Raw genomic sequence first — 55,353 nt, forward strand, 5'->3', positions numbered from 1 at the left:
TTGGCACATTGCACACCACCACCCCGGGCCGGGGGGGGGGCCGGGGGCCGGCGGGGGGGGCGGGGGGGGGGCGGGGGGGGCCCCCCCCCCACGGCGTGGGGTGCCTTGGGCCCGACGAGCCGGGGCGGCGGCCTCACATCCACTGCCCTGGCCGGAGGCAACCAGGCCGAGTTCGCCGCCGCGAACGGCCCGTACCTGTTGCGTCGGCCCTTCGGGCGCTGGGGGGAGACCTTCTCCGCCGACGTCGTCGCGGCCGCGATGATCGACCGCCTGGACCACCACGCCGAGGCCCTCACCCTCACCGGCGACTCCTACCGCACCCAGCACCGCTGAACTACCCGCCCGTCTCCCGGGCGACCTCCTGCCGAGCCGCGGCAATCTCGTCGGCCGTCGACCCGGTCACGCCCGAGTCCGCAGGCCGTTCCAGGCGCGACAGCAAGTCGGCCGAGGCCCGCTTCTGGGAAGGGGGTGACCGGCACGGAGTCGAGGTCCGTGCTCGTCAGCGAGTCGAACAGAACAGCACGATGGCGTCCGCGCGCCACAGAGGCAGAGCGTGCGGGCATCGGGGCGGGGCTTCAGAAGAGGGGTCGGCCCGGCGCGCCGGATCGCCGCCGAGTTCTCCCCGTCCGCGCGCACGGCCGGGGCAGCAGGCATCCCGTGGGGGGCGGCTTCAGAGGAGGGGCTTGGCGAGGGTGAGTTCGGCGCCGTAGTCGGTGAGGAGAGTGAAGCCGTGGCGGTGGTAGAGCGCGAGGGCCGGAGTGTTGGTGGGGAGGGCGGCGAGGTGGAGGGTGGTGGCGTGCTGGGTGCGGGACCAGCGTGCGATCTCGGTGATGAGGGCGTCGGCGACGCCTCGGCCCCGGGCCGGCGGGGCGATCCAGAGGGAGCGCAGTTCGCGGATGTGCGGGGCCGGGCCCGGCATGCCGGCGGCGAGGCCGGCCGGGGTGCCGTCGAGGAGGGCCGCCACCTGGTGGGAGTGCGGGTCGTCGAGGCGGGCGCGCCAGCGCTCCGCGCCGCCGGTGTGCCAGTCGGCGAGGCCGGCCTTGAAGGCGTGGGGCGCGTCGGTGAGGGCGGCGAGGCGCAGGTCGTGCCAGAGGCGGTGGTCGGCGGGAGTGAGTGTGCGCAGGTCCGTCACGGCCGCCAGGCTACGCGCGGGCGTGCCGCCGCCGGACGACGGCCTCGCCGTGCGTACGGCGCCGCGCCGCGAACGCGTTGCCGACGGCCGCGACGGCGCCGCCGATCAGCAGGAACGCCGCCGCCAGCAGGACGCAGGCCCCGGCGACGCGCCGGTAGCCGCCGTGGAGGGCCGGGTCGAGGAAGGGGTACGGGTACCAGTCGACGGCGTGGCCGCGCAGCAGGCTGTACACGAGGTAGAGGAGCGGGAACGCCAGCCAGCCGAGGACCGCCGCGGGGCGGACGCGCCGCTGCGGCGGGTCGATCAGCCAGTCCGCGAGCAGGACCAGCGGCATCGCCCGGTGGACCACGTCGTTGACCCACGGGATGACCTGGAGGTCCGGGTACGTGAGCAGCAGCGTGCCGTACACCAGCCCGGTGATCGCCAGGTAGAGCACCACCGCGCCGCGCACCGCGCCCGGGACGGGGCTGCGGCCGGTGAGACCGGCCCAGCCGCCGTAGCCGAGGACGGCGATCGCGGCGAGGTTGCTCAGGTTGGTGAAGTAGCTGAAGTAGTTGACGACGCCGGTGCTGTCGGTGGCGGCGTGGTAGCCGGAGAAGCAGAGGGCGACGGCCGCGAACGCGGCGACGGCGAGGCGGGCGGGGGCGAGCCAGGGGTGGGGGCGCTGGGGCATCGTCGGATCCGCCTCTCTGGGGCCGGCAGGGCTACTCGGATTGAAACCCGGGTGGCGGCGGGCGGCCACAGGAGGCGGACCGGGCGGGCCCCGGCCCCTACGGCCTGCGCCAGTCGGCGGCGAAGGCGGCGGCCGGGTTGGCGGTGAGCAGGCGGTGGGGCAGGTCGGGGCCGAAGGTGAGGGCCAGGCGCGGGGCGAGGTCGGTGAGCAGGCGGGCGGGGCCGCCGAGGCGGCGGGCGGTGCGGGTGGTGGTGTCGGCGCCGAGGAGGAGGCGGTCGGCGTGGCCGGCGTCGACGAGGTCGGCGATGAGGTCGAAGGCCTGGAGGTCGGCCCGGTGGCCGGGCCGGGAGGGACTGTCGAGGGCGAGGCGGACGCCCTCGGCGGCGAGGGCGCGGTGCGGCGGGCGGTCCGTGAACCGGGTGAGGTGGCCGAGGACGATGCGGTCGGGCGGGACTCCGTGGCGGTCGCGCAGGTCGGCGAGGACCTCGTACGGGTCGCCGGCGGCTTCGAGGTGGACGGCGATCGGGGCGCCGGTGGCGTGGTGCGCCTCGGCCGCCGCCGCGCGGACCCGGCGGGCGTGGTCGGTGGCGGGCCCGGGGTCGTCCGCGATCTTGATCAGGCCGGCGCGGACGCCCTCGGGCGCGCCGGGCAGCCCGGTGGTGAGGTCGGCGACGAAGCGCGCGGCGAGGTCCTCGTACGGGGTGCCGTACGGGGTGGGGTGCGCGCCGTGGTGGACGGCCTGGTGGGTGCCGGTGGCGGCGAGGAGGTGGACACCGGTGGCGCGGGAGAGGGCGGCGAGGTGGGCGGCGCCGCGGCCCATGCCGTACGGGGTCCACTGGACGAGGGCGCGGCCTCCGGCGGCGGCGAAGGCGCGCAGGGTGTCGGTGGCGGCGGCCGGGTCGTCGAGTTCCTCGCCGGGGAGGAGGGGGGTGCGGATGAAGAGGTGGTCGTGGGAGTCGGTGGGGCCGAGGTCGGCGGGGGCTATGTCGCCGAGGACGGTGCGGATGGTGGGGGTGGTGGGGGTGGTGGGGGTGGTGGGGGTCATGCCTGGGCCTGCTCTCCGACGGGCTCCGCCTCGGGCTCGGACTCGAACTCGGGCTCGGGCTCGGCCTCAGGCGCGGGCTCGGCCTCGGGCTCGGCTTCCGCGAAGGTGGCGGTGGCGACGCGGAGTCCGGCGAGGGTCTTGGGGACGCCCACGTACGGGGCGAGGTGGACGATGACCTCGGTGATCTCCTCGCGGCTCAGGCCGATCCGCAGGCTGTTGCGCACGTGGTCGGCGAGCTGGGGCTCGACGCCGCCGAGGGCGGTGAGGGCGGCCAGGTTGGCGATCTGGCGGTCGCGCGGGGCGAGGCCGGGGCGCTGGTAGGTGCCGCCGAAGAGGGCGGTGACGATCCAGTCGGGGAAGCCGGGGGCGATGGCGTCGAGGCCGCCGAGGGTGCGGGAGGCGTGCGGGCCGGCGTAGTCGGCGAGCGTGGCGTAGCCGGCGGAGCGGTCGAGCGGGGCCCGGGTCAGGTCGGCGGGGGCGAGGTCGGGGGTCATGGCGGGGGCGGGTCCTTTCACCAGTGGCGGCCGGCGGGCAGCCGGGTCAGTTCGGGGCGGGAGAGGTGGAGCACCTCGTAGCGGGTGCCGGGGGCGTCCTCGGGGGCGGGGCCGTTCCAGAGGGCGAACCGGAGCAGTTCCCAGCGGCTCGGGTCGACGGCGACGGCCGCGGTGTGCAGGGCCGGGTGCGCGGCGGGGAGTTCGGCGAGGGCCCGTTCGACGGCCCCGGCGGGGTCGGCGGTCCCGGGGAGGCGGACGGTGTCGAGGGTGGCGGTGGTGGGGGTCGGCGCGGGGTTCGGCTGGTGGCCGGTCACCGGTCGGCGAACATCGTTCAGATTCTGTTCGTTGTTCGCCGCATCCTCGCCACCCCTGCCGTGCGCGAGTCCCGCGCCGAGCCAGTGGCGGACGGCGGGGCGCCCGAAGTCGGCGCTGAGGCCGCGGAAGCCGGGGCCCCAGAGGAAGCCGTTCATCCCCTCGGCCGTGCGCCACAGGTAGAACGGCGCGTACTGGTTGACGGGCGAGCCGTCACGGCCGCGCTCGCGGACCAGGTACGCCTTGAGGCCGAGACCCGGGTGGTCGTCGAGCAGGTGGCCGCGTTCGGCGACGCGCCTGCGGATGATCCCCATGTCGTAGTCGGCGGGGAGGGTGATCTCGTACTGCATCGCGTGCACGGCGGGTTCTCCCTGGTCACGGAGCCGGTCGAGTGCTGGTCGAGTGCTTGCCGAGGGCCGGTCGCCGGGCGCGGCGCTTACGGGCGGTCCGGGTCGGTGCGGTGGGCGGCGAGCAGTCCGAGCGCGCCCCGCACCGCCTGGTCGAAGGGCTCCGGGCTGTCGGCGGCGCGGGCGAGGACGTAGCCGCCCTGGACGACGGCGACCACGGCGGCGGCGGTGTCGGCCGGGTCGAGGCCTGCGGCGAACTCGCCCGCCGCCTGGCCCTCGGCGACCAGCTCGGCGATGCGTCCGCGCAGCCAGTCGAAGGTCTCCTCGACGGGGGCGCGCAGCTGCGGGTCGGCGACGACGTCCGGGTCCTGCGCCATCCGGCCCATGCGGCAGCCGCGCAGCACGTCGCGGTCGCGGAGCAGGTAGGCGGCGATGCGGTCGTGGGCGCTGCCGGGGGCGGCGAGGTCGGCCTCGGCGATCGCGCGCATCTGGTCGGCGCTGCGGCGCAGGGCGGCGGCGGCGAGGTCGGGCTTGCCGGTGAAGTGGTGGTACATGCTGCCCTGGCCGACGCCGGAGGCCTGCTGGATGGCCTTGGGGCTGGTGCCGACGTAGCCGCGTTCCCAGAGGAGGGCCTGGGTGCTCTCGATGAGACGGTCCTGTGTGGTCACGCGAGCCACTGTACATACCAGTAGGTACAGAGCGCCAGTACGAATCCGGAGACCTGAGGGCCGTGCGCCGCCCCCCGGCGGCCACGGCCCCTCGACCGTTCGTCATCCCCCGCACCGGGAGCCCGCATTCCGCCACTCCGGGTGGCGCGCGTCACGTCACGCTCGGTGGCTCCGGTGACGGTCCGTGAGGCGCGCGGACCGCAGTGGCGGGCCGGCGTCGAACTCAGGCCGCGGTCACGGCAGTTCGCGCCGGATCACCGGGGCGACCTCGCTCGCGAACAGCTCCAGCTGCTCCCACTGCGCGGACTCGGTCAGGCCGTCCACGCCGATACCGACGACCTCGTTGCCGAAGGCCTCATGGTAGCGGTGGAGCTTCTCGATCACCTGCTGCGGGCTGCCGACCAGGGCGGAGCCTCGCTCCAGCGCGTCCTCCAGCGAGGTGAACGGCGAGTTGTTGTGCTTGCCGGCGGCCGAGTTGACCAGCGCGTCCCAGTACGGGCGGAAGCCCTCGACGGCGTCCTGGGAGCGGCGGGCGAGGAACAGCCCGCCGAAGCTGGAGCCCACCCGGGCCTGCTTCGGGTCGTGGCCGTAGTGCTCCCAGCGCTCGCGGTAGTGCTCCACCAGGGAGCGGTACTTCGCCAGCGGGTGAAAGGAGTTGGCGGAGAACAGCGGGTCGCCGTGGCGGGCGGCGAGGTCGGTGGACTGCGTGCTGGTCGCGCTGCCGTGCCAGACGGGGATCGGCCGCTGGAGCGGGCGCGGCGAGACGGTGGCGTCCGTGAGCGGCGGGCGGGTCGAGCCCTGCCAGGTCACGTTCTCCTCGCTCCAGAGGCGGCGCAGCAGGGCGTAGTTCTCGGCGAGGGCGTCCCACTGGCGCTCCTCCGGGAGGCCGAACAGGCCGAAGTGGCGCGGGTCATTGCCCTTGCCGATGATCAACTCGACGCGTCCGCCTGAGAGTTGGTCGAGCATGGCGTAGTCCTCGGCGACCCGGACGGGGTCCAGGATGCTGAGCACCGTCACTGTGGTGAACAGCCGGATGGTGCTGGTGCGCGCGGCGATGGCGCCGAGCAGCACGGGCGGCGCCGGGGAGAGGAACGGCTCGCCGTGGCGCTCCCCCACGCCGTAGCCGTCGTAGCCGAGCCGCTCCGCGACGACGGCCTGTTCGACGACGTTGGCCAGCTTCTCCTGCGGGCTGTGCCGGGCCCCGGTCACGGGATCGGGGCCGTTGGACACGAGGGACGAGACGAGGAAGCGCACGACGGTCTCCTTCTGTGGGCGCTCGACGGGGGTGCCGCCGCCCGACTCGCGGGCGGGGGCGGGGAGTTGAGGTGACTGCGCATCGCCCCGGAGCGCGCCGGCAGGGGCCGGCCGGGGGGGCGGGCAGCACCGGGGAGAGATGATCGCGGACGGACGGGCCCGGGGGCGGCGTCAGCGAGCGGTGCTGCGACGGCGACAACGACAGCCGCGACGACAGGGGGCGGGGAGGCGTACGGCGGGAAGGCCGGCGACCGTGCTCCGCACCGCCATCACGCCCCCTCCGCTCCGCGCCCGCCCCGCCCGCACCGCGCGCGCACACGATCCTCCGCGAGGATAGGTACCGGCCAGGGTGCGTGCAAGAGCTCGATCGCTCCCGGATCGGCTGGCAGGATGTCCGTCATGAGCTACCTCGCCTCGGATGACCGTTACGCCTCGATGACCTATCGGAAGGCCGGCCGCAGCGGTGTGCGGCTGCCCGCCGTCTCGCTCGGGCTCTGGCACAACTTCGGCGACGCCCAGCCGCTGGACGTCCAGCGCGCGGTCCTGCGCCGGGTCTTCGACCGGGGCGTCACCCACTTCGACCTGGCCAACAACTACGGCCCGCCGTACGGCAGTGCGGAGCGCAACTTCGGGTACCTGTTCGCGCAGGACTTCCGGCCGTACCGCGACGAGCTGTTCATCGCCAGCAAGGCCGGATGGGACATGTGGCCCGGCCCGTACGGGGACGGCGGCAGCCGCAAGTACCTGCTCGCCAGCCTCGACCAGTCGCTCGGCCGGATGGGGCTCGACTACGTCGACGTCTTCTACTCCCACCGGTACGACCCGGAGACCCCGATCGAGGAGACGATGGGGGCGCTGGACCAGGCCGTGCGCTCGGGGAAGGCGCTGTACGCGGCGATCTCCAACTACCCGGCGGAGCAGCACCGCGAGGCGGTGGCGATCCTGCGGGAGATGGGCACCCCGGTGCTGCTGAACCAGGCGGTGTACTCGATCCTCAACCGGGGGGTGGAGGAGGGGGTGCTGGACGCCGTGGGCGACACCCAGACCAGCCTGATCGCCTACTCCCCGCTGGCGCAGGGGCTGTTGACCGACCGCTACCTCTCGGGGGCGGTGCCGGCCGGCTCGCGGATGTCGGTGGGCAAGTTCCTGCGGGAGGAGGCGCTGACCGGGGCGAAGCTGGAGCAGCTGCGCGCCCTGAACAAGGTCGCCGAGGGCCGTGGGCAGACCCTGGCGCAGCTGGCGCTGTGCTGGGTGCTGCGGGACCCGCGGGTGGTCTCGGTGATCATCGGGGCGAGCAGCGTCGCGCAGCTGGACCAGAACCTCGACGCGCTGGCCGGCGGGCCGCTGACGGCGGAGGAGCTGGCGGAGATCGACCGCCTGAGCCTCTGAGGCGCCGGGGCGGGGCGGGGCGGCGGACAGCTGACGACCGGCGGCGAACAGATGACAGATTTCATCATCTGTCGATTGTTCGCTGTCAGTTGTCATCTGTTATCCGTTCACTGACATCTGTTCGCTGAATTCTGTCCGCTGAACTCTGTTCGCTGGCAGCTGTTGGTTAGAACTCCGTCAGCCGACGCCCGGTCGTCGACCGCTGCCCGCCGCCGCCCCGCCCGGCCCCGCCGCCTGCCCACCCTGCGTCAGCGCTTGATGCCCAGGGCGGGCAGAACCGTTTCTGCAACCCGGTGCGCCTCCTCCAGCAGCGGGTTCCCCGAGAGGATGAAGGTTTCCACACCCAGGGACTCGAACTCCTTCAGCCGCTCGATCACCTGCGCCGTCGAGCCCACCACCGCCGTGCCGGGGCCCGGCCGGAACAGGCTCATCCCGGGCCACAGGTTCGGGTAGGACTCGAGCTCGCGGGCCCGGGCCGGGACCTTGCCGCCGTGCTGGCGGAACTGCCGCTGCCAGCCGACCCCGTCCTCCCCCTTCGCCTCGCCCAGCTGCCGCGCGTACGTGGCCTCGCTCGTCACGTCCAGCAGCCGGTCGGCGGCCGCCCAGGCCTCGTCCTCCGTGTCCCGGACGATCAGGTGCAGCCGCAGCCCGATCCGCAGGCTCCGGCCGTGGGCGGCTGCGCGCTCGCGCACCAGGTCGAGCTTCTCCTTGAGCAGGTGCGGCGGCTCGCCCCAGGTGAGGTAGACGTCCACGTGCTGCGCCGCCATCTCGATGCCGGCCGCCGAACTGCCGCCGAACCAGAGCGGGATGCCGCCCGGCTGCACCGGGGTGAGATCGCGCAGGCTCGCGCCCGCGTTCCTCAGATCGTAGAACTCGCCCTTGTGGTCGAAGACTTCGCCCGCCGTGAGGCGCTTGACGATCGACCAGTACTCGGCGCTCAGCCGGTAGCGGTCGTCGTGCTCCACGTCGAGGCCGTACTCGCGCAGCTGCGCGGTGGAGCCGTTGACCACGTTGAACCGCAGCCGCCCGCCGTGCAGGTGGTCGAAGCTGAGCGCCATCTTCGCCAACAGCGTGGGCGACACCAGCCCCGGATGGACGGCCAGCAGCGGCTTGAACGCCGGGGTGGTGGTGGAGGCGAGGGCGCTGCCGAGGTTCCACACGTCGTACAGGTCGGTGGCCAGCAGGGCGCCGGTGTAGCCCAACCGCTCGACGCTGCCCGCCAGTTGCTGGAGGTAGCGCAGGTCGACGGGCCGGCGCCCGGCCGGCTCCCACGGGTAGTGGCCCTCGCGCGGGATGATGTACCAGAGGACTTCGGAGGCCACGGCTCAGACCGCCTTCGCGAGCGCGGCCGCCACCGGGCCCTCGAGGGCGGGCAGATGGGCGTCGGCGACGGTCAGCGCGCGGTCGACGAACCCGACCCGGTGGAAGATGTCCGCGGCCTCCTGCTGCTCGGCGACGAACCCGGCGGTGGCGGGCTCGAGGCGCCAGGGCAGCGCCGTCAGGGCGGCCCGCCAGTCGGCGGCCTCCCCGCCCAGCTCCTCGGCCGCGACGGCGGCGGCCTCCTCCGGGTGGGCGGCGGCCCAGGCGTCCGCCCGGCCCAGGGCGGCGGCGATCGCGGCGACGACCTCCGGCCGGTCGGTGGCGAAGTCCCGGCGGGTGAAGAACACCGAGCGGTCGGTGATGACGTCGCCGGTGCGGACCAGCTCGCGGAACCCGCCGCTGCGGCGGGCGGCGGCCAGCTCGGCACCCTGGGCGATCCACCCGAGGATCTCGCCGTCGCGCAGCCGCGCGGCCTGGTCCACCCCGGCCTCGGGGCGGGCGGGGGTGACGTCCTCGCCGTACGAGAGCCCCTGCGCGTCCAGGGCCTTGGCGAGCAGGTGGGTCTGCCAGGAGCCGATGCCGAGGACGACGGTGCCGCCCTTGAGGTCGGCCACCGCCTTCACCGGGCCGGAGTCCAGGACGAGGAGGGCACCGTGGTCCGGGCGGGGCGCGGACACGGCCGCGTACACCAGGTCGTGGCCCGCCGCCTGCGCGGTGATCGGCGGGGTGGAACCGGTGCCGCCGAAGTCGATGGTGCCGTCCGCGAGCAGGGCGCCGGTGCGAGTGCCGTCCTTGTAGTGGTGGAACGCGCCGGTCTCGCCGAGCGGCGCCAACTCCTCGTCCAGGTAGGGAAGTCGGGCGAGGTAGTAGAGGGAGGGGTTGCTGGCGTGGACGCCGAGGGTCACGGTCATGGGTTCAACTCCGGTGGTGCGACGGGTGGTCGGGGCGGATGATCAGGGCGGGTGATCGGGACGGGTGATCGGGACGGTCAGTGGACGCCGAGGTCGGCGAGCAGGCGGGTGCGCAGAGCGGCGAAGGCGGGGTCGGCAGGGTCCCGGGGGCGTTCGACGGCGACCGCCTCGTCGCGGACGAGGTGGCCTCCCCGCAGGACGGCGACGCGGTCGGCGAGGCGCACGGCCTCGTCCACGTCGTGGGTCACGAGCAGCACGGCCGGGCGGTGGCGGCGGACGAGGTCCCCCACCAGGTCCTGCATCCGCAGCCGGGTGAGCGCGTCGAGAGCGGCGAACGGCTCGTCGAGGAGCAGCAGTTGGGGCTCGCGCACGAGCGCCCTGGCCAGGGCCACGCGCTGCGCCTCGCCGCCCGAGAGGGTGGCCGGCCAGGCGTCGGCGTGCTTCTCCAGGCCGACCTCGGCGAGCGCCCTGAGCCCGGTCTCCCGGGTGGCGGCGCCGCGCGGCAGGCCGACGGTGACGTTGGCCAGCACCCGCTTGGACGGCACCAGCCGGGGCTCCTGGAACACCACCGTCCGCACCGGCGGCACGAGGACGGTGCCGGAGTCCGCCTGGTCGAGCGCGCCGAGGATGCGCAGCAGGGTGGTCTTGCCGGTGCCGCTGGCGCCGAGCAGGGCGACGAACTCGCCGCGGGCGATGGACAGGTCGACGCCGTCGAGCACGGTCCGGCTGCCGAACTCCCGCCGCAGGCCGCGCAGATGGACGGCAGGGACGGCGGGGGCGGCCTCGGTGGTGGTGGGACTCGTGGTCATCGGGCTGCTCCCTGGACGGCCTGGCGCCACGGCATCAGGAGGCGTTCCAGGGTGCGGACGAGGAGGTCCGCGGCGAGGCCGAGCAGCCCGTAGATCAGGATGCAGACGGCCAGGACGTCGGTGCGCGAGTAGTTCTGCGCCTGGGCCATCAAGTACCCGATGCCCTCGGTGGAGTTGATCTCCTCGGCGGCGATCAGGGCGATCACGCTGAGCGTCATGGACAGCCTCAGCCCGGAGAGCAGCGCGGGCAGCGCACCGGGCAGGACCACGGTGCGCACGATCGCCCAGCGGCCGAGGCCGAAGCTGTGCATCGCCTCGACCAGCTTGCGGTCGGTGCTGCGCACCCCGCCGGAGGCGGAGACGTACATCGGGAAGCTGGTGGCGACGCCGATCAGGGCGATCTTGGCGGTCTCGGTGATGCCGAACCACACCATGAACAGCGGGACGAGCGCCAGGAACGGGACGGTGCGCAGGACTTGGATCGCCGAGTCCAGCAACTCCTCGCCCAGGCGGGTGAATCCGGTGACCACGCCCAGGACGAGGCCGACGGAGGCGCCGAAGAACAGGCCGATCCCGGCGCGGGTGAGGGAGACGGCGAGGGCGTCGGTCAGCTGGCCGTTGCCCCACAACTCCCCCACCGCTTCCGCGACCTGGGCGGGCGAGGCCAGTACGTCCTGGGTGAGCGCGCCGGTGGCGGAGGCGATGGACCAGGTGGCGAGCAGGGCCAGCGGCCCGAGGGCGCGCAGGGTGAGGGCGAGCGCGCGCGGCCGGGGTCGGCGGCGCCTGGCCTGCGGGGCGACCAGGCCTGCGGCGAGCGCGGCCTCGGTGTCGGCCGGGGTACCGGCGCCCTTACCCACGGCGCCCTTACCCACGGCCCCCTCACCCACGGCGGGATCACCCACGGCGGCCTCGACGGCGGAAGCGGCGGAGACGGCGGTCACTTGGCACCGTCGCCGAGCTTGTCGACGTCCACCAGGTACGGCTTGACGTCCACCAGTTGCTTGGTGACCTTCTGGTCGGCGAAGAACCTGGCGACGACCCCGAAGCGCGCGGTGTCGGCCTCGGAGATCACGTCGGCGACGGCGCCCTGGCGGCTGACGTTCACCGCGACCTCCTTCTCCGCCGGCGTGACGGCGGTCGGGCCGGCGTCGGTGAAGACGTTGAGGTAGCCGGCCGGATCGGCCTTCTCCTTCCGGCCGTTGTCGCGCAGGTAGGCGTAGAAGGCCTTCACCACCTCGGGGTGCTTGTCGGCGAAGCCGTTGCGCACCGCCCAGACGGCGTAGTTGTCGGAGCCGATCTCCTTGCCGTTGACGAGGAAGTGGGCCCCGGCGTTGGCGATGGCGGGGGTGGAGAAGGTGTTCCACGTCGCCCAGGCGTCCACCTGGCCGGAGTTGAAGACCCCGGAGGTCTGGTCGGCGCGCAGGTAGACCCGCTCGACCTTGTCCGCCGGGACGCCGTTCTTCTCCAGCGCCTTGAGCAGCAGGTACTCGCTGGTGCCGCCCTGGGAGACGGCCACCTTCTTGCCCGCCAGGTCCTGGACGGACTTGATGGAGGAGTCGTTCTTGACCAGGATCCCCTCGCCGACGCCGTCGGGCGCGGTCTGGGCGAAGAGCTTGAAGCCCGGCTTCTGGGCGAGCGCGGCGACCGCCGAGGTGATCGAGCCCTGGGCGATGTCCAGCTGGTCGGCGGAGAGGGCCTGCGCGGCGGGGGCGAACGGGCCTGCGCTGCCCGTCCAGGCGACCTTGGCGTGGACGGCGGCGAGGGCCTGGTCGAGCGAGCCGTCCTTCTTGCCCCGGGCGAGGAAGCCGTTGTTCCCGGGGTCGGGCAGCCGCAGGACCACGTCGGCCGCCGCGCCGCCCCCGGCGGAGGCCTTGGCGCCGTCGGCGGACGAGCCGCAGGCGGCCAGGGTGGTGGTGGCGAGCAGCGCGGTGGCGGCGAGGGCGAGGCGGCGGGAGGCGGAGGGGGTCATGCGAGGTACTCCAGGGGAGGTCGGGGGAGGCAAGGAGACAGGGCGGGGCAGGGAGAGGACGGAGGCAAGTCTCAGACTGCCCGCCGCGCACGCAGCAGGTCGCGAGCGGCGCGCAGGGGCTCGGGGTCGGCCCAGGTGGCGACGTCCACCGGGGAGGCGAGGAAGCCCCACTCCCTCAGGAACCGTTCCTGCTGCGCCAGCAGGTCCAGCCGCTCCCCCGACAGGTCCAGGTGGAGGGTGCGGTGCCCGCCGGCCGCGTAGGCCCCGGCGACGCCCTCGGCGCCCGCGCCCGTCTCGGCCTGGAGGATCCGGGCCACCTCCTCCGGCCGGTCGGCCGCCCAGTCGGCGGCGTCCAGCAGGACGGCCAGGAAGCGGGCCACCAGGTCGGGCCGCTCGTCCAGCAGCCGCTGGTGGACCGTCACCGGCCGGGGCGTGCCGTTGTTGACCCGGGCCCGGCGGTCCTCCAGGGCGTCCAGGTCCACGGCGACCTCCGCGCCGATCCGGCGGGCCGCCTCCACGGCGAGCGCGCCCTTCACGTACACGGCGTCCACGAGGCCGTCCCGCAGCGCGGCCAGCTCGCCCGCCCACTGCCCGCCGCCGGGCGGCGCGGGGACGTCCACCAGAACGGCGTCGTCGAGGGTGAGCCCGGCCCGGCCGAGGGCGCCGTGGAAGCCGGCCAGGGCCATCGCCCGCCAGAAGTCGATGCCGATGCCATGATGTGGGACGGCCAGCCGCAGCCCGCGCAGCTGTGCGGGCTCCGTGATCCCGCTGCCCGCCCGGACGAGCACCACCTGGCGCTCCTCGATCCAGGTGAGCCCGATCAGCCTGGTCGCCTCGCCGCGCGAACGCGCCCACAGCGCCGGGACGTTGCCGCCCTCGCGGAACAGGCCGGTGAGGGCGTGGGTGTAGTGGTGGTCGGCGGCGACCTCCGGCGGGGCGTCCTGGAGGGAGCGGACGGTGATCCCGTCGGCGGCGAACTCCTCGGCGAGCCAGCCCTGGTCGGCGGCGATGCCGGTCGCGGTGGGCACCGGGCAGCGGGTGAACCAGAGGGTGTCGGGGGCGATGAGGTCGGAGCTGGTACGGCTGGACACGGGGCGTGGTCCTCTGCGGAGGCGGAGTGGAAGGGAGCGGAGTCGAAGAGGGCGGGGGTGGGAGCGAGCGGGGCGACGGGGCTCACCGGCGGCGCACCCGGCCACGGGGGCACGGGGGCTGCGACGGCGCGCGGAAGGGCGTCAGCGACAACAGGCGCAGGTCGGGGAACACCGGTGCGTCGTCACGGTGCTTCTCCCTCCTGCGTTTCGGCCCCACCGGAACCGGGTGTTCGGGGGCGATGCCAGGAGCGTTCCACGGCGGCGGAGCCCGGGGCAAGGCTTTGCCACATGGTGGGATCTGTTGTTCATCAACGCCATCCCATTGCAACTCCGCCGACACAATCCCGCAGCACCCGCTGCCCTAACCTGAGATCACCTCAGGGGAAACCCCCGGACTCCCGCGCCGAACTCCCTTGTGGAACAACCGAACAGTTGAACAGCCGAACAGTCGGTCAGCTGGCCAGTGGGTCAGTGGTCAGTTAGTCAGTTGGTCAGCCGAACCGAAGAAACGAAGAAACGCGAGGTGCCATGGCCGAGGCCGCGACCGCCGCCGTCCGGAATCCGCCGGCCGGCGCGCAGGCCGTCCAGCGCGCGCTCGGGCTGCTGCACTGCTTCCACGACAACGGCCCGGACCTGAGCGCCTCGGACCTGGCCCGCCGGATGGACCTCTCGGTGTCCACCGCGCACCGCCTCGCCCGTACGCTGGTGAGCGCCGGGTTCCTGGAGCAGGACGAGCAGACCGCCCGCTACCGGCTCGGACCGGCCGTCGCCGAACTCGGCCAGCTCACCTTCCACCAGCGCGGACTCCACCTGGCCGCACCGGAGTTGGCCAGGCTCGCCGAGCGCACCAAGGCCACCGCCGACCTGGCCATCCGCAGCGGCCCGCACGCGGTGATCCTGGTGGGCGGCTCCGTCCGCCCGGACACCGGCCTCGGCCTGCGCCGTCCGCTGCACTCCACGGCGCTCGGCAAGGTGCTGCTGGCCTGGCCGCGCCCGGGTGAGGAGGGCGCGCCCGTGGAGCTCGGGGGCCTCAGCCCCCTCACCCCCTTCACGGACCGGACGATCACCGAACCGGCGCTGCTGGACGAGGAGTTGGCGAAGGTTCGGGATCGCGGCTACGCCCTCAACGACGGCGAGTCGGCCGCCGGGGTGCGCACGGTCGCGGTGCCCGTCCTGGACGCCGCCGGGCAGGCCCGCTTCGCGCTGGCCGTCCGCTCGACCCCGGCCCACCTCACCGACGACCGCCTGGACGGGTTCCTGCACCACGCCCGCGCCTGCGCCGGCGCCCTGGCCGTCCTCCTGCTGCCGCCCGACCAACGCGCCTGACCGACGCACCTGGCCGGCAAGCCCGACCAGCAGGCCCGACCAGCAGGCCCGACCAACGCGCCCGACCAGCGGGCCCAACCGGTGGACCCCGGGCACCGAGAAGCCCAACGGGCTACGGCGGACCGCCCGTTGGACGTCGCGTCCGGGGGGCGGCCCGCCGTAGCGGTGCCGTTCAGCTGTTCAGGTACCGCGTGTCAGCTCGCCGGGGTGTACTTGTAGCCGACCCGACGCACCGTCACGATGCTGTCGCGGTAGGCCTCCCCGAGCTTGCGCCGCAGCCGGGCGACGTGCACGTCGACCGTCCGGCCGTCGCCGACGTGCCCGTACCCCCACACCGCCGAGACCAGGTGGTCCCGGGTGTGCACCCGCTGCGGGTGCTCGGTGAGGTGCGAGAGCAGCTCGAACTCCAGGTAGGTCAGGTCGAGCAGCCGCCCGTCCACGTAGGCGTTGCGCCGCTCGGTGTCGACGGTGATGCCCCGCCCGACCGGACGGACCGGCCGCGGCGACGGCACGGTGGGCGCCGCGGGGACGACCGGGGCGACGGGCGCCACGGAGGCGATGGAGGCCACGGCGGGAGCCGCGTTCTCCGCCGGCACCAGCACCAGGTACCCGACCATCGGCTGGCCCGCCGCACCGGCGAACTGCCCGCCGTACTGGGCGAGCAGGCCCTGCGGCAGCACGCCCTGCGGCAGGGCGGCCACGACGGTCGCCCCCTCCGGCAGTGCGGCGAGCAGCGCCTGCGGCGGGACGGGCACGGCCGGGGCGACGGGCGCGGCGGGCCCGGCCGGGGCGGCCTGCGGAATCGGGGAGGCCGCCGGACGGGCGTGCCCCGCAAGGGAGTTGGGGAAGGACCGGACGGCCCGCAGGTGCGGGGTCGCGGCGGGGAGGGGAAGGGTGGCCGTGGAGGAGGAAGACATGGGACCGCTCATTTCGCGCGTGACGGACGGGGTGGAGTCGTCTTGCGCGTCGACCGGGGCTGCGCCGTTGCCGGCTCGGGGGTGAGACCGAGTCAGCGGGCGGAGTGCCGGGACGCGCCGGGCGAGCCCGGACACGTCTGGTCGAACAGGTGCGGCTGCCGCGAGGGCCAGAACGGCTCGAGGTCCGTGAGGCCCGTACGGCCCGAACCGCCGTGCAGGGGACGGGAGTCCGCGGCGCGGCGACCGCACCCGCTCGTCCGGCCGTACCAGTGGGCGCGGGTGCGGCCGGGCCGGTCGCCGGCGGGCATCGCGGGTGCCGACCGCCCGGGCGTGCGGGGTCGGCGGCCGGCGGTGCCGGGGGCGGCTGGTCTGGAGCAGTCGTTGTTCACTGGTGGTCTCTCCGCGAGGCGGGGCCGGTTACGGGAGGCCGCGGACGCGGGAGCGGGTGGTCCGCCTCGGTCCGCCACGGCCTGGTCGACGGGATCGGCGGCACGTCGGAGGGCGGCCGAGCGGGCTCGGTGCCTGGGGCGTACCGCGGGAATGGGGTCGGCCGGTCAGCGACAACAGGCGCTGCAGATCAGCGCGTGGTCGATGTAGCGGCGGACGGTGAGCACCGGGGCCACGGCGGCTGACATCCGGGAGGCGGGTGCGGTGGTGGCGCGTCGTCGGTCGACGGTCATCCTGCTGCCCTCCCCCTTCATCCTGCCCTCGGTCCGCGCGGCGGGCCCCTGCCTCGGGTGCGCGCCGGCGTCGCCTCACCGGTTCGTCGAAGGCCGGACGGCCACGCCGGTACGGCGTCGCCCTCCCCACGGCACGACCGGGGGCGGCCTTCGTCCACAGAGCCTTCCACGGCCGGGGCGGTCTAGGCAACCTTCCGGGCCCCGGGCGTCCGGCATTCGGACACTGGAATGAGACGCCGAACGACCAACCGCAGGTCAGGCCTGTGCGGGGTGTGCTCGACGGCGGCTCGCGGCGGCGTGCTCGACCAGGGTGACCAGGACCTCCTTGCCGTCCTCGCGCCGCCGGGCGTCGCAGAGCACGACGGGGATCGCGGGGTCGAGGTCGAGCGCCTCGCGCACCTCCTCGGGGGCGAACCGCTCGGCGCCGTCGAAGCAGTTGACGGCGACGACGAAGGGGATGCCGCGCTGCTCGAAGAAGTCCACGGAGGGGAAGCAGTCGGCCAGGCGCCGGGTGTCCGCGATGACCACCGCGCCGAGCGCGCCCCGGGCCAGCTCGTCCCAGACGAACCAGAACCGGTCCTGCCCGGGCGTGCCGAACAGGTAGAGCGCGAGGCCGGGGCGCAGGTCGATCCGGCCGAAGTCCATCGCGACCGTGGTGGTGCGCTTGGCCTCCACGCCCGAGGTGTCGTCGACGGGGCGGCCGAGTTCGCTCAGCTCCTCCTCCGTGCGCAGCGGGCGGATCTCGCTGACCGCGCCGACCAGCGTGGTCTTGCCGGCTCCGAAGCCCCCGGCGACGAGGATCTTCACGGCGGCGGTGGGGCCGCCCGGCCAGCGCGGGCCGGCGACGGCGGAGCGGCCGGGGCCCGGGGAGTCGGAGCGCACGGTGTCGGAGCGCACGGTGTCAGAGCGCACGGAGTCCATTGATCACGTCTCGCAGCAGTCGCTCGTCCGGCAGTTCGGCGAGCGGGACGGGTCGGGTGACGCTGATGAGGTCCGCGTCGTAGAGGTCGCCGAGCAGGACCCGCACCACGCTGACCGGGAGGTCGGTGTACGAGCCCAGCTCGGCGACGGACAGCGGTTCGCGGCGGCACCAGGCCAGGATGGTCTGGTGCTCCGGGTCGAGGACGTGGGCGGGCACGGCCCCCGCGGCCGGGCCCGGCTCGACGGCGGTGATCAGCGAGATCAGGTCGAACAGGCCGTCCTCGACCGGCCGGGTGCGGCCCCTGGTCATCGAGTAGAGGCGCACGACGGGGCCGGCCTCGTCGTCGAACCAGTGCGCCTCCCCCGCCGGGGTGCGCGCACGGAAGAGGTCGACCCCGGGGTCGTCCTCCTCCGCCTCCCCGGCGGTGGCCGGGTCGTCGAACACCGCCGAGGCGGCCGGGCCGTCCGGCGCCGCGCGCACGGCCCGGACGACCGGCGCCCCGGGTGCCTCCGGTACGTCGCGCACCTCCGGCACCTCGTGTACTTCCGGCATGCCCGGCATGCCCGGCATGCCCGGTGCATCCGGTACGACCCGGACGACCGGCACCTGGGGCCCGTCCGCCGCGCCCTTCGAATCCGCCATCGGACCGCTTACCTCCCGGGAGGCGCGGCGTCGGTGCGCGGCTCGGCGGCCATGTGCTCGCCGACCCGCTTGACCAGCAGCGCCATCTCGTAGGCGATCTGGCCGATGTCCGCCTCGGCCTCGCTCAGTACGGCCAGACAGCTGCCGTCGCCGGCGGCCGTGATGAACAGGAAGGCCTCGTCCAGCTCCACCATGGTCTGGCGGACGCCGCCGACCTTGAAGTGCCCGCCGGCGCCCTTGGCAAGGCTGTGGAAGCCCGCCGCGACGGCGGCCAGGTGCTCGGCGTCCTCGCGGTCCAGGCCGCGGGAGGCGCCGGTGGCGAGGCCGTCGTTGGAGAGGATCACCGCGTGCCGCAGCGCCGCCACACGGCCGACGAGGTCGTCCAGGAGCCAGTTGAGGTCGCCGGGCGGCTGCGTCGAAGTGGTCATGAGTCAGTTCCTTCCGCTGGAGCGGGTGGTGCGGGTGAATCCGGCGCTGAGGGTGGCGCCGGTGTTGCGGGAGTCGTGAACGGCCCGTGGGCCCCGGGCCGCAGCGGTACGGCGGGCGGGCCGGACGGGGTCCGGCGGGCGAGCGCGGCGCGCGGGCCCGCGTCGTCCGCCGGGGCGGGCAGGGCGGCCGGGGCGGGCGCCGGGCTGATGGCCCGACGGGTCGGGTCGGGCGGCTGCCAGGCCGGTACGGGCCAGGCGGCCCTCCCCGGCGCGCTGCCGTTCCCGGAGGCGGACGGCCCGGAGGCGGACGGCCCCGGGGTGCCGCGCCCGCGCGTGAAGCCCCGCTGGAAGGAGGCGAAGGTCGCCCGCGCCTCCTCCGGCGAGCGCTCGCGCGCCTCCCGGGCCCCGTCCGTCCCGTCGGGTCCGTCCCCCTCGGTGCGGAATCGTTCCGTCCGCTGTTCCTTGAGCTGCGGGGCCAGGTTCGCCTGCCGGACGCGCCGGGGCAGCCCGCCCTCCGTCCGCGATGTCCGGGATGCGGACACGGGCGTGGACGTGGGCGTGGACGTGGACACGGGCGCCGCGTCGTCGATCGGAGCAGCGTCAGCCGCCGCGGCCTCCTCCGGCCGCCGGTGCCGCCCCGACCCGAGCGAGGACCCCGGCGCGCCGTCCGAGGGCGCCCCGGGCCCGGGGACGAGCACCGGCCCGCCCCGCCCGCGCGCCGCCCGTCGAGGCAGCCCGCCCGCCGTCCGCCCGGCGTCGGGCGCGGAGGGCCGGGGGCCTCCGGCCGTCCGGTGCCTGCCGCCGGCCCCGGCACCGGCCCCGGCACCGCCGCCCGCACCGTTGGCCGAACCGCCGCCCGTACGCGCAGCCCCGTCCGCGGGAGCCGCGGCCACCACCGCCAGGTCCCGCTGCCCGCGCCGCGCCGCCGCCGCGCCGCCGGCCCCGGGCGGCTCCGCCCGTCCGTCCGGCGCCTCGGCGAGCAGCTCGCGCGGGATCAGCACCACGGCCGTCGTCCCCCCGAACGGCGAGGGCCGCAGGTGGACGCGGATGCCGTGCCGCCGCGCGAGCCGGCTGACCACGAACAGCCCCAGCCGGTCGGTGTCGGCCAGGTCGAACTCCTGCTCCACGGCGAGGCGTTCGTTGATCTCGGCGAGCAGCTGCTCGCTCAGCCCGAGCCCCCGGTCGTCGATCTCCAGCGCGAAGCCGTGCGCCACCACCTCGCCCTGGACGGTGACCTGGGTGTTCGGCGGGGAGAACACGGCGGCGTTCTCCACGAGTTCGGCCACCAGGTGCGTCACGTCGGCGACGGCGCTGCCGAGCAGCCCCGTGCCGGGGAAGGGCCGCACGGTGACCCGGGCGTAGTCCTCGACCTCGCCGACGGCCGCGCGCACCACGTCCACCATCCGCACGGGCTTGCGCCAGGCGCGCCCGGGCGAGCCGCCCGCGAGGATGATCAGGCCCTCGGCGTGGCGGCGCATGCGGGTGGTGAGGTGGTCGACCTTGAAGAGGTCCTCCAGCTCGGCCGGGTTCTCGGTGCGCCGCTCCATGGTGTCGAGCAGGGTGAGCTGGCGGTGGAGCAGCACCTGGCTGCGCCGGGCGAGGTTGACGAAGACGGCGGAGACGCCGCGCCGCAGCTCGGCCTGTTCGACGGCGGCCTCGACGGCGGCGCGCTGGACGGCGTTGAAGGCCTGGCCGACCTGCCCGATCTCGGCGTCCCCGAAGTGGAGTTCGGGTGCCTCGGCCGCCACGTCCACGGCCTCGCCCCTGCGCAGCCGCAGCATGACGGAGGGCAGCCGGGCGCCGGCGAGCTCGTTGGCCGCGTTGCGCAGGCCGATGAGCTCACGGGCCAGTCCCCGGCCGATGCGCAGCGAGATGACGATGGAGAGGACGACGGCGATCAGGCCGACGGCTCCGGCGATGCCGCCGCGCAGCAGGGCGGACATGGCGGCGTCGTGCTGGCGGTCGTCGAGGCCGGCGGCGATGCGGGCGTTGATGGCGGCGAGGTCGCCGAGGGAGTGGTCGGCGGTCTCGCGCCAGTTGTCGCCGGCGAGGGCCTGGGCGACGCGGTCGGGGCCGGCGGCGCCGGTGAAGTCGGCTTCGGCGCGGGTGAGGGCGGACCAGGCGTCGCCGCCGCGCAGGGCCACGTAGTCGGCCTGGTCGGCGGGGTCGAGTTCGGCGACGTAGACGGTGAACAGGGCCTGCTGGTTGTGCAGGGCGTCCATGGCGACCTGGTACTGCTCGGCGGTGGGCCGGGAGGTGCTGGTGCGCAGGCCCTCCATGGCCGCGTCCTCCTGGGCGAGGTACTCGCGGGCGCGGATGAGCTCGATCAGGATGGTGCCCTGGCGCGGGAGTTGGCCGCTCTGGCGGGCGACGAAGGCGGAGCGGAAGCCGAAGACGGGCTTGACGAGGTCGCCGTACTGGGCGAGTGCGAACTCCCAGTTGAGCGCGGCGCGGGAGACCTGGGCGCGCAGCGGGCCGAGCTGGTCGGCGGCGGCGAGGATCTGCAGGTAGCGGCCGCGCTGGCCCTGGGAGAGCCGGCCGCCGGAGTGGTCCTTCTTGTCCCGCAGCACGTCGAGGCTGTGGTCGGTGGCGGCCCGGGCGCGCTCGAAGCCGTCCTTGGCGACGGGCGAGTTGGGGTCGGCCAGCCGGCGCACGGCGGCGCGGCGCTCGTTCTGCAGGTCGGCGGTGTACTGGTCGACGGGGCCGCCGAACTCCTTGTACGTACGGCTGATCTCCAGCTGGTTCCAGACGTCCCCGGTGGTGGCGACGGTCGCGTACGCCCACAGGGCGGTGAGCGCGACGATGGGCACCAGGAGCAGCGCGATGATCTTCGCGCGGATCGAGCTGCTGCGCAGACGCATGGAGTCCTCGGTCGGGAGTGTGCCAGGCGCGGGCCGGTCGGCGTGGACGGTGCTTCGGCGGTGGGGGGGTGTGGGGGTGGGGCCGGGGGTTCGTCGGATCGGGCCTGGCCGGGGGCCCGGCCGCAGGTCTGCGCGACTCTACTACGCCCTGACCACTCGTTCGAGGGTCGAATTCCTCCACTCTTCCCGCTTGCGCGGGACACGTCAGATTCGGCCCGCGATCGCCGCCCCGCAGCGCCCCTTTCCTCCCGTTCCGACCGTTTCGCGAGCGTTTCGCGACCATTCCGCGAGCGTTCGCGGGCGGAGGGCGGACCGGCAGCGCCTCCACCCGATCTCCCCCGCCCGGGCACTCCTCGTCCGGATCGGTGCCGATCTCGTCGCCTCCCGGTCACAACCCTGGGCAGTGGCAGGGCGATCCGGTAGTTTCGCTGCACCCGCACGACCGGGTGCGACCGGCAGGCGTGTGAGCCGCGAACCGAGGAGGACCGTGCGCGAGTTCACCACCCCCGCCCCGGCCGGGCCCGAGGCCACCGGTGGACTCGCCGACACCCTGTACGACACCGCCGACCGCCACCCCGCCCTCGTCCAGGCCTCCCGGCCCGGCCCGGACGGCACCTGGCGGGACGTCACCGCCCGGGAGTTCCGCGACGAGGTCCTCGCCCTCGCCAAGGGCCTGCTGACCCGGGGCGTGCGCTACGGCGACCGGGTCGCGCTGATGGCCCGCACCCGCTACGAGTGGACGCTCTTCGACTACGCGCTCTGGTCGATCGGCGCGATCACCGTCCCGATCTACCCCACCTCGGCGCCCGAGCAGGTGCGCTGGATACTCGCCGAGACCCAGGCGGTGGCCTGCCTGGTCGAGGACGAGGACGCCGCGATGACGGTCGGCGCGGTCTGCGACGCGCTGCCCGACCTGACCGGCATCTGGCAGCTGGACCGCGACTGCGTGGGCGCGATCGTCGAGGACGGCCACGGCGTTCCCGACTCCCTGGTGCACCGCCAGCGCCTGGGCGTCGCCCCCGGCAACGTCGCCACCGTCGTCTACACCTCCGGCACCACCGGCCGCCCCAAGGGCTGCCTGATCACCCACGCCAACCTGGCCGCCGAGGCCGACGCCCTGCTCGCCGGGTGGGGCGAGGTGCTGCGCGAGACGTACGGCGAGCAGCCCTGCACCCTGCTGTTCCTACCGCTGGCCCACGTGTACGGGCGGGCCGTGCAGGTCGCGGCCGTGCGCGGCGGCTTCCGGATCGGGCACGTCCCGGACGTCTCCGCCGACGCGCTGATGCCCGCGCTCGCCTCCTTCCGGCCGACCTTCCTCAACGCCGTCCCGTACGTCCTGGAGAAGGTCTTCCAGCGCGCCCGGGAGGCCGCCGAGGACGCCGGGCGCGGCGAACTCTTCGAGCAGGCCCGGCAGGTGGCCGTCGACTGGGCCGCCGCCCGGGAGCGCCGGGCCTTCGGGCGCGGCCCCGGCCCCGGCGCCGCCCTGCGGCTGCGCCACCTCGCGTACGAGCGCACCGTCTACCCGAGGATCCGCGCCGCGCTGGGCGGGCGGCTGCGCACCGTGATGTGCGGCGGCTCGACGCTGCGCCGCGAGACGGGCCTGTTCTTCACCGGCGCCGGCCTGCAGCTGTACGAGGGCTTCGGGCTGACCGAGACCGCCGCCGCGGTCACCGCCAACCCGGCCCGGCGGCAGAAGCTCGGCACCGTCGGGCGGCCGCTGCCGGGCTGCACGGTGCTGCTGGCCGACGACGGCGAGGTGTGGGTGCGCGGCCCGATGGTCTTCGGCGGCTACCTCAACCACCCCCGCTGCACGGCCGAGGCGCTCGTCGACGGCTGGTTCGCCACGGGGGACCTCGGCCGCCTCGACGAGGACGGCTACCTCAGCATCACCGGCCGCAAGAAGGACCTGATCGTCACCAGCAGCGGCAAGAACCTCGCGCCCGCCGCCCTGGAGGAGCGCGTCACGGCGCACCCGCTGGTCTCCCAGTGCCTGGTCGTGGGCGACGACCGCCCGTACGTGGCGGCGCTGATCACCCTCGACCCGGGCGCGCTGGCGCACTGGCTGAAGACGCACGGGCGCGAGCAGCTGGACACCTGGGCGGCGCTCGCGGACGACGAGCTGCACACGGAGATCCAGCGCGCCGTGGGGGCCGCGAACGCGGCGGTGTCGCGGGCCGAGTCGATCCGCGCGTTCCGGCTGCTGCCACGGGAGTTCAGCGTGGAGCAGGGGATGCTGACGCCCTCGCTCAAGCTGCGCCGGTCGGTGATCGAGCAGCACCACGCGGCGGACATCGAGGAACTGTACGCCCCCTGACCATCCGTCTGTCTCCTTGTACGGAACGATCGTTGATCCGGCCTGCTCGGCGGCGCCGGGGCCGGGCGGGTTCACCCGGCGTTCCCTTGACGGGCGGATTGGTCCAGTCCATTGTTTCTCTCCGTTCCCCTTCACTCCTTCACCGCGCTCCCCCACGGGCGCGTCCCCCACACGCAGGGAGTCCTCACGTGTCCATGTCCACGCGCCTGTCCGCGCTGGCCGCCTCCGTCACGCTGCTGACCGCCGTCGCCGCCCCGGCCGCCTCCGCCGCTCCCGCCGCTGTTCCCGGGGCGCCGGTCGTCAACCTGGCGACCAACCCCGGGTTCGAGCTGGCCTCGCCCAACCTCGCCGACTGGGGCAGCATCCCCGGCTGGAGCTGCACCGGCGGCCCCGCCGAGGCGGCCGTCACCACCACCGCCCCGCACTCCGGCACCTCCTCGCTGACCGTCACCCCGGCCAACGCCGACTCCACCGGCGAGTGCGCCCAGACCGTCTCCGTCCAGCCCAACACCACCTACACGGCCTCCGCCTGGGTGCGCGGCAGCTTCGTCTACCTCGGCGCCACCGGCACCGGCAAGGACGTCGCCCCCGCCTGGACGGAGACCACCAACGGCGCGTGGCAGCAGCTCACCACCCGCTTCACCACCGGCCCGAACGCCCGCAGCGTCCGGCTGTACGTCCACGGCTGGTACCAGCAGGGCCCGTTCTCGGTCGACGACGTCCACGTGGACGGCCCCGCGCCCGCCCCCGCCACGGCCGCCCAGTCGATCCGGACCAGCGACAAGGTGGTCTTCTTCACCGTCGACGACGGCTGGCAGCGCACCCCGGAGGCGGAGAAGTTCATCGCCGACCACCACCTGCCGATCACCGCGTTCCCGCTGCCGATGGCGGCCGCCGCCGACCCGTCCTTCTTCCAGCGGGTCACCTCGGTGCCGGGCTCCTCGATCCAGGACCACAGCGTCTCCCACTCCGACCTCAGCAAGCTGCCGCTGGACCAGCAGCAGCTGGAGATCTGCGACGCCCGCGACTCCCTGACCCGGCTCTTCGGCACCGCGCCCGTCGTCTTCCGCCCGCCGTTCTTCGCCTGGAACGCCGACACCCTCCAGGCGGCGGCCAACTGCGGCATGCGCACCGTGCTCACCGCCGACGCCGACTTCAGCTGGGGCGCCTCCAACATCTGGCACCCGGGGCTGCTGCAGCCCGGCGACGTCGTGCTGATGCACTGGACGGACACCCTGGCCACCGACCTGCCGCGCGCCCTCGCCGCCGCCGACGCGGCCGGGCTCAAGCCCGCCGGGATCGCCGACTACCTGCGCTGACCGGCTCCGCCCTCCGACCGGGGCACGCTCCCGGCTCCGGTCCCGGTCGCGGTCCCGGTCCCGGTCAGAGGCGGAACACCTCCGCCGCCCAGCCGCTCAGGCGGGCGGCGAAGTCGGCCTCGCCGGTGATGCCGTTCGCGGGGAACACGACGACCTCGGCGTCCCGCTCCCCGTGGACGAGCAGGCCCTCCACGTCCGCCCAGCCGCCCCGGAACAGCACCGCCTGGAGCACGCTGCCCGTGCGCGGGTCCTCGACCACCAGGCCCACCGAGTCCGGATCGGCGGCCAGGGCGCGGTCGGTGAGCAGCGGGGCCGGCCAGGAGGCGGCCGCGTCGCGCCAGGTCGGCCCGGACACCGCCGGCCCCGCCGCGCGCCACCCCGGCACCAGGACGGCGATCCGGGCGGCGGCCAGGTCGAGGTCGACGATCCGTTCCACGGCGGGCCCTCTCCCCTTCTCCCGGCGGCGCACTGACAGGCCGTCCACGGCACTGCTCCGACAGGGGGCGTGCGGCGACGGACGGAGCGTAGTGGCACGGCCGATGGCCGGGCGAGCGCTTTCGCGAGGGCGCGACGCGCGATGAGCGCCCACTCCGCCGCCCTGATCCGACGCCGGGCGCTCGCGGCGAGCGGCCCGATCAGGGGCGAGCGGCGGGAGTGGCCGCCCGCCGTCGTCCCGGAACGGCCGGAGCCGGCCGTGCCCTTCCCGCTCCGTACGGGGCCGACGGCCCCGCAACGGCGGGTGCCGCCGGCCCCTCCGCAGGGGGAGGGGCCGGCGGCACGTCACGTCCGGCTGCTGCTCACGGAGCCCGCCTCAGGAGCGGGAGAACACCGGGAGGTAGCCGCCCGCCTGGCCGGAGGCCTTCGGGTGGTAGCTCTCGTCCACCGGGAGGGTGGTGCTGTGCAGCCAGGTGGTCTGCGAGCCGCAGATCTCGTGCTCGGCGAAGATGCCGCGCACGTCGCCGAAGGTGAAGCCGGCGTTGGCGACCTCCTTGGCGATGACCCCGTCCAGCGTGTCGGCGGCCTCGTTGATCGCGGACCGCTTGGTGTCGCCGATGCCGAAGATGCAGCTGCCGCCGACCTTGTACAGGTGCGGGTAGCCGAGCACCACGACGTGGGCGTTCGGCGCCTTGGCGCGGATCGCGGAGTACACCTGGTCGAGCTGGCCGGGCAGGGTGTTGCGGGCGTAGTCCTCGGCGTTGCCGACCGCGTTGAGGCAGTCGTCGTCCGAGCCGAGCACGCAGGTCTGCATGGTGCTGGAGAAGCCGGTGTCGTTGCCCCCGATGGTGATGCTGACCAGCGTGGTGCTGGAACTCAGCGCGGAGATCTGGTTGTTGAGGACGTCACCGGTTCTGGCGCCGGAACAGGCCACGAACTTGAACGAGGACGGCGCGTGCGCGTTCTTCCACAGGTACGCGTAGGCGTTGGTGCTCCGCTTGCAGCTGCCGCTGTCGCTCAGGTAGCTGCCGGCACCGACACCGGCGGAGTACGAGTCGCCGAGCGCCACGTAGTTGGCACCGGCCGCGTTCGCCTCCGAGGCGGCGAACAGCGTCGTCATGGTGAGGGTTGCCGCTATGGCGGTGACGGACATGGCGCGGGATGGGCGGAACATGACACCTCCTTGACAGTGACACGGGTCACAGAAGTGATAGCAGGAGGTGGGTAGCGCGGGAAGCGGTCATGCCAAGGATATTGACGGGCCGTCGAACAACGGGGAAGTGAACCCCGCGCCACGGGGCGCCCATCGGCGCAGCTCAGCGCCGGTGTACGCCGACGCGCATCGGTCATCGCGCGTAGATGAGAATCCGGCGGGCCGTCAGCGAACCGTCAGCGGGAGGTCAACCGCACGCCGGGTGGAGGCCAACCCTCCGTCAGTTCCCGCGCCGTGGCGGGTGGGCGCGCGAAGGCACGTGCGCAGGCGCGGAGAGGCGCGGGGAGGCACGTGCGCAGGCGCGGGGAGGCGCGGGGAGGCACGTGCGCAGGCGCGGGGAGGCGTGCTCCCCGGCTAGCAGGCGCCCCGGAACCCCGGCCCGGGGAAGACGGCGCAGCCCTCCGCGGGCAGCTCCTCGATCGCCTCGTTCGCCGCCGCGGGCACGCCGAGGCGCTGGACGGCGGTGGCGACCGCCGCCCTCGCCTGGCGCAGCCCGGGCAGGCCCCAGCCCAGCAGCTCGACCGCCAGCCCCGGCGCGACCAGCAGCCGCCGGTAGTGCCGGCCCGAGGCGGGGTCGGGCGCGCTCGGGCCGACCGAGCGCAGCGCCGCCGCCATCCGCACCCGCGCGCACTCGTGCCCGCCGTTGGCCGACCCGACCCGGTCGTAGAGGTAGCCGAGGTAGTACGGCCGGCCGATGACGGCCTGCGCCTCCTCGGCCGCCTCCCTGGCCAGGGCCGCGCCCGGACCGCCCGCGTCCTCCGGCTCCAGCGAGCCGCCGGGCAGCGAGCAGATCCCGTCCCGGGGGTTGACCAGCGTCAGCACCCGCCCGTCCGGCGCGAACAGCCAGCCCCAGGACTGCTTGACCGGCAGCCCCTCGGGCACCTGCTCGCCCGGGCGCCACGGCCAGCCCGCCGTGGGCCGCCGGCGCACCCGGCCGAGGAGCGCGGCGACCTCGGCGCTGTACTCGATCGGGCTCATGAGCCCGCTCCTCTGCTGGCCTCCGACCGGGAGGACACCGATCGAGAGGACGCCGACCGACCGGCCCGGGCACCCGCCCGCATGCACGCTCCGACGGCGCACGCCCTGGTGGCGCGCCGTCCCGCGGTGAGCCGACGCCGCTCGCTCATGCGTCCCCCTCTCGGTGTCGGGCTCGCCGGACCGGTGGCGCGAGGGGTCGACCTGCGGGGCTCGGTACGGAGCGGAGCGGCCGGAGCGGCGGCGTGGGGCACCGCGCGCTCCTGCTGTTGATCTTCTCCGAATCTTCCCCGAACAGGCGGTCGATGAACAGTCCCCAGCGCCGCATGGCGGACGGCGGCGGACGCGGAGCCCGTGAGCGCCCTCCTCGTGACCGCTCAGCCCAGGGGCTCACCCCCGTCCCGTGGGCCGGGGAGCACGGGGCCCGGCGGGCCCGGCAGCGGGAAGCCCGGTCGCGGCACCATGCCCGGCGGGAACGGCAGCCCCCGCTCGGCGTCGTCGGCCATCTCGTCGAACACCTCGTGGGCCGTCATCGGCCGCAGCCGGCCTCCGGTCAGCGCCCAGCCGAGCACCAGCGGCCCCGTCGACGGATCGCCGTGCAGCAGCACCGCGCCCGCGCCGCCCGCGGCCAGGCCCGCCGCGAGCGTCACGCAGAACGCCTCGGCGTCCCGCCCGGCGGGGTGCACGGCCCCCGCCTCGACACGGACGTCCACCGCGGACGTCAGCTCCTCCCCCTCCTCGGGGCCCTGACATCGCAGCGTCAGCAGGTGGCACCCCTCCCCCGCCCCCTCGCCCAGCGCGAGGTAGACGGCCGTCGCGTACCGCATCACCGCCGCCAGCCGGCGCTGCCCGGCCAGGTCGTCGCCGATCGCGTCCAGCAGGGCCGCGCAGGCCACGGACATCCGCACCCGCGCCCGGTGGTCGTCCAGCAGGGCCGGGGCCAGCTCGGCCAGCCCCTCGCCCGCGTAGACGAACGGCTCCCCGGCGAGCTCCGGATCGCCCGCGTACGCGACCCGCGCGGCGGGCAGCCGGGGATCGAGGCCGAGGGCGTCGCAGTAGTCCTCGTAGTCCCCCGCCTCCATCACCCGCAGGTGCACCTCCACGCCCTGCCCGTGCAGGGCCCGCAACTGCCGCTCCGCCCGCCGCAGGTACTCCCGGTGCCGCAGCGACCCGAACAGCCCGTACCGCGCCAGCCCGGCGAAGTCGGCCGCCCCGACCGCCAGCGCGACCGCCACCGGCTGCGGCGGCGGCGCACCCCGCGGCCGCCCGTCCCGCCGCCGCCCCGCCCCGGCCCCACCGGCCGCCCTGCCGTCACCGGCCGAGCCCGCCGTGTCGGCCCTGCCGGCCCTGCCGGCCCTGTCGGCCGACACCCAGCCGCCCCCGACCCCGCTCGCGGCCAGCAGCACCCGCCACCGCCCGCCCTCCGCGGCCGAACACATCTCCCGCACGATCATGCTTCCTCCTGCTTGTTCGTTCGACACCGATCCCGTCCACGCCGACGACCCCGCCCCACAGGGCCTCCGACGTCGAGGAACATACACAGAGCCACTGACAATCCACTCCCAGTAATCGAACAAGGGAGGCGGCGCCCCCACTGGACGAAGGGAGCGGGCTCGGCCGTGCGCCCCGCCCGAGCCGGAAAACCGAGCGCGCCGGGCCCCCATCCGGCAACCCGGCGGCCCGGGCAGCGACTCCCGGTCGAGGCCGCGCCCGGACGAGCCGAAGCACGCGACGCGCCCTGTGCCCTCCCGGCGGCCGGGAGGGCACAGGGGGATCCGGAGGGCCGGCAGTGTCCCGGGGCCGCACGCCGCCTCTCGCCCGGGCAGGCCCGGGCGCGTCGTGCCCTGCCGCCCCTCCCGAGGCGGGGAGGGGCGGCAGATGAAACCCCGGTGGGCTTGGTGGCCCCCGCCCGCGCGGCCGGCACGGTCCTACGAGGACGGGAGGTGCTGCGGATCGGCGCGACCGGTGGAGGCGCCGGGCAAGCCGGGTCCCGTCCTCTGCACGGCGCGGGAGGCGGGGCAGGAGCCCAGTTGCCCCGCTGTCCCTCCCGGCGGCCGGGAGGGGCGGCAGGGCAAAGCTGGTGGGGCCGGGGGCACCGGAGGAGGTCCCCGCCCGGACGGGAGGCGGGCGAGCCGGATTCGTCGCCTGCGAGCCCGGGAGGTCGGACGGGAACACAGTTGCTCCGCTGCCCCTCCCCGGTCGCCGGGAGGGACAGCGCGAGGGCCGGTACGAGCGGGCGCCCCTCCGAGGCGGCGGGTCCCGGCCGGCGCGGAGGCCCGGTCCCGGCGCGGCAGGACTCGGCGGGCCGTGGGCGGCGGCCCCGAGCCCGGTCGCGGCTCCCCGCCGGGCTGGAGGCCGTGGGCGGCGGGCTCCCAACCCGGGCACCGGTGCGCCCTGGCAACAGCCCCCGGCCCGCCCCCGCAGCAGCCCCCGGCGGGGCGAGCGGGGTGGGTGGGGTTGTCGGTGGCGGGCGCTATGGTCGGGGACCATGCGGCTGCTGCACACCTCCGACTGGCACCTCGGGCGATCCTTCCACCGGGAGAGCCTGCACGACGCCCAGCGCGCCTTCCTGGACCACCTCGTGGAGGTGGTCCGGTCCGAGGGCGTGGACGCCGTGCTCGTCGCCGGGGACGTGTACGACCGCGCGCTGCCGGGGCTGGACGCGGTGGAGCTGTTCGACGACGTGCTGCACCGCCTCGCCGCCCTCGGCGTGCCCACGGTCTTCATCAGCGGCAACCACGACTCGGCCCGCCGTCTGGGCGTCGGCGCCGGGCTGATCGGCCGCGCCGGGATCCACCTGCGGACGGATCCGGGCGAGTGCGCCGTGCCCGTCGTCCTGGAGGACGCGCACGGCCCGGTCGCCGTGTACGGCCTGCCGTACCTGGAGCCGACGCTGGTGCGCGAGCGGTTCGGCCTGGCGAAGGGCGGCCACGCGGCCGTCCTCGGCGCCGCGATGGACCGCGTACGGGCCGACCTCGCCGAGCGCCCCGCCGGCACCCGGGCCGTGGTCCTGGCGCACGCCTTCGTCACCGGCGGCGCCCCGAGCGACAGCGAGCGCGACATCGCGGTGGGCGGCGTCGCGGCCGTGCCCGCGGCCGTCTTCGACGGCGTGCACTACGCGGCGCTGGGCCACCTGCACAGCTGCCAGACCCTCGCCCCCCGCCTGCGCTACAGCGGCTCCCCCCTCGCCTACTCCTTCTCGGAGGCCCGGCAGCGCAAGACCATGTGGCTGGTCGACCTGGCCGCCGACGGCGAGGTCACCGCCGAGCGGGTCGACTGCCCCCGGCCCAGAGCCCTCGCCACGCTCCGCGACACCCTGGAGGGCCTGCTGACCGACGAGCGGTACGCGGGCGACGAGCAGTCCTGGGTCCAGGCCACGCTCACCGACGCCGTCCGCCCCGCCGAGCCCATGGAGAAGCTGCGCCGCCGCTTCCCCCACACCCTGCAGCTGCTCTTCGACCCGCAGGGCGCCGAGGCGGAGCCCGTCCGCTCCTACGCCGCCCGGGTCAGCGGCCGGGCGGACCTGGAGGTCGCCGAGGGCTTCCTGCGGCACGTGCGCCCGGGCGCCGAGCCGGGCGAGGAGGAGCTCGGCTGGCTGCGCGACGGCTTCGAGAGCGTCCGCGAGTCCGGCGAGCGGAAGGCGGAGCTGCCGCGATGAGGCTGCACAGGCTCACCGTCACCGCCTTCGGCCCGTTCGCGGGGACCGAGACGGTGGACTTCGACGCGCTCGCCGCCGGCGGGCTGTTCCTGCTGCGCGGCGCGACGGGCGCCGGCAAGAGCAGCGTGCTGGACGCGGTCTGCTTCGCCCTGTACGGCGAGCCGCCGGGCACCCGCCGCGCGGCCCGGCTGCGCAGCGACCACGCCGATCCGGGGCGGCTGACGGAGGTGCGGCTGGAGCTGACGCTGGGCGGGCGCCGGCTGGAGATCGTGCGCCTGCCGGAGCAGCGCCGCCCGAAGAAGGTCGGCTCGGGCACGACGGTCGAGCGGGCGCAGACGCTGCTGCGCGCCTGGGTGCCGGACGCGGGCGAGGGCGCGCCGGGCTGGCGGGCGGTCAGCAAGTCGCACCAGGAGGCCGGGGAGGAGATCCACCGGCTGATCGGCATGAACCGGGACCAGTTCTGCCAGGTGGTGCTGCTCCCCCAGGGCGACTTCGCGCGCTTCCTGAAGGGCGACTCCGAGGAGCGCGGCAAGCTGCTGCGGCGGCTGTTCGACACCGAGCGCTTCCAGCACGTGGAGTCCTGGCTGGCCGAGCAGCGGCGCGCGCAGGAGGCGGCCGCGCAGTCGGGCCGCGCCCGGCTGCGGGACTTGGCGAGCAAGGCCGAGCAGGCGGCGGGCCCGGGCGCCGAGCCGCTGGAGGAGCAGGACGACGTCACCGGCGTGCTGGGCTGGGCGGCGGTGCTGCGCAGCGGGGCCGCCGAGCAACTGGCCGTCGCCCGGGCCGCGTTGGCGGGCGCCGAGGAGCGCCAGGGCGCCGCCCAGCGCGGGCGCGAGTCGGCCGAGGAGCTGGCCTCCCGCCAGCGCCGGCACGGCGAGGCGCTGCAACGGGCGCGCCGGCTGGCGGAGTTCGAGCCGGCGGCGGAGCGGGACGGCCTGCGGCTGGCCGAGGCGCTGCGGGCGGTCGGCGTGGAGTCGGCGCTGCGGCTGCGCGAGGGCGCGGCGGAGGCGTCCGGCCGCGCGGCGCAGGCCGAGCGCCGGTGCCGCGCCGCGCTCGGCGACACCTCCGCCTCACCGGAGGAACTCGCCGCGCTGGAGCAGGAGTTGCGCGCCGAGGTGGTCCGACTGGAGGCGGCCCGGGAGGACGAGCGCCACTGCGCCGCACTCGACCGCGACGAGAGCTCCCTGACGGCGGAGCGCCGCCGGGCCGAGGAGCTGGCCGAGGAGGCGCAGGACTGGCTGGCCGAGTTCGAGGGCGAGCTCCTCCGGCTGGAGGCCGAGCGCGCCGGGGCCGTGGAGGCGAGCGCCCGGGTCGACCGACTCGATGCCCGGCGCGAGGAGTTGGGCGCCCGCCTGGCCGCCGCCCGGGAGCGCGACCGCCTGCGCGAGCGCATCGGAGCGGACGCGCCGCAGGCGGCCACCCTGCGCACCGAGGCCCTCGACGCCCGCGAGCGCTGCCTCGACCTGCGCGACCGTCGGCTGACGGGCATGGCGGCGGAGCTGGCCGAGCAGCTGCGCGTGGGCGAGGCCTGCCGGGTGTGCGGCTCGCCGGAGCACCCGGCGCCCGCCGAGGCCGCCGACGGCGGCCGGGTGAGCGCCGGGGACGAGGAGCGGGCCGCCGCCGTGCGGGACGGGGCCGAGCGCGCCTGGCAGGAGGCCGAGCAGGCGCTGACGGCGCTGCGGGTGCGCGAGGCGGCTGCCGCCGGCGCGGCCGGGCCGGAGGGAGCCGGGGCGCTCGCCGACGCCCTCGCCGAGCTGGAGCGCGAGCACCGCGAGGCCCGTCGGGCGGCGGAGGAGCTGGCCCGGGTCGAGCGGGAGACCGTCCGGCTGACGGGTGAACGCACCCGCCGCCAGGAGGAGTTGCGCGGGGCGGAGGAGCGGGCGGCCGTCCTCGTGGACCGGCTGCGCAAGCTGGAGGAGGAGCGCGGCCTCCTGGAGGCCAGGGTGGCGGCGGCCCGGGGCGAGGCCGCCTCGGTGGAGCGGCGCGCGGCGGCCCTGGCCGCCCGGGCCGAGCTGGTCGCCGCCGCCGCGACGGCGGCCCGCGCGGGCGCCCAGGCCTCCGAGCGGCTGGCGGAGGCGACGGACGAACTGGGCAAGGCGGCCGCCGCCGCGGGCTTCCCGGGCGCGGAGGCGGCCCTCGCGGTGCTGCTGCCGCGCGAGGAGCGCGAGCGGCTGGAGGCCCGGCTGGAGCGGCACCGTACGGAGAGCGCCGCCGTGCGCCGCGAGCTGGCGCTGCCCGAGCTGTCGGAGGCGGCAGCCCTCGAGCCCGCCGACCCGGCCGGGGCCGGGGCCGCGCTGGCGGCCGCCACCGATCACCTCGGCCGGGCGCACGCCGCCCGGTCGGCCGCCGAGGAGCGCTGTGCGGCGCTGGCCGGGATCGGCCGCCAACTGACCGGTCTCGCAGCAGAGTTGGGCCCGGCGCTGGAGCGGTTCGAGCGGATCAACCGGCTCTCCGCGCTGGCCGCCGGCACGTCGACGGAGAACCGGCTGCGGATGCGCCTGGAGTCGTACGTCCTGGCGGCCCGGCTGGAACAGGTCGCGGCGGCGGCCAGCGCCCGGCTGGTGCGGATGTCGGGCGGCCGCTACACCCTGGTGCACAGCGACGACCGGGGCGGCGGCAACAAGCGCTCGGGCCTGGCGCTGCGGGTGGTCGACGCCTGGACGGGCACCGAGCGGGACACGGCCACGCTCTCCGGCGGCGAGGGCTTCTTCGCCTCGCTCTCCCTCGCCCTCGGCCTGGCCGACGTGGTGACGGACGAGGCGGGCGGCATGCCGCTGGACACGCTGTTCATCGACGAGGGCTTCGGCACGCTGGACGAGCAGTCGCTGGAGGAGGTCATGGACGTGCTGGACGGGCTGCGCGAGCGGGACCGCGCGGTCGGCATCGTCAGCCACGTCGCCGACCTGCGCAGCCGCATCCCCGCCCAGCTCCTGGTCCGCAAGGGGCGGCGCGGCTCCACCCTCGCCCTGGCGGGCCGCGAGGACGCCTGAGGGGCCCCGGCCCCGCCGCTAAAGCCCGGTCGGTCAGCCGGAGCAGGCGATCCGCTGCGCCTGCTGCCAGGCGCAGACCGGGCACAGCGTGCCGCCCGACCGGTCGGCGGGGAACTCGGTCGGCTCCCCGCACAGCACGCAGTCCGCGCGGGGGCCGGCGCCGTCCGCCCCGGGCCGCAGCGCCGCCTCCGCGTCCTCGGGGGCGGCCAGGTCGCACACCTTCGGGTCCTCGTCCATGCCGCCTTCCTACTCCCCGGCCCGGCCCTTCGGCAAGCCGCCCCCGGCGGCGGCGATCATCGCCCCGACCCCGTCCAGCAGCGGCCCGAGCCCGAAGGCGAACAGCGCGTCCAGGTCGAGGTCGTAGCCCGTCTCGCCGAAGCTCCTGGTGATCCGCCCGAACACCGGGTGCCGCTCGCCCCCGACGATCGCCGCGAAGACCGGTCCCTGCCGGTCCATCCACTGGTCCTCGGTGAGCCCGCTGCGGGCCGCGGCCTGCTCCTCGCGTTCGAGGTGCACGGCGAGGCCCTGGACGTGGCTGTAGAGCAGGACGTGCAGGTCGAAGACGGTCCTCGGGTCGAGGCCGTGGCCGTCGAGGGCGCCGAGCGCCCACTCGGCGTGGTCGAGCAGCGAGGGCAGCAGCAGCGGGCGGGTGAGCGCCCCGACCTGGGCCAGCCAGGGGTGGCGCCGGTAGGTGCGCCACAGGGCGTGCGCGCCGATCTCCAGCCGCTCGCGCCAGCCGGGCGGCGGCTCGGCCGGGTAGCGCTCCTCGGCGAAGGCGGCGTCGGCCATCAGCAGGACGAGGTCCTCCTTGCCCGCCACGTGTCGATAGGGCGACATCGCGGCGACGCCGAGCCGGGCCGCGACGCTGCGCATGGACAGCGCGGCCAGCCCCTCCTGGTCGGCGATCTCCGTCGCGGCCCGGACGATCCGCTCCCGCGTCAGCTCCCCGGTGTGCGCCGCCCTGGGCGCCTCGGGGGACGCCGGGCGCGCCGGCCGGGCCGCGACGACGGTGCCCACCCGGGGGCGGCTCTCGACCAGCCCCTCCAGGCGCAGCGTGGTGAGCACCTTGGTGGCGGTCGCGAGGGCGACGTTCCACTCCCGGGCGATCCGCCGCGTCGAGGGCACCCGCTCGCCCGGGGCGAGGGCGCCCTCGGCGATGCGCCGCGCGATCTCGTCGGCGATCCGGCGGTACGGGGGCTGCGTCACGCGCCGCCCTCCCTTCTCCTGTGACCTCGGTCTCATCTGCTGCTGTCCTAGTGCAGACGCTACCAGCGGGGACCGTCGCCGGGTGCACGCCTGTCCTAGTCCAGCAGGCCTCTCAGCACCTTGGACGGCCTGCGCGTACGCCGTACATTCAGAGCGCTTACACCGTACGGGCGCGCTCCGCGCGCCGCCGCTCATCCCAAGGGGTCCCATCCGTGAAGTCCGTCCTCGTCTCCGGCGCCGGCGTCGCCGGCTGCGCGCTCGCCGCGATGCTCGCCCGTCACGGCTTCGCACCCACCGTCGTGGAGCGGGCCGACGGCCTGCGCGGCGGCGGGCAGGCCGTCGACGTCCGGGGCGTCGCCCTGGAGGTGGTCGAGCGGCTCGGGGTGCTGGAGGCCGTCCGGGGGCACCGCACGCGGATGCGCGGCATGTCCGTCCTGGACGGGGACGGCACCGAGGTCCACCGCAGCACCGAGGCCACCTTCAGCAGCGGACGGCTCGACAGCGGCGACGTCGAGCTGCTGCGCGAGGACCTGGTGCGCATCCTGCACGCCCGGGCGGTGGAGGAGGGCGCCGAGTTCCGCTTCGGTGACTCGCTCACCGCGATCGAGCGGGACGAGCGAGGCGTCCTGGCCCGCTTCGAGCACGACGACCCGCGCCGCTTCGACCTGCTCGTCGGCGCGGACGGGCTGCACTCCACCGTCCGCCGCCTCGTCTTCGGACCGGAGGAGGACTTCGCCACGCCGCTGGGCAGCCACCTCGCGGTGTTCAGCGCGGACAACTTCCTCGGCCTGGAGGACTGGCAGACGTGGCTGCGCGACGGCGAGTTCGGCTTCGGCGCCTACCCCGTCCGCGACAACAGCGAACTGCGGATCATCGTCGGCTTCGGGGGCGACCCGCTGCCGCGCGGGCGGCGCGGCCCCGAGGCCGCCCGGGCGATGGTCGCCGACCGCATGACGGCCCTGCGCTGGGAGGGCGAGCGCATGCGGGACGCCCTGGCCCGGGCGAGCGACCTCTACTGCGACGCGATGACGCAGATCCACCTGGAGCACTGGTCCCTCGGCCGCACCGTGCTGCTCGGCGACGCGGGCTACTGCGCCTCCCCGCTCTCCGGGCAGGGCACCAGCCTCGCCCTGGTCGGCGCCCACGTCCTGGCCGAGGCCCTGGCGGGTTGCGACGGCGACCACCACGCCGCCTTCACCGCGTACGAGGAGCGGCTGCGCCCGTTCGTCCGGCTCAACCAGGCGCTGGCCACGGAGAACCAGGGCGGCCCGGCCTCCGAGGAGTCGGTGGAACGGGCGAAGAACGCCATCGCGCTGGACGGCTAGGGCGCCCCGCGGGAGCCGCGGGCCGCGTCCTACCGTGGTCGGCATGGACTCCGCCCCGCACCGCCTGCTCGCCGCCGCCCGCGCCGCCGAACCCACCTACCCCGAGGTGGGCGCCACCCGGGGCGGGCCGCTGCCGCCCGGGTACGCGCACCTGCGGCGGCGGGTGCACCTGGGGCGCGGGGCCGACGTGCTGGAGCGGGCCGGGCGGTACGTGCTCGGCTGGGGAGCGCAGCTCGGCACGGGCTTCGCGGTGCACCCGGGCGGGCCGGCCGAGGAGGGCGCGACCGTGCTGCTGCGCCTGCGCCTGCCGGGCGCCCGGCTGCCCCGGCTGGTGATCCCCTGCCGGGTGGTGTGGACGGTGGAGCGGCCGGACCGGATCGGCTTCGGCTACGGGACGCTCCCGGGGCACCCGGAGCGCGGGGAGGAGTCGTTCCTGGTGTCGATGGACGGCGACGGCGAGGTGTGGTTCGAGGTCGCCGCGTTCTCCCGGCTGGACGCCTGGTACGCCCGGCTGGGCCGCCCGGTGGCGCTGCTGTGCCAGTACCTGGCGATCGAGCGCTACCTCGCCGCCGTCGCCGCCCACGTCCGCTGAAGGCTGAAGGCTCAGCCGAGGAAGGACAGCCGCAGGGTGCGGCGCGGGTTGTCGCCGTTGGTGTCGACGAACACCACCGACTGCCAGACGCCCAGCGCCAGCCGTCCGCCGATCACCGGCAGGGTGGCGTGCGGGGCGAGGAACGCGGGCACCACGTGGTCCCGGCCGTGGCCGGGGCTGCCGTGGCGGTGGCGCCAGCGGTCGTCGGCGGGGAGCAGGTCGCGCAGGGCGGCGAGGAGGTCGTCGTCGCTGCCCGAGCCGGTCTCCAGGACGGCGATGCCCGCGGTGGCGTGCGGGACGAACACGTTGAGCAGGCCGTCGCGCCCGGCCGCCCGCTCGTCGAGGAACGCGGCGCACCGGTCGGTGATGTCGAGCGCGACCTCGCGGCTGCCGGTGGTGATCTCGAAGGTGCCGGTCTGGAACCGGGTGGAGTGGTTGTTGTCCGCCATGGCGCCATCCTCACCCACCCCGGCGGGCGGAGCCCAACTCCCCTGGTCCGCCCGGCCGCCGCGCCCCGGACACGCCGACGACCCGACGGACCGGGTGGTCCGTCGGGTCGTCGTACGCACTGCCGTGCCCCCTGCCTAGCCCTGGCCGCCGAAGAGGCTGCGCCGCAGGCGGCGCAGCGGGGCCATGAGCTTGACCCGCATCTGGCGGCGGCGGGCCGGCGGGGCGTCCGCGGCGGCCGGGCCGCGCGGGGTGAGCTCCCTTATGAGCCCGAGCGCTTCGGCGGTGTCGACCACCGGGAGCGCGGGCGCGCCGAGCACGGCCAGGTGTCGGTCGATCCGGCGGCCGGTCGTGCCGACGCCGCACTGGATCGCCGGCACACGGGGCCGAGTCCGCACTTGCATCTGTTCCATCTGTTTTCCCACCCCTACGAGGCGCCAGGGCCGTGAGGCGAAGACTATCCGTGACGGACGGCCTTCGCGCAACCGCCCATGGTGTGGAGCCACCGTACCGTGCGGCGTCAACTGACGGTGCACCAGGGGCTCCCCGGCCGGTCACGACTAGGCATCAATGATGGTGCACGACCAGCCGTCTGTCACCGGTGCCCGGGGGTGCGGAGGGCGCACGGTTCCGTGCGCCGGTGCGCCCCCTCGTCGGCTTGGCCATATAGGGGACAAGCGCCACATCGACAAAGTGATCATCGGGGGACGGTGAGCACCCCCTCCCATCCTTCATGAAGTGAACACAATCGAGGGATTGACTCGCGTCCGGGCGCCAAGCAATATCTCTTCCAACGCGCCGAAGCCCGTCCTTGGCCAGGCGCGTGTTCGAGTCGTGAAAGACTCGGTGCAGGACTCCGGCTCCCGCGAGCCACTGCCAGGCCGCCTCGACGCTGCGGCGGCCGGTCTCGTCGGGTGCCCGGACAGGCGGTCGGCCGTGAGGGTCGGTCCGACCGCCGACCGACTGCCGGTGCCGCCCCCTCTCCGGGGCCCGGCACCGGCGGTTCCGGATCGCGGGCCGCCGAAGGCCCCCGGCCGCCGCCCGACCGGCCCCGCCCCGCCGGTCCCGAAGGCCCAGCCGGACGTCCACGCAGGTGGCACCGCGTGGATCGGTACACTCGGTCGGCGTGTCCCCCCTCCTCCTCAGCATCGTCCTCCCCGTCCACGGCGTGGAACGGTTCCTCCCGCAGTGCCTCGACTCGATCCTCGGCGACACCCCCGCCGCCGAGACCCGCTTCGAGGTGATCGCGGTCGACGACCTCTCCCCGGACGGCTGCGGCGCGATCCTGGACTCCTACGCCGCCCGCGACGGCCGGCTGCGCGTCCTGCACCTCGACGAGAACCAGGGCCTCGGCGGCGCCCGCACCGCCGCCCTGCCGCACCTGCGCGGCAGTTACGTCTGGTTCGTCGACAGCGACGACTGGGTGCCCGAGCGCACGGTGAGCGTGCTGCTGGACGAGCTGGAGCAGGAGCGGCGCCGCGAGACGCCCGCGGACGTGCTGATCACCGACTTCACCCACGTCTACCCCGACGGCGGGACCGAGCCCAACCCCTGGCGCCACGTGCTCACCGGCTCCCCCCTCGTCGAGGGCTGCACCCTGGCCGAGCACCCGCCGCTGCTGCGCACCGTGATGTCGGTGTGGAACAAGGTGTTCCGCCGGGCGTTCCTGGAGGGCCTGGGCGTCTCCTTCGGCCGCGGCTACTACGAGGACATCTCCGTCACCTACCCGGCGCTGCTGGCCGCCGGGCGGCTGCGCTACCTGGACCGCCCCTGCTACCACTACCGGCGCGGGCGCTCCGGCGCGATCACCGCGACGGCCTCCCCCAAGCACGCCGGGGTGTTCGCCCAGTACGAGGCGATCTTCGCCTTCCTCGACCGCCCGGACCGCCCGGGGCGGCCGGTGCCGGACGAGCTGCGCACCATGGTCTTCGACCGCACCGTCCAGCAGGCGCTCAACGTCTACGACACCCCCGGGCTGCTGCCCGTCGACCGGCGCAAGGACTACTTCCGCTCCGTCGCCGAGCACTTCGCCCGCCACCGCCCGTCGGGCTACCGCTTCCCCGGCGGGGTGCGCGGCGTGCAGTACCGGCTGGCGGCGCGCGACTCGCGGATCGCGTACGCGGAGCTGCGCCGCACCGGGCGGCTGCCGCGCGAACTGCGGCGCGGGGCACGGGCGGTGGCGCCCGCCGTGAAGAAGGGGGTGCGCAGCGGCGCCCGGTTCACGGCGTACAACGCGTTCCGCCGGCTGCCGCTGGACGAGAACCTCGCCGTCTACGCCGCCTACTGGCACCGGGGTTACGCCTGCAGCCCGGCGGCGATCTACGAGAAGGCGCGCGAACTGGCGCCCCGGGTCAAGGGGGTGTGGGTGGTGGAGAACCGCGCCCAGGCCGCGACCCTGCCGCCCGACGTGCCGTACGTGTTCGTCAACACCCCCGCCTACCTCAAGGCGATGGCGACGGCCAAGTACTTCGTCAACAACGTCAACTTCCCCCGGACGATGACGAAGCGGCCCGGAACGGTGCACGTCCAGACGCAGCACGGCACCCCGCTCAAGGCGATGGGCATGGACCTGCGCGACCACCCGGCGGCCGTCGAGGAGGGGATGGACTTCGACCGGCTCCAGGAGGCCGTGGACCGCTGGGACTTCCTCGTCTCCCCCAACCCGCACACCACCGAGCACTTCGCCCGGGCCTTCCCCGGCTCGTACGAGATGCTGGACACCGGGTACCCGCGCAACGACCGGCTGGCGAACGCCGACCGGACGGAGGTGCGGGCGATGCGCGAGCGGCTCGGGCTGCGCCCGGGCACGACGGCGGTGCTGTACGCGCCGACCCACCGCAGCGCGCGCGGCGGCTACGTGCCGCTGCTGGACGTGGCCGCGCTGGCGCGCACGCTGGGGCCGCACTACACGCTGCTGGTGCGCACCCACTACTTCCACACCGGCGGGCCGGGGGACCTGACGGCGGGTGAGGACGCGGCGCGGGTGCTGGACGTGTCGGCGCACCCGGCGGTGGAGGACCTGTACCTCGCGGCGGACGTGCTGGTGACGGACTACTCGTCGATGATGTTCGACTTCGCGGTGCTGGACCGGCCGGTGGTGATCTTCGCCCCGGACTGGGAGGAGTACCGGCGCGAGCGCGGCGTCTACTTCGACCTGTTCGCGCAGCCCCCGGGGGCGGTCACGCAGGACGCGGACGCGCTGGCGCGGGCGCTGCTGGCGGGGGACCCGGAGCCGCGGGCGCGGGAACGGTTCCGCGCGACGTTCTGCGTCTGGGACGACGGCGGGGCGGCGGAGCGGGTGGTGCGCCGGGTGTTCCCGGTGCGGGACTGACCCCGACCGGTCCGAGAGGAAAATCCGAGAGGAAAATCCGAGAGGGGAAAGGCGGACGGGGCCGGTGCCGCCGGTACGGCGACCGGCCCCGTCTCCTGCCCCGGGAAGGGGTGCTCAGCCGCGGCGGGCGGCCAGGAACTCCTCGAAGTCCAGGTAGCCCTGGTGCCGGGTGTCCATCGTGTGGATCAGCGCCTCGGCCATCGAGAGGGTCACCGTGTGGTCGCCCATCTCGTTGGCGGCGAGCGCGTACTCGGCCGCCGTGATCTTGCCGTCGCCGTTCTTGTCGAAACGGTCGAACAGCGCCTTGATCTCCTCGACGCTCTGCATGGTGCCCTCCTGGTACTGCGGGGTGGTGCTCGGTTCGGACGGGCCGTACCCTACCCGGCCGTGGCGATCGCCACGGTCACGGGGAGTGGACGCACGCCGGGGTGGGTGCCGTAGTCTGCGGATCTGATCGCGGGCCCGGGCACCTCCCGGGCGGTCGTTCGTCCAGGGAGGGAACCCCCATGCTCGACCTCGTCACCAGTCTGGTGCTGAAACCCGTGTCGCGGGGGATCTGGCGCCCGGTCATCGAGGGGGCCGAGAACGTTCCGCGCAAGGGCGGGGTGATCCTGGCGAGCAACCACCTGTCCTTCATCGACAGCGTGGTGATCCCGCTGACGGCGCCGCGGCGGGTCCACTTCCTCGCCAAGGCCGAGTACTGGAAGGCCCCCGGGCTCAAGGGGAGGGTCTCCAAGGCGTTCTTCGAGTCGATCGGCGCGGTGCCGGTCGAGCGCGGCACCTACCGCTCGGCGCAGGCCTCGCTGGAGTCGGCGCTGGAGATCCTGGAGGCCGGGAAGGCCTTCGGCATCTACCCCGAGGGCACCCGCTCCCTGGACGGGCGGCTGTACCGGGGCAAGACGGGCGTGGCCTGGCTGGCGCTGACGGCGGGCGTCCCGGTGGTGCCGGTGGCGCTGGAGGGGCCGGAGGAGATCCTGCCGATCGGCAAGCGGGTGCCGCGCCTGAAGAAGGTGACGGTGCGCTTCGGCGAGCCGCTGCACTTCGACGACCTGCACGGGCAGGCCCGTTCGCTCAAGGCGCGCCGGCAGGTGACGGACGAGGTGATGGCGGCGATCCAGCGGCTCTCCGGCCAGGAGGTCGCGGAGCGCTACAACGAGGTGCCGAAGGCGGCCTGAGAGGTGCCGAAGGCGGCCTGACCGCCGTTACGCGTGGCCCAACACCTCGGCGGCCTGCGGGACTTCGCGCCGCAGCAGCGCCGCGTACCGTCCGTCGAGGGCCACCAGGTCGTCGTGGGAGCCCAGTTCGGCGACCTCGCCGCGGTCGAGCACGGCGATCTGGTCGGCGGCGCGGACGGTGGAGAGCCGGTGCGCGATGGTGATGGTGGTCCGCCCGGCGGCGAGGGCGTCGACGGCCTGCTGGACGGCGCGTTCGGTGCGGTTGTCCAGCGCGCTGGTGGCCTCGTCGAGGATGAGGACGGGCGGGTTGCGCAGGATCGTCCGGGCGAGGGCGAGGCGCTGCTTCTCCCCGCCGGAGAAGCGGTAGCCGCGTTCGCCGACGAGGGTGTCGTAGCCGTCCGGGAGGGCGGCGATCGCCTCGTGGATCTGGGCGGCCCGGGCGGCCTCGACGAGTTCGGCGTCGGTGGCGTCCGGCTTGGCGAAGCGCAGGTTGTCGGCGACGGAGGCGTGGAAGAGGTACGTCTCCTGGGAGACGACGCCGACCGCGCGGGCCAGGGTGTCGAAGGAGAGGTCGCGCACGTCCACCCCGTCGATGGTGACCCTGCCGCCGGTGACGTCGTACAGCCGGGGCACCAGGTAGCTGAGCGTGGTCTTGCCGGAGCCGGTCTCGCCGACCACGGCCAGTGACCCCCCGGCGGGCACGGAGAGTTCGACGCCGGAGAGGGTGGGGCGCTCCTGGCCGGGGTCGTAGCGGAAGTCGACGGCCTCGAAGCGGACGTCGCCGCGGATCGTCTCCAGGGTGACGGCGCCGGGCCGCTCGTCGATGTCCACCGGCAGGTCGAGGTACTCGAAGATCCGCTGGAACAGGGCGAGCGAGGTCTGCACGTCCACGCCGGTGGAGAGCAGGCTGACCGTCGGGCGGAAGAGGCCCTGCTGGAGGGTCACGAAGGCGACCAGGGTGCCGACGGAGACGATCGGCGCTCCCCCGGCGGCGGTCAGGCCGGCGGCCCAGTAGATCGCGGCGGGCATGGCTGCCATCACGATCTGGATGGTGTTCATCCGCCAGCGCCCGGCCATGCTGGCCCGGACCTCCAGGTCGGCGAGCCGGTCGGACTGGGCGGTGAACTCCCGGGCGAGCGAGTCGGTGCGGCCCATGGTGCGGCCCAGCAGGATGCCGCTGACGGAGAGCGACTCCTGGACGGCGGAGCTCATCGCGGCCAGCTGCTTCTGGCGCTCGGTGGTGATCTTCTTGCGCTCGTGGCCGACGCGGCGGCTGATCCAGACGAAGAGCGGGAGCAGCACCAGGGAGACGACGGTCAGGCGCCAGTCCAGGGCGACCATCGCGACGACGGAGGCCACGACGGCCGTGAAGTTGGAGACCAGGCTGGTCGCGGTGGAGGTCACCGTGGACTGCATGCCGCCGATGTCGTTGGCGATGCGGGACTGCACCTCGCCGGTGCGGGTGCGGGTGAAGAAGGCGAGGGACTGGCGCTGGAGGTGGCCGTAGACGGCGGTGCGCAGGTCGTGCATGACGCGCTGGCCGACGGTGGTGGAGATCAGGGTCTGCAGCACGCTGAAGACGCTGTTGACCACGGCCGCGAGCACCATGCCGAGGGCGAGCAGGCTGAGCAGCCCGGTGCGGCCCTGCGGGATGGCGGTGTCCAGGACGGCCTTGAGCAGGAAGGGCGTCACGACGGAGACGACGGCGGAGGCGGCGACGAGCAGGCCGACGGTGCCGAGGCGGCCGGCGTAGGGGCGGAAGAGGGCGAGGATGCGGCGCCACTGGGCGGGCGGGCGCGCCTCGCCCTCGGCGCGTTCGGGCGGGGTCCAGTTGACGGTGGCGGGCCTCAAGGGCGGTCCTCCTGGGGTCGGTCGGGTGTGCGGGCGGGCAGGCAAGCGGGCGTACGGGCGGGCCCGGGAGCGGGTCCGGGGTCAGCATAGCGAGGGTAGCTCATAGTTAGGCAAGCTAATAATGAGGAATGCTCTATTCCCGTCCCCGCGGGATTTCCGCCCCCGTGATCCGCGTCGTGATCCCCGTCGTGATCCCCGTCGTGATCCGCCCTGTACGCCCGACCGGCCCGACCGGCCCCCGACCGGCCCGACCGGCCCGACCGGCCCCGGGGCGCCTCAGTTGGTGCGGTAGGTGCGCGCCGCCTTGTTGGAGAGGCCGCCGAGCCCGCCCGAGGGCAGCAGCCGGGCCAGGGCCACGATGGCCTTGTACCGCTTGCCCGGCACCGACACCGACCGGCCCCGACCGAGGTCGCGCAGCGCCTCCTCGACCACCCGGTCCGCCGGGAGCCAGGACCAGGCGGGGATGTTGTCCGTGCCCATGCCCGCGCGCTCGTGGAACTCCGTCCGGGTGAAACCCGGGCACAGCGCCATCATCCGCACCCCGCTGCCGCCGAGGTCGCGCAGCACGCCCTGGGTGAAGCTGACCACCCAGGCCTTGCTCGCCCCGTACGTGCCGCGCGGCAGGAAGGCGGCCACCGAGGCGACGTTGACGATCGCACCCCGGCCGCGCTCGCGCATGCCGGGCAGGGCGGCGGCGGTCAGCCGCAGGATCGCCTCGATGTGCACCTTGAGCATGTCCAGCTCGTCCTGGAGCGGGACGGTGCCGAAGGCGCCCTTGTTGCCGAAGCCGGCGTTGTTGACGAGCAGGTCCACCGGGCGCTCGGCGTCGGCGAGCCGGGCCTCGACGGCGCCGATCCCCTCCTCGGTGGCGAGGTCGGCGCGCAGCACCTCCGCCTCGGTGCCGTAGCGGGCGTGCAGGGCGGCGGCGGCGCGCTCCAGCCGCTCGGTGTCGCGGGCCACCAGGACGAGGCGGTAGCCGCCGCGGGCCAGGCGGCGGGCGAAGGCGGCTCCGATGCCGGCGGTCGCGCCGGTGATCAAGGCTGTGGTCATGCCCAGACCGTACCGACTCCCCGCATCCGGGCCCACACCCAGGGCAACGTCCCAGCTCAGGGGCTTGCGGATGCAGGGCGGCGGAGGTGCTCGTAGTGTCGGACAAGGGCACCGCCCGATCGGGCGGTGAAGTCCAGACGAGGAGGCACATCTGATGCTTACTCAGTTCCAGACCACGACGACCAGGGCGCCGCTGGCGACCGCGTCCGAGCTCGATGCGCTCGGCACGCTGATGGTGGAGGACGAGGCCGTCGTGAGCGACGCGCCCACGTACCGCCCCGAAGCCGCCGGCGGCCTGCTGCTGCTGGGGCTGCTGCTGCTCGAGCCGAAGCAGCCCAAGGAGAAGAGCCGGTAGCCGAGCGCGCTACCAGGCCCGAAGGGCCTCGCGGGGCGCCCCTGCACTGTGATCGTCACCGATCGTGAGCGGCCGTAACAGGTCGTGAGCGCGATGGCGGGCAGGGCCCGGGCCCCCGCGAACGCCCCCGCCGAGGAGGACCACGCAACCATGCCATTCGCCGATACCCCTCTCCGCGACGAGTACGCCGCGGCGGTCGAGCGGGTGGCGGGCCGCACCCTCGACGCCCTGCGGGGCGCCGGGGGTGCGGTCGCGCTCGCCGACCCCGCCGCCGACCCCGCCGCCGACCCCGCCGCCGGACCTGCCGCCGGTCCGCTCGCCGGTCGGGGCGCGGGCCTGGAGCCGCCCCGGCCGCTGCTGGCCGCGCTGCGCGTGCTCGGGCCCGACCTGTTCGCGCCGCAACTGCTGGGCGGAGCCGCCCCCGACGAGCCCACGGCGCTGCTGCTGGCCGAGGCGCACCGCGTCTTCCCCCCGGCGGGGCTCGCGCAGGGCGGGGACGGCAACGCCGTCGTCACCGCCTGGCGGGACTGGGCGGCGGGGGTGCTGCTCGTGCGGGCGCTGGGGACCGCCCCTTCGGAGGCCCCGCCGGAGGACGGCCGTGGTGAACGCTCCGTCACCGCGCCCGCGCCGACCGCCGTTCCCGGTCACGCCGCGTGGCCGGAGCCGGAGCAGTGGCAGGCCTGGTCGATCCGGATGGCGCAACTGTCCGCACTCGCCCTGCCCGGCCTGGACGGCGCCGTGCACCGCCAGGCCCGCGGCCACGCCCTGGCGCTGGCCCGGGGCACCGTGCGCTCGATGCTGCGGCGCGACCACCGGGCCGCCGCCCGACTGGTGCGCTGGCTGGCCTGGTGCCGAGCCGAGGGCGTCGCCGTGCCGCTGGAACTGCGGCCGCTGCTGGCGCGCCTCCAGGTGGTGAGCGACGGCAGCGCCCGGATCGCCCTCGAACTGGCCATCGCCACGGCCCTGCTGGACACCGCGGAGGGGCGGGCATGACCGACCACGAAGTCCTCGCCACCGCCCAGCAGCTCGGCTCGCGCGCCCTGGCCTGGCTGGACGCCTCGCACAGGACCGGGTTCGGCGAGATCGCCGACAACGTCACCATCGACATCGCCGACCCCAACAACTCCTACAAGCCCATCGGAGAATGCGCGCTGGCCGCTTCCCTGGTGCTGCGCGAGGGGGTCACCGGCCCCGTCGACGCCGAACGGGCCCGCCGCCTGCTGGCCTTCGGCTGGTCCCAGCTGCGCGACGGGGACCTGCTGTACGAGCGGCAGCTGCGGCACCTGCTGCTGACCGATCCTCTGGAGCTGTACTCCCACTTCGCGCGGGTCGGCTACCGTCACCCCGCGCTGGAGGAACTGGTGCGCTCCCTGGGCGACGTGCGCTCGATCCAGGCCGCCGAAACCGTGCCCAACCGGCGCCTGGCCGTCGCCAACGCCCGTAAGGTCGCCGGATTCGACCACCGGGGCCCGGACTGGCCCACCCTCGCCGCCGCCACCTGGCTCGGCGCCACCCCCGAGCCCTGGGCCGTGGACTGGAGCACCGGCTACGACATCACCCACACCGTCTTCCACCTCACCGACTGGGGCGCCCTGCCCGAACGGCTGCCCGAACCGATGCGCGCGTACGTCCGCGACTGGCTGCCGGTCTGGCTCGACATCTGGCTGGAGATCGGGCAGTGGGACCTCGTCACCGAACTGCTCGTCGTCGACGCCTGCCTCGGCGAACCGGTCACCGGCCGGCAGGGCTGGGAGGCGCTCGCCGCCGTGCAGCGGGAGGACGGACTGATCCCCCGGAACACGGAGCCCGTGGCCGAGGAGCCGGAGCAGGCGTTCAAGGACCACGAGCACACGGCGGTCGTCGCGGTGGTGGCCAGCACCGTCACCCTCTCCCGGGCGCTGGGCGGCGCGGAGGCGGCCCTCGCGTGAGCGCCGCCCGTACGGACCCGCTGGGTACGGACCGGCTCGGTACGGGCCGGCTCGGTACGGACCCGCTGCGCACGGACCGGCTGTGCGCGGACGTGGTGCGGGCCGCCGAGCCGTACGCGACGGCGGTGGTCGTGGCGCTGGCGGACGGTGAGCGGGCCGAGGTGCGCTGCACCGGGCGGCTCGGGCACGGGCCCGGCTCGGCACCGTGCACCCCGGAGACGGTCTTCGAACTCGGCTCCGTCACGAAGACGTTCACCGCACTGCTGCTGGCCCGGCTGGTCTCGGGCGGCGAACTCGCCCTGGACGACCCGGTGGAGAGCCACCTGCCGCCCGACTGGATTGCGGCGTCGGTGCGTTCGGGCGAGCCGATCCGGCTGTTGCACCTGGCCACCCACACCTCCGGGCTGCCCCGACTGCCGCCCGGGCTGCTCGCCGGGGCCGTGCCGACCTGGTTCAGCAACCCGTACGGCGGCTACGGCGAGCGGCAGTTGAGGGATGGCCTGGCCCGAACCACCGTACGGGCGCGGCCCGGTGGGCGGTACGGGTACTCCAACTACGGGGTCGGGCTGCTGGGGCGGCTGCTCGTCGAGGCGGGCGGCGGGGCCTCGTACGGCGAGCTGCTGGCCGAGAAGGTCTGCGGGCCGCTCGGGCTGCGGCACACCACCTGCGCGCCGGACGCGCCCGGCCGGGCCACCGGCTACCGCCGGGGGCGGGCGTTGCCGCCCTGGCGCATCCCCGGGCTGCCCGGCGCGGGCGCCGTCCGGGCCGGGGGCGCCGACCTCCTGCGCTACCTCCAGGCCCATCTGCGGCCGGGGGACGGTGAGTTGGGCGCGGCGCTGCGCGAGGTGCAGCGGCCCCGGCTGCGACTGCCGCGCTCCGGGGACCAGCTGGGCCTGGTCTGGCAGCACCGGCACGCGGGCGGGCGGGAGCTGTGGTTCCACACCGGCGGCACCCGGGGGTTCACCGCCTTCGTCGGCTTCTCCCCGCCGACCGGCACCGCCGTCGCCGCCCTCGCCAACACCGGGCCGACGCTGGACGGGCGGTTCCTGCAGAGCGCGTACGAGCTGCTGCGGGGGCTCTCGGGGCCCGATCGTTAGGGCTCTAGGCGGGGACGGCGCGGGCGCGGTCGGCGGCGATGTTCAGGGCGATCCCGGCGAGGACGGTGCCCATCGCGTAGCGCTGGACGCGCAGCCACAGGGGGCGGCGGTTGAGGAAGGCCGCGATGGAGCCCGCGCCCATGGCGATCAGGCCGTTGACGGTGACGGCGACGGCGATCTGGGCCAGCCCCAGCAGCAGGCTCTGCAGGGCGACGTGGCCGCGCTGCGGCTCCACGAACTGGGGCAGCAGCGAGAGGTACATGATGGCGATCTTGGGGTTGAGCAGGCAGGTCAGGAAGCCCATCGCGTAGAGCTTGCGCGGCGGGTCCGGCGGGAGCTGCTGCGGGGCGAACACCGCCGTGCCGCCCGGGCGCACGGCATTCCAGGCGAGCCAGAGCAGGTAGCCGGCGCCGGCCAGCTTGATGGCGGTGTAGAGCGCGGGCACGACGGAGAACACGGCGGCGACCCCGGCCGTCACGGCGACCAGGTACACCAGGAAGGCCGTCGCCACGCCGAGCAGGGAGACCAGGCCGGCGCGGCGGCCCTGGGCGATCGAGCGCGAGACCAGGTAGATCATGTTCGGGCCCGGCGAGAGCACCATGCCGAGGGCCACGGCGGCGACCCCCAGCAGCGCGTGGCCGCCGACGGCGGAGAGCGGGTTGTCCGTGCCTGTGTTGTCCATGCCTGCGAGGCTAGGGCGGGTGCGCATCTCGATGCAATGATGACTTTGCGCTCGGTGCAATCGGGCTGCGGGCGGAAAGGGGTGCGCGGTGACCAGGGACGACTACCGGGCGATCGCCGACGCGATCGCGGCCGACATCGAGCACGGGCGGCTGCGGCCCGGCGAACAGCTGCCCACCCAGCGCGCCTTCGCCCGGCGGCGGGGCATCGCGCCCTCCACCGCCACCCGGGTCTACCGGGAGCTCGCCCGGCGCGGGCTCACCACCGGGGAGGTCGGGCGGGGCACCTTCGTCCGGGCCGGGCGGAGCGCGCGGGACGAGGCACGGGACGGGCGGGTGGCGCTCGCCGAACCGGGGACCGGGCCCGTCGACCTGGAGCTCAACTACCCGGCCGTGCCGGAGCAGTTGGCGCAGCTCGCGGGCGCGCTGGCGCAGCTGCTGCGCCCGGACGTGCTCGGCGAGGCACTGCGGCCCGTCGGCGTGGCCGGGACGGCGGCGGCGCGGGAGGCCTTCGCCGCGCTGGCCTCCGCCTCCTGCGGCGGGCGGGAGGCCGACCCGGGCTCGCTGCTGTTCGCGGGCAACGGGCGGCAGGCGGTGGCGGCGGCCCTGTCGGCGCTGGCGGCGCCGGGGCAGCGGGTGGGGGTGGAGGAGACGACGTACCCGGTGGTCAAGGCGATCGCCGGGCAGGCGGGCGTGCGGCTCGTCCCGCTGCCGGTGGACGAGGAGGGGCTGGTGCCGGAGGCGGTGGCCGCCGCGCACCGGGCCGCGCCGCTGCGGGCGCTGTACGTGCAGCCACGGCTGCACAACCCGCTCGGGGTGAGCTTGCCCGAGGCTCGTGCGGCCGAACTGGCGCAGGCGGTACGGCGGTTGGACCTGCCGGTGGTGGAGGACGCGGTGTGGTCCTTCCTCTGCCCGGGGACGACGGCCTTCGCCTCGTACGCGCCCGAGCGGACGGTGCTGGTGGACAGCCTGTCCAAGCGGCTCGGCGCGGGGCTGAACGTCGGGTTCGCGGTGGTGCCCGAGGGGCTGCGCGAGCGGACGGCGGGGGCGCTGCGCTCCGGCGGGGCCACACCGAGCGGGTTCGCGCTGGAGGCGGCGGTGCGGTGGATCGGGGACGGCACGGTGGAGGCGGTGGCGGCGGCCAAGCGGGCGGACGCCATGGAGCGGCAGGACCTGGCCCGGGAGGTGCTGGCCCCGCGCCGGGTACGGGCCGACCGGCGCTCGTACGTGCTGTGGTGGCCGCTCGCGGCGCCGTGGCGCTCGGAGACCTTCGTCGCGGCGGCGGCCCGGGCGGGCATCTCGGTCACCCCGGCCGAGGCCTTCGCCGTCGACCCCCGGCGCTCCCCGGCCGCCGTCCGGATCGCCCTGGCCTCGCCGCCGCTGCCGGTGCTCGCCCGGGCGCTGGCGGAGCTGGCGAGGATCGAGGCGGCGGGGCCGGAGGCGGACTGACGGCGGAGTGACGGCGGGGCACGAACAGATGACAGAAAACAGATGACAGCGAACAGATCACAACGAACAGCGAACGGATAACAGCTTTCGTCAGCTGTTATCCGTTCGCTGTTTTCTGTCATCTGTTTTCTGTCATCTGTTCGCTGTCACGTGTCCGCCGTCACTCGTGATCCGCCCGCTGCGACCGGTTCGCCGTGTCCGCGGCCCCGCCGGCGCCGACCGCCCGCAGCCGGGAGGCGGCCGTGGCGGCGAGCTGCGGCGCGAGCTTCGCCACGTCGCGCGAGCCGACGACGGCGATCAGGCTCGGCAGCAGCCAGCGCACCGGCTGCATGCCCCGCAGCCACGCCTGCGCGTAGACGTGCGCCGAGCGCCGGGCGATCCCGGCGACCAGCCGGTCCACCGCGGGCTCCAGCGGGTACGTCTTGTTGGCGGGCCACGGCAGTCTGCTGCGCATCTGCTTGAGCACCGCGTCCTCGTCGGCGCCGCGCACCATGTCGGTGTCGGTCCAACTCAGGTACCCGACACCGACCTTGACCCCCTGGTACGCGACCTCGGCGCGGATCGAGTGGGCGAAGGCCTCCACCCCCGCCTTGCTGGCGCAGTACGCGCTCATCAGCGGCGCGGGCGTGAGCGCCGCCAGCGAGGCGATCTGCAGCAGGTACCCGCGGCTCTCGGCGAGCGCGGGCATGAACGCCCGCGCCGTGGCCACGCTGCCGAGCAGGTTGACCTCGATCACCCGGCCGAACGCCCTGTGGTCGCTGTCCATCATCGGCCCGCCCAGCGCGATCCCGGCGTTGGCGACCACGGCGTCGATCCGCCCGTAGTGCTCCTTGATCCGCTCCGCGACCGCGCTCAGCGCCTCCAGGTCCGTGACGTCCGCCTCCCAGCTGGTGGCGGAAGGCCCGCACTGCGCCGCGACGGCCTTCAGCTCGACGGGCTCCAGCCCGAGCAGCGCGACCTTGGCCCCGCGCCGGGCCAGCCTGCGCGCCAGCGAGGCGCCGACCCCGCGCGCCGCCCCGGTGACGACGACGACCTGCTCGGACAACGGCGGATTGGCGTTCATGCGACGGCGGTCCTCTCGCTCTCGGCGCCGGCCAGGTGCGCGGCGGCCATCCGGTGGATCTCGGCGGCGACCTCGGCGGGCCGCTCCAGCGGCGCCATGTGGCCGACCCCGGGCAGCAGCAACAGACCCTGCGGGTCGGGCAGTTCGGAGACGATGCGATGGGCGTGCACGGGCGGGGTGAGCCGGTCCGCGGTGCCGACCACCACGGCGGTGGGCGCCGCGAGCCGGGCCAGCCCGTCGTGGACGTCCAGCCGGGCGAGCACCCCGGCCCACCCGGCCCGCACGGAGGTCGGGCAGGCGTGCACGATCCGCGCCGTCGCCTCTGCCTGGTCGGCGGGCGAACTCGGCCCCATCGTCGCGTACTTGAGCGCGGCCCGGCTCAGGGGCGTGACCGGCCCGAGCGGCATCCGCGAGCGCAGTAGCTGCCGGTGCAGCAGGCGCCGCAGCCCGGCGGGGCGCAACCCCTCGGGCAGGACGGCGAGTTCGGCGAGCAGCTCGCCCGGCCCGGTGGAGACGAGCACGGCGGCGGCCGTCCGCTCGGCGACCTCGGGCCACCCTCCGGCGGCCATGATCGTCATCCCGCCCATGCTGTGCCCGGCGAGGACGGCCCGCTCCCCCGCCGGCACCGTGCGCTCCAGTACGACGGCGAGGTCGTCGGCCAGCGCCCGGGTGGAGTAGCGGGCCCGGCTCGGCGGTATCTCGCTGCGCCCGTGGCCGCGCTGGTCGTAGGCCACCACCCGGTAGCGGTCGGTGAGTCGGCGGATGACGGGCGCCCAGAAGGCGGTGGAGCAGGTCCAGCCGTGGGCGAGGACCACGGTGGGCGCGTCGCCGCGGCCGTGCACCTCGGCGTGCAGCCGCAGGCCGTCCGTCGTCAGCAGGCTCAACTGCTCGGCGGGCACGGGCGGTTCGTAGTCGGCGGGCGGGCGGACGCTCACGCGGAGACCTCCTCGGTGGTCCGACCGGTGGAGCGGCCGGTAGCGCGGTCGGTGGTGGCGGGCGCGCCGCGCAGGATCAGCTCGTACTCGCCGAGGTCGACCTTGCGGGTGGCGCGACGGAAGGAGGTGGTGGAGCCGGGCCACAGCACGGTGTTCTTCCCGCTCGGGTCGAGGTACCAGCTGCGGCAGCCGCCCGTCGTCCACACCGTGCGGTCCATCCGGTGCTGGAGTTCGAGGTTCCACTGCCGCTGGGCGCGCGCGGTGGGCTGCATGGCGGTCGCGCCGACGGAGTCGAGGGTGGTCAACGCGTCGACCATGTAGTTCAGTTGGGACTCGATCATGAGGATCATCGAGCTGTTGCCGAGGCCGGTGTTGGGGCCGATGACGAAGAACAGGTTGGGGAAGCCGCGCACCGTCGAGCCGCGCAGCGCCTCCATCCCGCCCTTCCACTCCTCGGCGAGGCTGCGCCCTCCGACGCCGAACACCCGGGAGCCGATGGGCATGTCGGTGACGTGGAAGCCGGTGCCGAAGACGATGGCGTCCACCTCGTGCTCGCCGCCGTCCGAGGAGACGAGGGTGGAGCCGCGGACCTCGCGCAGCCCGGAGGCGACGACCTCGGTGTTGGCGGCGGCGAGCGCCGGGTAGTAGGTGTTGCTGAGCAGGATGCGCTTGCAGCCGATCCGGTAGTCCGGGGTGAGCTCGGCGCGCAGCGCCGGGTCCGCGACGCCCTGGGCGAGGTGGCGTTCGGCGAGCCGCTGGACGACGCGCAGCATGCCGGGGCGGCGGACGAAGGCGTCGACCTGGATCTCCCGGAGGGCGAACAGGGCGCCCCGGCGCAGGGTGGCGGTGAGCGGCACGCGGCCGTGCAGCCACTTCTCCAGTTGGGTGATCTCCCGGTCCCGGCGCGGCAGGACCCAGGCGGGGGTGCGCTGGAAGACCGTCAGCTTCCCGACCTTCGGCTGGATCGAGGGGATGATCTGGGCGGCGGAGGCCCCGGTGCCGACCATGGCGACGCGCTTGCCGGCGAGGTCGTAGTCGTGGTCCCAGCGGGAGGAGTGGAAGACCTTGCCGGGGAAGGCGTCGAGGCCGGGGATGTCGGGGATCTGGGGGTCGGCGAGGGGCCCGGCGGCGGAGACGATCGCGTCGGCGGTCCAGACGCCGGCGCTGGTGGTGATCCGCCAGCGGGTGTGCTCGTCCTCCCAACGGGCTTCCAGCACCTCGGTGTTGAAGCGCAGGTGCGGGCGCAGCCGGAAGACGGTGGCGACCTTCTCCAGGTAGGCGCGGATGTCCGGCTGGCCGGAGAAGCTGCGCGGCCACTCGGGGTTGGGGGCGAAGGAGAAGGAGTAGAGGTGCGAGGGGACGTCGCAGGCGCAGCCGGGGTAGCTGTTGTCGCGCCAGGTGCCGCCGACGGAGTCGGCGCGCTCCAGGACGACGAAGTCGGTGATGCCGGCGCGGCGCAGCCGTACGGCCGCCCCGAGGCCGCCGAAGCCGGAGCCGATCACCGCGACCCGCACGTGGGGGGCGGGAGCGTCGGCGGCGGCGTCGGGCTCCGCGGCCTGGCCGGGGCGGGGGCGCTTGCTGCTGGCTGCCATGCGGCCAACCTCCTGGGGGTGGGGGCGGTGATCGTCGCACTCCCCCGGGCCGGACGCCCGGGGCCCTGCCAATCGCGCCAGTAATCACTGGCACGATTGGCAGGGTAGCCCCTGCCGACACCGGAGGGAAGGACCGCGACGGCCCCGGTTCACCCCGGGTTCGCGCACCCTTCCCCGCCCGCGCGGCGCGCCTATGCTGATCGCCGTGGACAAGCTCAGAGCCGCCGAGGACGACGACAGGCGCGAGTACCGGGTGGAGGAACTGGCCCAGGCGGCCGGGATCACCGCCCGCACCCTGCGCTTCTACCGCGAGCGCAAGCTCCTCCAGCCGCCCCGCAAGGAGGGCCGGATCGCCTGGTACGGCGAGGAGCACCTCGCCCGGCTGCGGATGATCGCCGAACTGCTGGAGCGCGGCCACACCCTCGACGGCATCACCGAGCTCATCGACGCCGGGGAGAGCGGGCAGGGCGTCGCCGACCTCATCGGCCTCGCGGCGGCCATCGTCGCGCCCTGGTCCGACGAGACCCCCGTGCGCCTGGACTGGGACGAGCTCAAGACGGCCTTCGGCGACCAGCTCACCGAGGAGAACACCGCCGAGTCCATCGCCCAGGGCTACATCAGCGTGCGGGAGGACGGCATCACCCACGTCAGCCGCCGCCTGCTCGACGCCACCACCGAACTCGTCGACCAGGGCGTGCCGTTGGCCGCGGTCCTGGACGCGAGCCGCCGCACCCGCGAGCACGTGGACGCGATCGCCGAGATCTTCATCGAGGTGGTCGGCGAGCACCTCCTCAGCGCGCTCGCCGCCGACACCCCGCTCCCGCCCGGCGAGGCCGCCCGCCTCACCGAGCGCATCCTGCGCGTCCGCCCGCTGGCCCGCACCGTCGCCGACGCGCAGTTCACCCTGGCCATGGACCGCCGGGTGCACGCCGAGTACGACGAACTGCTGCGCCAGCGCCGGGACGGCAACGAAGCCGAAAACTAGTCGTCCAGCGCGCCCGGAGCCAGCGCCGGGGACGGGAAGACGTGCCGCGCCTCACCACCCGCCCACCAGACGCCGACGGCGAACACCGCCGTCGCCTCCAGCAGCCCGGCCCGCTCCAGGCCGCCGCAGGGCACCGGCACGCAGCCCATCGAGGCGACCAGAGCGGCGGCCAGCTCCGCCGCGCCCGGATCGTCCGCGCAG

52 protein-coding genes (1 of these 52 only partly in view) are annotated in these 55,353 nt (G+C 75.1%); 17 read left to right on the top strand and 35 right to left on the bottom strand.

The features are described 5' to 3' along the window. The first annotated feature begins 105 nt into the window (after positions 1-105). Positions 106-333, top strand: a complete 228-nt coding sequence (locus ACIRRS_RS02140) for an ATP-binding protein (protein WP_402963566.1) — start codon at positions 106-108, stop codon at positions 331-333. 337 nt (positions 334-670) lie between these two features. Here the strand turns inward: ACIRRS_RS02140 and ACIRRS_RS02145 are convergent, their stop codons facing one another. From ACIRRS_RS02145 to ACIRRS_RS02175, 7 genes are all read right to left on the bottom strand, one after another. Further along, positions 671-1,132 carry a GNAT family N-acetyltransferase gene (locus tag ACIRRS_RS02145; RefSeq protein ID WP_402963569.1) on the bottom strand — a complete coding sequence of 154 codons (462 nt, stop codon included), beginning with the start codon at positions 1,130-1,132 and terminating at the stop codon, positions 671-673. 10 nt (positions 1,133-1,142) lie between these two features. Next, positions 1,143-1,805, bottom strand: a complete 663-nt coding sequence (locus ACIRRS_RS02150; RefSeq protein WP_402963572.1) for a Pr6Pr family membrane protein — start codon at positions 1,803-1,805, stop codon at positions 1,143-1,145. 97 nt (positions 1,806-1,902) lie between these two features. Next, positions 1,903-2,850, bottom strand: coding sequence for a phosphotriesterase (locus ACIRRS_RS02155; RefSeq protein WP_402963575.1), 948 nt, complete (start codon positions 2,848-2,850; stop codon positions 1,903-1,905). Then, the gene (locus ACIRRS_RS02160; RefSeq protein ID WP_402963578.1) at positions 2,847-3,344 is read right to left on the bottom strand and encodes a carboxymuconolactone decarboxylase family protein; all 498 of its coding nucleotides are present in this window, start codon (positions 3,342-3,344) and stop codon (positions 2,847-2,849) included. Before ACIRRS_RS02160 ends, ACIRRS_RS02155 begins: the two co-directional genes overlap by 4 nt. 17 nt (positions 3,345-3,361) lie before the next feature. Continuing rightward, positions 3,362-4,015 (bottom strand): DUF4865 family protein, encoded by a 654-nt coding sequence (locus tag ACIRRS_RS02165; RefSeq protein WP_402963581.1) that lies wholly within the window; start codon positions 4,013-4,015, stop codon positions 3,362-3,364. Between the two features lie 77 nt (positions 4,016-4,092). After that, positions 4,093-4,671, bottom strand: a complete 579-nt coding sequence (locus ACIRRS_RS02170) for a TetR/AcrR family transcriptional regulator (protein WP_402963584.1) — start codon at positions 4,669-4,671, stop codon at positions 4,093-4,095. A gap of 234 nt (positions 4,672-4,905) precedes the next feature. Then, positions 4,906-5,925, bottom strand: coding sequence for an LLM class flavin-dependent oxidoreductase (locus tag ACIRRS_RS02175; RefSeq protein ID WP_402963587.1), 1,020 nt, complete (start codon positions 5,923-5,925; stop codon positions 4,906-4,908). Between the two features lie 399 nt (positions 5,926-6,324). On the opposite strand from ACIRRS_RS02175, the gene ACIRRS_RS02180 reads away from it, so the two are divergent. After that, on the top strand, positions 6,325-7,314 hold the full coding sequence (locus ACIRRS_RS02180) for an aldo/keto reductase (RefSeq protein WP_402963590.1): 990 nt from the start codon (positions 6,325-6,327) through the stop codon (positions 7,312-7,314). A 248-nt stretch (positions 7,315-7,562) separates the two neighbouring features. On the opposite strand, the gene ACIRRS_RS02185 is transcribed toward ACIRRS_RS02180, so the two are convergent. From ACIRRS_RS02185 to ACIRRS_RS02210, 6 genes are all read right to left on the bottom strand, one after another. After that, a complete protein-coding gene (locus ACIRRS_RS02185; RefSeq protein WP_402963593.1) occupies positions 7,563-8,636 on the bottom strand; it encodes an LLM class flavin-dependent oxidoreductase in 1,074 nt (357 codons plus the stop codon). Positions 8,637-8,639: 3 nt separating this feature from the next. Further along, a complete protein-coding gene (locus tag ACIRRS_RS02190) occupies positions 8,640-9,545 on the bottom strand; it encodes an ABC transporter substrate-binding protein (protein ID WP_402963596.1) in 906 nt (301 codons plus the stop codon). Positions 9,546-9,622: 77 nt separating this feature from the next. Further along, the gene (locus ACIRRS_RS02195; RefSeq protein ID WP_402963599.1) at positions 9,623-10,354 is read right to left on the bottom strand and encodes an ABC transporter ATP-binding protein; all 732 of its coding nucleotides are present in this window, start codon (positions 10,352-10,354) and stop codon (positions 9,623-9,625) included. Then, a complete protein-coding gene (locus ACIRRS_RS02200) occupies positions 10,351-11,157 on the bottom strand; it encodes an ABC transporter permease (RefSeq protein ID WP_402964644.1) in 807 nt (268 codons plus the stop codon). The genes ACIRRS_RS02195 and ACIRRS_RS02200 overlap by 4 nt, the downstream gene beginning before the upstream one ends. Before the next feature lie 134 nt (positions 11,158-11,291). Then, entirely contained in the window at positions 11,292-12,323 is a 1,032-nt protein-coding gene (locus ACIRRS_RS02205; protein WP_402963601.1) for an NrtA/SsuA/CpmA family ABC transporter substrate-binding protein, read from the bottom strand. 71 nt (positions 12,324-12,394) lie between these two features. Beyond that, on the bottom strand, positions 12,395-13,414 hold the full coding sequence (locus tag ACIRRS_RS02210; protein ID WP_402963604.1) for an ABC transporter substrate-binding protein: 1,020 nt from the start codon (positions 13,412-13,414) through the stop codon (positions 12,395-12,397). Between the two features lie 528 nt (positions 13,415-13,942). Between ACIRRS_RS02210 and ACIRRS_RS02215 the strand changes: the two genes are divergently transcribed. Next, positions 13,943-14,740 (top strand): IclR family transcriptional regulator, encoded by a 798-nt coding sequence (locus tag ACIRRS_RS02215; RefSeq protein ID WP_402963607.1) that lies wholly within the window; start codon positions 13,943-13,945, stop codon positions 14,738-14,740. A 194-nt stretch (positions 14,741-14,934) separates the two neighbouring features. Here ACIRRS_RS02215 and ACIRRS_RS02220 read toward each other — a convergent pair whose 3' ends face one another. The 6 genes from ACIRRS_RS02220 to ACIRRS_RS02245 form a co-directional block, all read right to left on the bottom strand. Then, positions 14,935-15,657, bottom strand: coding sequence for a winged helix-turn-helix domain-containing protein (locus ACIRRS_RS02220; protein ID WP_402963610.1), 723 nt, complete (start codon positions 15,655-15,657; stop codon positions 14,935-14,937). A gap of 554 nt (positions 15,658-16,211) precedes the next feature. Then, on the bottom strand, positions 16,212-16,337 hold the full coding sequence (locus tag ACIRRS_RS02225) for a hypothetical protein (RefSeq protein WP_402963613.1): 126 nt from the start codon (positions 16,335-16,337) through the stop codon (positions 16,212-16,214). A 255-nt stretch (positions 16,338-16,592) separates the two neighbouring features. Further along, positions 16,593-17,144: a GTP-binding protein gene (locus ACIRRS_RS02230; RefSeq protein ID WP_402964647.1), complete on the bottom strand. Its 552-nt coding sequence runs from the start codon at positions 17,142-17,144 to the stop codon at positions 16,593-16,595. 94 nt (positions 17,145-17,238) lie between these two features. Then, positions 17,239-17,901, bottom strand: coding sequence for a DUF742 domain-containing protein (locus ACIRRS_RS02235; protein ID WP_402963616.1), 663 nt, complete (start codon positions 17,899-17,901; stop codon positions 17,239-17,241). 8 nt (positions 17,902-17,909) lie between these two features. Continuing rightward, positions 17,910-18,329, bottom strand: coding sequence for a roadblock/LC7 domain-containing protein (locus tag ACIRRS_RS02240; RefSeq protein WP_402963619.1), 420 nt, complete (start codon positions 18,327-18,329; stop codon positions 17,910-17,912). Next, positions 18,326-21,190: a nitrate- and nitrite sensing domain-containing protein gene (locus ACIRRS_RS02245; RefSeq protein WP_402963622.1), complete on the bottom strand. Its 2,865-nt coding sequence runs from the start codon at positions 21,188-21,190 to the stop codon at positions 18,326-18,328. Before ACIRRS_RS02245 ends, ACIRRS_RS02240 begins: the two co-directional genes overlap by 4 nt. A gap of 487 nt (positions 21,191-21,677) precedes the next feature. Between ACIRRS_RS02245 and ACIRRS_RS02250 the strand changes: the two genes are divergently transcribed. Together ACIRRS_RS02250 and ACIRRS_RS02255 are read left to right on the top strand one after the other, a co-directional pair. Then, the gene (locus ACIRRS_RS02250; protein ID WP_402963625.1) at positions 21,678-23,504 is read left to right on the top strand and encodes an AMP-dependent synthetase/ligase; all 1,827 of its coding nucleotides are present in this window, start codon (positions 21,678-21,680) and stop codon (positions 23,502-23,504) included. A gap of 194 nt (positions 23,505-23,698) precedes the next feature. Then, positions 23,699-24,823 carry a polysaccharide deacetylase family protein gene (locus ACIRRS_RS02255; RefSeq protein ID WP_402964650.1) on the top strand — a complete coding sequence of 375 codons (1,125 nt, stop codon included), beginning with the start codon at positions 23,699-23,701 and terminating at the stop codon, positions 24,821-24,823. 64 nt (positions 24,824-24,887) lie between these two features. Here the strand turns inward: ACIRRS_RS02255 and ACIRRS_RS02260 are convergent, their stop codons facing one another. From ACIRRS_RS02260 to ACIRRS_RS02275, 4 genes are all read right to left on the bottom strand, one after another. Then, positions 24,888-25,259, bottom strand: a complete 372-nt coding sequence (locus ACIRRS_RS02260; protein ID WP_402963628.1) for a hypothetical protein — start codon at positions 25,257-25,259, stop codon at positions 24,888-24,890. A gap of 375 nt (positions 25,260-25,634) precedes the next feature. Further along, entirely contained in the window at positions 25,635-26,432 is a 798-nt protein-coding gene (locus ACIRRS_RS02265; RefSeq protein ID WP_402963631.1) for an SGNH/GDSL hydrolase family protein, read from the bottom strand. 393 nt (positions 26,433-26,825) lie between these two features. Beyond that, entirely contained in the window at positions 26,826-27,449 is a 624-nt protein-coding gene (locus ACIRRS_RS02270; protein ID WP_402963634.1) for a hypothetical protein, read from the bottom strand. A gap of 374 nt (positions 27,450-27,823) precedes the next feature. After that, positions 27,824-28,900, bottom strand: a complete 1,077-nt coding sequence (locus ACIRRS_RS02275) for a hypothetical protein (RefSeq protein ID WP_402963637.1) — start codon at positions 28,898-28,900, stop codon at positions 27,824-27,826. A gap of 1,034 nt (positions 28,901-29,934) precedes the next feature. Between ACIRRS_RS02275 and ACIRRS_RS02280 the strand changes: the two genes are divergently transcribed. After that, positions 29,935-31,104 (top strand): exonuclease SbcCD subunit D, encoded by a 1,170-nt coding sequence (locus ACIRRS_RS02280; RefSeq protein WP_402963640.1) that lies wholly within the window; start codon positions 29,935-29,937, stop codon positions 31,102-31,104. Next, positions 31,101-34,091, top strand: a complete 2,991-nt coding sequence (locus ACIRRS_RS02285) for an AAA family ATPase (RefSeq protein WP_402963643.1) — start codon at positions 31,101-31,103, stop codon at positions 34,089-34,091. The genes ACIRRS_RS02280 and ACIRRS_RS02285 overlap by 4 nt, the downstream gene beginning before the upstream one ends. A gap of 33 nt (positions 34,092-34,124) precedes the next feature. On the opposite strand, the gene ACIRRS_RS02290 is transcribed toward ACIRRS_RS02285, so the two are convergent. Next, the gene (locus ACIRRS_RS02290; protein WP_402963646.1) at positions 34,125-34,328 is read right to left on the bottom strand and encodes a hypothetical protein; all 204 of its coding nucleotides are present in this window, start codon (positions 34,326-34,328) and stop codon (positions 34,125-34,127) included. A 9-nt stretch (positions 34,329-34,337) separates the two neighbouring features. Beyond that, on the bottom strand, positions 34,338-35,333 hold the full coding sequence (locus tag ACIRRS_RS02295) for a TetR/AcrR family transcriptional regulator C-terminal domain-containing protein (protein ID WP_402963649.1): 996 nt from the start codon (positions 35,331-35,333) through the stop codon (positions 34,338-34,340). A 176-nt stretch (positions 35,334-35,509) separates the two neighbouring features. Here ACIRRS_RS02295 and ACIRRS_RS02300 point away from each other — a divergent pair, with 176 nt between their 5' ends. Continuing rightward, the gene (locus ACIRRS_RS02300) at positions 35,510-36,622 is read left to right on the top strand and encodes an FAD-dependent monooxygenase (protein WP_402963652.1); all 1,113 of its coding nucleotides are present in this window, start codon (positions 35,510-35,512) and stop codon (positions 36,620-36,622) included. A 43-nt stretch (positions 36,623-36,665) separates the two neighbouring features. Continuing rightward, positions 36,666-37,214 (top strand): DUF1990 family protein, encoded by a 549-nt coding sequence (locus ACIRRS_RS02305; RefSeq protein ID WP_402963655.1) that lies wholly within the window; start codon positions 36,666-36,668, stop codon positions 37,212-37,214. Positions 37,215-37,225: 11 nt separating this feature from the next. On the opposite strand, the gene ACIRRS_RS02310 is transcribed toward ACIRRS_RS02305, so the two are convergent. Together ACIRRS_RS02310 and ACIRRS_RS02315 are read right to left on the bottom strand one after the other, a co-directional pair. After that, a complete protein-coding gene (locus ACIRRS_RS02310) occupies positions 37,226-37,663 on the bottom strand; it encodes a YjbQ family protein (RefSeq protein WP_402963658.1) in 438 nt (145 codons plus the stop codon). Positions 37,664-37,798: 135 nt separating this feature from the next. Continuing rightward, a complete protein-coding gene (locus tag ACIRRS_RS02315; protein WP_402963661.1) occupies positions 37,799-38,074 on the bottom strand; it encodes a hypothetical protein in 276 nt (91 codons plus the stop codon). Positions 38,075-38,787: 713 nt separating this feature from the next. On the opposite strand from ACIRRS_RS02315, the gene ACIRRS_RS02320 reads away from it, so the two are divergent. Further along, positions 38,788-40,992, top strand: a complete 2,205-nt coding sequence (locus ACIRRS_RS02320; protein WP_402963664.1) for a CDP-glycerol glycerophosphotransferase family protein — start codon at positions 38,788-38,790, stop codon at positions 40,990-40,992. Positions 40,993-41,106: 114 nt separating this feature from the next. Here the strand turns inward: ACIRRS_RS02320 and ACIRRS_RS02325 are convergent, their stop codons facing one another. Next, positions 41,107-41,319 (bottom strand): EF-hand domain-containing protein, encoded by a 213-nt coding sequence (locus ACIRRS_RS02325; protein ID WP_402963667.1) that lies wholly within the window; start codon positions 41,317-41,319, stop codon positions 41,107-41,109. Between the two features lie 179 nt (positions 41,320-41,498). Between ACIRRS_RS02325 and ACIRRS_RS02330 the strand changes: the two genes are divergently transcribed. Further along, positions 41,499-42,167 carry a lysophospholipid acyltransferase family protein gene (locus ACIRRS_RS02330; protein ID WP_402963670.1) on the top strand — a complete coding sequence of 223 codons (669 nt, stop codon included), beginning with the start codon at positions 41,499-41,501 and terminating at the stop codon, positions 42,165-42,167. 27 nt (positions 42,168-42,194) lie between these two features. Here the strand turns inward: ACIRRS_RS02330 and ACIRRS_RS02335 are convergent, their stop codons facing one another. Together ACIRRS_RS02335 and ACIRRS_RS02340 are read right to left on the bottom strand one after the other, a co-directional pair. Continuing rightward, on the bottom strand, positions 42,195-44,018 hold the full coding sequence (locus tag ACIRRS_RS02335) for an ABC transporter ATP-binding protein (protein WP_402963673.1): 1,824 nt from the start codon (positions 44,016-44,018) through the stop codon (positions 42,195-42,197). 276 nt (positions 44,019-44,294) lie between these two features. After that, positions 44,295-45,068 carry an SDR family NAD(P)-dependent oxidoreductase gene (locus ACIRRS_RS02340; RefSeq protein ID WP_402963676.1) on the bottom strand — a complete coding sequence of 258 codons (774 nt, stop codon included), beginning with the start codon at positions 45,066-45,068 and terminating at the stop codon, positions 44,295-44,297. 154 nt (positions 45,069-45,222) lie between these two features. Here ACIRRS_RS02340 and ACIRRS_RS02345 point away from each other — a divergent pair, with 154 nt between their 5' ends. The 4 genes from ACIRRS_RS02345 (at position 45,223) to ACIRRS_RS02360 (ending at position 48,448) form a co-directional block, all read left to right on the top strand. Continuing rightward, entirely contained in the window at positions 45,223-45,423 is a 201-nt protein-coding gene (locus ACIRRS_RS02345) for a hypothetical protein (protein ID WP_402963679.1), read from the top strand. Positions 45,424-45,573: 150 nt separating this feature from the next. Beyond that, positions 45,574-46,416, top strand: a complete 843-nt coding sequence (locus ACIRRS_RS02350) for a hypothetical protein (protein WP_402963682.1) — start codon at positions 45,574-45,576, stop codon at positions 46,414-46,416. Beyond that, positions 46,413-47,351 (top strand): DUF6895 family protein, encoded by a 939-nt coding sequence (locus ACIRRS_RS02355; protein ID WP_402963685.1) that lies wholly within the window; start codon positions 46,413-46,415, stop codon positions 47,349-47,351. Before ACIRRS_RS02350 ends, ACIRRS_RS02355 begins: the two co-directional genes overlap by 4 nt. Beyond that, entirely contained in the window at positions 47,348-48,448 is a 1,101-nt protein-coding gene (locus tag ACIRRS_RS02360; RefSeq protein ID WP_402963687.1) for a serine hydrolase domain-containing protein, read from the top strand. The genes ACIRRS_RS02355 and ACIRRS_RS02360 overlap by 4 nt, the downstream gene beginning before the upstream one ends. A gap of 4 nt (positions 48,449-48,452) precedes the next feature. Here ACIRRS_RS02360 and ACIRRS_RS02365 read toward each other — a convergent pair whose 3' ends face one another. Then, positions 48,453-49,130 carry a LysE family translocator gene (locus tag ACIRRS_RS02365; protein WP_402963690.1) on the bottom strand — a complete coding sequence of 226 codons (678 nt, stop codon included), beginning with the start codon at positions 49,128-49,130 and terminating at the stop codon, positions 48,453-48,455. A gap of 88 nt (positions 49,131-49,218) precedes the next feature. On the opposite strand from ACIRRS_RS02365, the gene ACIRRS_RS02370 reads away from it, so the two are divergent. Further along, entirely contained in the window at positions 49,219-50,577 is a 1,359-nt protein-coding gene (locus ACIRRS_RS02370) for a PLP-dependent aminotransferase family protein (protein ID WP_402963694.1), read from the top strand. Positions 50,578-50,737: 160 nt separating this feature from the next. On the opposite strand, the gene ACIRRS_RS02375 is transcribed toward ACIRRS_RS02370, so the two are convergent. From ACIRRS_RS02375 to ACIRRS_RS02385, 3 genes are read right to left on the bottom strand one after another with little or no spacing between them, the layout of a single operon-like run. Further along, on the bottom strand, positions 50,738-51,640 hold the full coding sequence (locus ACIRRS_RS02375) for an SDR family oxidoreductase (RefSeq protein ID WP_402963697.1): 903 nt from the start codon (positions 51,638-51,640) through the stop codon (positions 50,738-50,740). Next, on the bottom strand, positions 51,637-52,575 hold the full coding sequence (locus ACIRRS_RS02380; RefSeq protein ID WP_402963700.1) for an alpha/beta fold hydrolase: 939 nt from the start codon (positions 52,573-52,575) through the stop codon (positions 51,637-51,639). The genes ACIRRS_RS02375 and ACIRRS_RS02380 overlap by 4 nt, the downstream gene beginning before the upstream one ends. Further along, positions 52,572-54,167, bottom strand: a complete 1,596-nt coding sequence (locus ACIRRS_RS02385; protein WP_402963703.1) for a flavin-containing monooxygenase — start codon at positions 54,165-54,167, stop codon at positions 52,572-52,574. Before ACIRRS_RS02385 ends, ACIRRS_RS02380 begins: the two co-directional genes overlap by 4 nt. Before the next feature lie 205 nt (positions 54,168-54,372). Here ACIRRS_RS02385 and ACIRRS_RS02390 point away from each other — a divergent pair, with 205 nt between their 5' ends. Beyond that, complete coding sequence (locus ACIRRS_RS02390; RefSeq protein WP_402963706.1) at positions 54,373-55,152, top strand: MerR family transcriptional regulator; 780 nt, start codon at positions 54,373-54,375, stop codon at positions 55,150-55,152. On the opposite strand, the gene ACIRRS_RS02395 is transcribed toward ACIRRS_RS02390, so the two are convergent. After that, positions 55,149-55,353 carry the final stretch of an NADPH-dependent F420 reductase gene (locus ACIRRS_RS02395; protein ID WP_402963709.1) on the bottom strand. The gene runs 473 nt beyond the window's last position, so only the last 205 of its 678 coding nucleotides appear in the window; its start codon lies off the right edge, out of view — the gene reads right to left on this strand; its stop codon occupies positions 55,149-55,151. The genes ACIRRS_RS02390 and ACIRRS_RS02395 overlap by 4 nt on opposite strands.

Source organism: Kitasatospora sp. NPDC101183, assembly GCF_044767945.1.
GTDB lineage: Bacteria > Actinomycetota > Actinomycetes > Streptomycetales > Streptomycetaceae > Kitasatospora.

What these genes read in the sequence shown, in the direction of transcription:
- ACIRRS_RS02220 (WP_402963610.1), bottom strand. Translation starts at nt 15,657, where the DNA reads ATGTCTTCCTCCTCCACGGCCACCCTTCCCCTCCCCGCCGCGACCCCG.
- ACIRRS_RS02340 (WP_402963676.1), bottom strand. Translation starts at nt 45,068, where the DNA reads ATGACCACAGCCTTGATCACCGGCGCGACCGCCGGCATCGGAGCCGCC.
- ACIRRS_RS02315 (WP_402963661.1), bottom strand. Translation starts at nt 38,074, where the DNA reads ATGGAACAGATGCAAGTGCGGACTCGGCCCCGTGTGCCGGCGATCCAG.
- ACIRRS_RS02155 (WP_402963575.1), bottom strand. Translation starts at nt 2,850, where the DNA reads ATGACCCCCACCACCCCCACCACCCCCACCACCCCCACCATCCGCACC.
- ACIRRS_RS02330 (WP_402963670.1), top strand. Translation starts at nt 41,499, where the DNA reads ATGCTCGACCTCGTCACCAGTCTGGTGCTGAAACCCGTGTCGCGGGGG.
- ACIRRS_RS02275 (WP_402963637.1), bottom strand. Translation starts at nt 28,900, where the DNA reads ATGATCGTGCGGGAGATGTGTTCGGCCGCGGAGGGCGGGCGGTGGCGG.
- ACIRRS_RS02235 (WP_402963616.1), bottom strand. Translation starts at nt 17,901, where the DNA reads ATGGCGGATTCGAAGGGCGCGGCGGACGGGCCCCAGGTGCCGGTCGTC.
- ACIRRS_RS02265 (WP_402963631.1), bottom strand. Translation starts at nt 26,432, where the DNA reads ATGTTCCGCCCATCCCGCGCCATGTCCGTCACCGCCATAGCGGCAACC.
- ACIRRS_RS02215 (WP_402963607.1), top strand. Translation starts at nt 13,943, where the DNA reads ATGGCCGAGGCCGCGACCGCCGCCGTCCGGAATCCGCCGGCCGGCGCG.
- ACIRRS_RS02245 (WP_402963622.1), bottom strand. Translation starts at nt 21,190, where the DNA reads ATGCGTCTGCGCAGCAGCTCGATCCGCGCGAAGATCATCGCGCTGCTC.
- ACIRRS_RS02150 (WP_402963572.1), bottom strand. Translation starts at nt 1,805, where the DNA reads ATGCCCCAGCGCCCCCACCCCTGGCTCGCCCCCGCCCGCCTCGCCGTC.
- ACIRRS_RS02205 (WP_402963601.1), bottom strand. Translation starts at nt 12,323, where the DNA reads ATGACCCCCTCCGCCTCCCGCCGCCTCGCCCTCGCCGCCACCGCGCTG.
- ACIRRS_RS02190 (WP_402963596.1), bottom strand. Translation starts at nt 9,545, where the DNA reads ATGACCGTGACCCTCGGCGTCCACGCCAGCAACCCCTCCCTCTACTAC.
- ACIRRS_RS02285 (WP_402963643.1), top strand. Translation starts at nt 31,101, where the DNA reads ATGAGGCTGCACAGGCTCACCGTCACCGCCTTCGGCCCGTTCGCGGGG.
- ACIRRS_RS02290 (WP_402963646.1), bottom strand. Translation starts at nt 34,328, where the DNA reads ATGGACGAGGACCCGAAGGTGTGCGACCTGGCCGCCCCCGAGGACGCG.
- ACIRRS_RS02195 (WP_402963599.1), bottom strand. Translation starts at nt 10,354, where the DNA reads ATGACCACGAGTCCCACCACCACCGAGGCCGCCCCCGCCGTCCCTGCC.
- ACIRRS_RS02375 (WP_402963697.1), bottom strand. Translation starts at nt 51,640, where the DNA reads ATGAACGCCAATCCGCCGTTGTCCGAGCAGGTCGTCGTCGTCACCGGG.
- ACIRRS_RS02180 (WP_402963590.1), top strand. Translation starts at nt 6,325, where the DNA reads ATGAGCTACCTCGCCTCGGATGACCGTTACGCCTCGATGACCTATCGG.
- ACIRRS_RS02280 (WP_402963640.1), top strand. Translation starts at nt 29,935, where the DNA reads ATGCGGCTGCTGCACACCTCCGACTGGCACCTCGGGCGATCCTTCCAC.
- ACIRRS_RS02325 (WP_402963667.1), bottom strand. Translation starts at nt 41,319, where the DNA reads ATGCAGAGCGTCGAGGAGATCAAGGCGCTGTTCGACCGTTTCGACAAG.
- ACIRRS_RS02305 (WP_402963655.1), top strand. Translation starts at nt 36,666, where the DNA reads ATGGACTCCGCCCCGCACCGCCTGCTCGCCGCCGCCCGCGCCGCCGAA.
- ACIRRS_RS02365 (WP_402963690.1), bottom strand. Translation starts at nt 49,130, where the DNA reads ATGGACAACACAGGCACGGACAACCCGCTCTCCGCCGTCGGCGGCCAC.
- ACIRRS_RS02240 (WP_402963619.1), bottom strand. Translation starts at nt 18,329, where the DNA reads ATGACCACTTCGACGCAGCCGCCCGGCGACCTCAACTGGCTCCTGGAC.
- ACIRRS_RS02270 (WP_402963634.1), bottom strand. Translation starts at nt 27,449, where the DNA reads ATGAGCCCGATCGAGTACAGCGCCGAGGTCGCCGCGCTCCTCGGCCGG.
- ACIRRS_RS02385 (WP_402963703.1), bottom strand. Translation starts at nt 54,167, where the DNA reads ATGGCAGCCAGCAGCAAGCGCCCCCGCCCCGGCCAGGCCGCGGAGCCC.
- ACIRRS_RS02310 (WP_402963658.1), bottom strand. Translation starts at nt 37,663, where the DNA reads ATGGCGGACAACAACCACTCCACCCGGTTCCAGACCGGCACCTTCGAG.
- ACIRRS_RS02350 (WP_402963682.1), top strand. Translation starts at nt 45,574, where the DNA reads ATGCCATTCGCCGATACCCCTCTCCGCGACGAGTACGCCGCGGCGGTC.
- ACIRRS_RS02225 (WP_402963613.1), bottom strand. Translation starts at nt 16,337, where the DNA reads ATGACCGTCGACCGACGACGCGCCACCACCGCACCCGCCTCCCGGATG.
- ACIRRS_RS02345 (WP_402963679.1), top strand. Translation starts at nt 45,223, where the DNA reads ATGCTTACTCAGTTCCAGACCACGACGACCAGGGCGCCGCTGGCGACC.
- ACIRRS_RS02255 (WP_402964650.1), top strand. Translation starts at nt 23,699, where the DNA reads ATGTCCACGCGCCTGTCCGCGCTGGCCGCCTCCGTCACGCTGCTGACC.
- ACIRRS_RS02355 (WP_402963685.1), top strand. Translation starts at nt 46,413, where the DNA reads ATGACCGACCACGAAGTCCTCGCCACCGCCCAGCAGCTCGGCTCGCGC.
- ACIRRS_RS02160 (WP_402963578.1), bottom strand. Translation starts at nt 3,344, where the DNA reads ATGACCCCCGACCTCGCCCCCGCCGACCTGACCCGGGCCCCGCTCGAC.
- ACIRRS_RS02295 (WP_402963649.1), bottom strand. Translation starts at nt 35,333, where the DNA reads ATGAGACCGAGGTCACAGGAGAAGGGAGGGCGGCGCGTGACGCAGCCC.